The organism is Peribacillus sp. TE19612 (assembly GCF_056279465.1).
Window position 1 is genome coordinate 57,672 of record NZ_JBWCCL010000015.1, and the last position, 57,671, is coordinate 115,342.

Here is a 57,671-nt window from a genome sequence, read left to right on the forward strand (position 1 = left end):
TCTTTTCCTAAAAATTTATTCCTTAAGCCAACAGGGTTATTTTTTATTGAAATATTACCGCTCTTTAAAAGTTCCCTCGCCTTTTGACGTACCAAGAAATTCATACGATTCCCTCCTTTTAAGTAGAGGTAACATAGATGTTTCTATCAGGCAGCCAGTTACCAGTTACTTAAAGCAACAATACCCTTTATTTAAGGAATCAATCATTAAAAAATTTATCCACGATTCTCTGTGTAGCTTTACCATCCTCTATTCCACAATACTTCTCTCTAAATAAACCATATCTCTCTTTGTATTGCATGTTTATTTCATCAATATTGGTAATAGTATCGATAATCTCCTCAGTCGTTTTTAAAAATGGACCTGGTGCTTCCTTTTCAAAGTCCATATAGAATCCGCGGATGTTATCTCTGTAATCTTCCAAGTCATACGTGTAGTACAAAATCGGCCGGGCAGTATTAGCAAAATCGAACATTACGGAAGAATAATCCGTAATCAATATATCAGAAATCAGGTAAAGTTCCTGGATATCTGAATAATTGGATACATTTATCACGAAATCCTCGAATTCGCTCGGAATGCTCAGATTATTACTTATAACAACATGCATCCTTAACAACAGGATATATTCATCCCCTAGTTCTTCCTTCATTCTTTCCAAATCAAATTTCAGCTCGAAAATGAATTTATTATTTTTCGAAGTTTGATTATCCCGGAATGTAGGAGCATATAAGATGACTTTTTTTCCTTTTGGTATCTTCAGTTTTTCCATCACTGAGTCGGCAACCATTGAAGCATCTTCCTTGTAAAACAAATCATTTCTCGGATATCCCGTTTCCAATATTTCCCCTTCATATTTGAAAGCACTTCTGAAGGCTTTGGATGCGTATGGACTTGGTGATATTAAATAATCCCAAGTTCTCGTTGCACCATGCACCCGATTCAAGTACCCCTCGTCTCTTCCTTGAATATTATCGATATCAAACAGCATTTTTTTCAAAGGGGTTCCATGCCAAGTCTGAATATATGTCGTTTCCTTCCTTTTCCTTAAATAAGTAGGGAAGTTTTGATTATTTATCCAATAACCTGCTTTGGCTAAATAATAATAATATTCCGGGCTTAGGCGTTTGATCAGCTTCGTATTCTTTCCTTTTATCGGTAAATTACCATTATACACCCAAACTTTTTTATATTTATTATCCCTTTTGACCAGTTCTTCATAAATATATTTGGGGCTATCGGAGAATTGCTTCCCTATCCCACTTTCAAAAAGAATAAGGTTCCGGTCAACCGGTATGACCCTGGACATGATTTTATAAACTTTTTTCATGACAGGGAAATACTGTTCACTTTTCCTAAATCGATTCATAATGAGTTTTGATATCGGGTGGTTATATAATTTAATAAGTGAATTCTGATCTTTTTCTGCATGTTTAATCACTTCGAATATCCTTGAATTAGAATGGACATCCCGATATTTAATAAAACGGTTGGCCTTATCGATATACTTTTTCTTCATGACAAAATCAGTGTTAGCGTATTCGGCTAATACACCTAACAATCCATCCAATTCATCAACGATTTCACCCGGAAGATCGTTATCCAAATCCAAATGTGACGGTCTTTTCCCTATGAAACGATCTCTATCAAATTGATAGTAAATAACCGGTTTATGCAGGAAACTAAAGTCGAAAGCAACACTTGAATAGTCCGTGATCATAATCGCACTTTCCTTAATTAACCTTTGGACATCCACTTCACCCTGACTAATCACCCGAACAGGGGCATCTTTAAAATAAGACGTGAATTTCTGCATATTAGGGTGAAGGCAAAAAATGATTTCAAACCCATTATTTTTAGATAACTCATGTAAAACCGGGTGATTCACCAAGTTCTGATACCTTTCGAAATACTCGCTTTCCAAAAATATTTCATCGGATGTAATCCAATCTCGCCATGTCGGAATGATCAGTAATTGCCGCTTTGTTAAAACATCATCCTTAAATAGTGAGTCGAACCTAGAAAGTCCGGTCGTGAATACTTCCTTCTCGTTGTATCCAAAATCCGTTACGATCATATCCTTTTCGAAGTCTGAACTAACTAGAAAAACATCCGTACTAAAACCGGAGGATGCATTTTTGCCGTAGTTTGCAACCATGTTCTTAGTGCCCATAACACCATGTTGAAGAAATACTTTAACTCCCTTAACACGATTTTTAAATTCAGATGTTCTTAAAGGATATAAATAATCCGGATGATGTGATGAAATGATACGTGTCGATTCCATTGTCTTTTTAATATGATCCTTTGACTTGAAATAAAGGATATTTCCAAAGGGCTCGACGTTCTTGGCTTCCACGGAATTTTCTTCTATTACATAATACACTTCTTTTTCAGGGTGGTTTTCCCTCATATATTTAAAAAAGTGATATCCGGTATCTTGGGCTTTATAAGTTCTTTCACCAATTAGCCAAACATCCTTTTTCTTTTTAAATAGGGCCAGAAAACGCCTCCATCCCATCATCTTTTTTAAATATCGATAACTTTCCGTAGAGAAGTTAAACACTTCCAAAGATAAATTGGATGCTTTAAAGGTATAATATGGATTGATGATGGCCACTCCATTATTCGAGCTCACATCGTTCTTTTTTGTAAATAATTTAGTTCTCGTGGTTGGTCTTCCGACGCGTACCATTTTTGGTTCTTCCTGATCATGCAAATGTAATTTCATGTAAATATCATAGACATCATCTTCCAAGTCCACACTGACTAATTGTTCTAAATCCAATTTCAAATCATATATATAACGATTCAGTCCAAATTTCTTAATATTCATTTCCTTATTATGAATAAAAGATAGATTGGCCTGATATTCTTTGCCACTTTGTCTTCCTCTAACTAGGCCCTCACCTTTTATGATCGCGGAATGCTTGGTGAAGATTTGACCATTAACCTGCATGGTCTTCGAATTGTTTTTGATCTTTTCAATTTGAGACTTAATCTGAATTTTAGGGGTTTTATTGATGTAAAGAGATATATTTCCTTTATTCGTTATCGAGAATATACTTTGTTTATCTTCATAGGTGAAAATACTTAAATTGTTCGTGTACGTCTCCTGAAAACGCCCTAGACGAATTGGAAATTCAATATGAACCTGTTCGTTCTCTTCTACATATTCAGCTTTATGTTCGATATTAAGTATTGTTTTCTTGCTCAGCTTTTCAATCGGAACGGCTACCTTTATATAACAGTCATAAACAGTCGGTTCATCATCTGCTAATTTCCTCATTAAATCTTTCATATCTACTTTAAAATCAAATTTAGACGAGCTCACTGATTCAGCTATTTTTATTTTTTGATCTTCATTTTCCCTAGAATGTAGCCATAGTTCTTTTGCGCAATAATGTTCTATTGAGAATTCTCCTTTAATCAATAGCATATTTTCTTCTTGCGCAATGGTCAGAACTTGTTTCAGCTTAATTTTAGGCGCTTTTTTTGCTTTCCCTTTTCCAAGAAGCTTTTTAATCATTTTAGACCACCTATAACAAATTATTTATTTAAATAAAAATGAATCATTCATTGTACTTTAAAATCATAAACTTTTTTTGGTTTTTCCTCAATATCATTAAACAAACAGGTAGATTTCCCGTATTTTCCCTTCAATTCCTCTTATGAACAAAAAAGAAAAAAAACCAGGTGATTCATTGTCGTACTGAAACAAAAAAACCGCAAAAATCATATGCATGTCCTTCCATGTTGCCAGAATGGAAAGGGAATAGCAAAAACATGTCTTTCAATTACAAAGAAGTCTTCTTACTATCAAAGTGAACGCTTTCAAAACAGGTCAACCGCATATATATTCCCCTCATTAAATGGATCCATAAAAGTTAAGCGATAGATTTATGGCCGATAGATACCATCCTCTGTCCTTTACCTTTCACTATTAGAAAACAGGGATTTATGAAGCCCCTCTAGTTGTTCTCTCTAAAACGTGGTAAAATTGTGAGTGGCTTTTCCTGATTGCAAGAATGATGAAATCTTTCTTCATTCATTAATGTGAGGGAAATTATTTTTAAATATCATTTAGTATAAATCCTTACATTAATTATAGACACTTTATTATGCCCTTTAGTGTCATACAAATTAGTCAACATTTAATTTTAACTTAAAAATTAATATTTACAAGAATCATCAATGTAAAAAATTGTGGTTTATTTGTAAAAAAATTGTGGTTTATTTGTAAAGCTATTAAGTTATAATTAGTTAGAGAATGCCATTGCCTAAATATATAGGAAAACAACAAGCAGAATTAAAATGCTGGTTGCCTGTTTTATTGTTCCATTTCATATTCTAATAGACCAAATATATATTAATTTGATTGAATAACAGTTCAAGAGTCTTAAAGGAGGAATAAAAATGAAAAAAGTAATCACTTACGGAACCTTTGATTTGCTTCATTGGGGTCATATCAATCTATTAAAACGTGCTAAAGATTTAGGGGATTATCTGATCGTTGCCATTTCTACGGATGAATTCAATGCTTTAAAAGATAAAAAAGCTTATCACAGCTTTGAAAACAGAAAAATGATCCTAGAATCAATTCGTTATGTGGATGAAGTCATACCTGAAGACAATTGGGAACAAAAGAAGGAAGACATCGTTCGTGAAGGTGTGGATATCTTTGTAATGGGTGATGACTGGAAAGGCCAATTCGATGAATTATCCGAAGTTTGTGAAGTGGTCTACCTTCCAAGGACAATCGGCATTTCGACTTCCCAAATTAAAGATGACCTTCTACAAGTTACTAATGGCTAAAGAATTTGCGATAGGGGTTTATCTTTTTTGTTTCAAAGTTTTATTCTCTATCTTTAAACTTTTCCCTTTATATGACAAAACGACCTTTGTCACATCATTCGGGGACAATTGCCAATATATCGCAGATGAAATGGACAAGCAGGACATTTCCGTTCAAAAAGTATTTTTAATGAAATCAAGCAGTTCTATACAAGTTAAGGACGATGGGGAAACCATCGTCCTTCCGTTTGAATCAAAAAATATCAGTGCCATGATCCGATCGATTTATCATCTGGCTACATCAAAATGGATTATCATCGATAATTATTTTGGCTTTCTTTCAGCCATTTCATTCAAAAAGCAAGTGACATGCGTGCAAGTATGGCATGCGGCCGGTGCCGTAAAGCAATTCGGAGCAAAAGACCCTTCCATTAAAAACCGTTCAGCCGGTGCAAGGAAAAGATTTTTTGAGGTATATGATAAATTCGATTATGTTACGGCAGGTTCAGAGAGAATGGCCGAGATTTATCAAGAAAGTTTCCAACTGCCGGAATCCCATATCCTAAGGACCGGGATACCTCGGACCGATTTCTTTTTTAATGATGAATCAAAAAGGACTGCCCGTAATGCTTTGCTGGCCAAGTATCCAGAACTTGAGCATAAGAAAATCATGTTATATGCCCCTACATTTCGTAATGACGGCTTGAACAACGGAAAGATTGCTCTTGATTTGGAATTGCTCTACAAGGAACTTAAGGGCGAAAATTATGCGTTATTACTAAAGCTGCATCCAGCTGTAAAAGCTGAGCATGATTTACAAGATAAATTCCCGGGATTCATTTTCCCTGTCAATAGTGACTTTCACGTTAATCAACTGCTGATCAGTACGGATCTTTTAATAACCGATTACTCATCGATTCCATTTGAATTCTCTTTTTTGGGAAGACCGATGATATTCTTTGCATATGACTTAGAAAAGTATGTGCAGGAACGGGGATTCTGGGAGGATTACTCTTCTTCCATGCCCGGACCCGTGGTATTCACCACAGAAGAGCTCTTGAGGAAAATCCGTACCGCCGATCATTCATTAATGAAGATCGCTTCCTTTAACCAAAAATGGAATGAATACTCCACGGGAAAATCAAGCAGGAATTTAGTTGATTTCCTTTTTAAATAAACCACCCACTTCGTAAAACGAAGTGGGTTTTCAATTTTTCCATAAACACTGAGCAGGAATTCACCCCCCAAAAAAAGGTACATTTTTACAGAAAATGACAAAGAGAAAGGCGAAACTCCAAAATGCGAAAAAAGACTCACAATATAGAAAATATTGTAGATTACAATACTCAAGCGCCACCAATATAAACCAGTAAAATACTACTATTTTCCCCTTGTAACAAAAATGTAATATGTTTAAAACCATTTATTTTGTTAGAATAGGGAAAAAGACATATTTGAGGTGGAAAACCGTGAAAAAAAGTGTTGTCGCATTTTCGACATTAGCCATTTTATCTTCGACTTTTGTTTCTCCTGCCCTTGCCGGTACATATACAGTCAAAAGCGGTGATAACCTAAGTAAAATCGCCCAGAAGCATAATACGACGGTAAAAGACTTAAAACAGCTTAATAACTTAAAATCAGACTTCTTGAGAATCAATCAAAAATTAATTACACCCAACTCCAAAACAACATCAAATGCTTCTTCAGTTTCCGTGAAAACAACAAAGAAAACCACATATACCATTGTTTCAGGTGATACCTTAACCAGGATAGCAAACAAGCATAACCTTACACTTGCTGAATTGATGAAAATGAATAACTTAAAATCCGATAGAATTTATGCAGGCGCCAAACTTATCGTATCCAAATCAACCACCACCACTACCATTGATTTACCCGGCAGCTCCAAACCATCCAGTGGTACACAGACCCCAGCAAATTCGTCTACATACATTGTGGTAAAAGGTGATACTCTTTCCAAGATTTCCAGAAAAACAAACATGACCGTAGCCCAGCTTAAATCAATCAACTCGTTAAAGTCCGATTTAATTAGAGTGGGGCAAAAACTGAAATTAAGTAAATCGGCAAGCACTGCCCCTGCAGATAAAAACGATGGTGGAAAAGTGGAAGCCCCAAGTTCAGGAAACAAAGTGGCCAAGCTCGTTTCCGAAGCAAAGAAATTGATCGGCACACCTTATTCGTGGGCGGGTTCCTCCCCATCAGGATTCGATTGCAGCGGATTCATCTACTATACGTTCAAGAAGGCTGGGTATGATGTTCCAAGGGTTTCATCATCCACCTATTATGATATGGGCAAAAAAGTTACTTCACCGAAAAGCGGCGATCTTATCTTCTTTGCAACGGGTTCCAATAAATCAGTCATAAGCCATATGGGAATTTACTTGGGCGGCGGGGAATTCATTCATGCCTCATCAAGTAAGGGAGTAACGATCAGTACCACTTCAAACTCTTATTTCAAAAGTAAAATCATCGGTTATAGAAGTTTATAAGATTTACTTGCCAGACTTTCTCTTAAAGTCTGGCAAATTTATGAAAAGAATCATAACTTCTTTAACTCTGCTATACAATTTTGGAAAACAATTGAATGCTGTGCAAACGAAGGAATTCAGAATCCTTCGTTTTTTTGAATGAAAAAAGGTAAATATGCACTCTACCTACAAAAAGAAACTATTCTATTTTTGACAAAAAAAAGGTATAGTTAAAAATACCGACTAGGTACTTTTTCACACCTTCCATTTTGTGGGATGGTTAAGGGAGGAATATTAAATGAGATCCGAACATAAAAAAAAGAAAAAGAAACGCAAAACGTTTAAAATAATCGGCTTCACCCTTCTTATCCTTATCATTGGCGCAGGTGTTTATGGCGCTTCAGTATATCAATCATTAGCCGGTGCGATCAGCACTATGCAGGGCACAGCCCATAAAACGGATAAACGTGTAGAGGACATCAAGTTCAAAAGCCAAGATCCATTTTCATTACTAATTCTTGGTGTGGATGAAAGAAAAAATGACTCAGGTCGATCAGATACGATGATTGTCATGACCGTTAATCCTAAAAAAGAATCGATTGAGTTATTGAGTTTACCGAGAGATACGCGTACAGAGATCGTCGGTAAAGGTATAAATGATAAAATGAACCATGCCTATGCATATGGCGGAGTGGCCATGTCGATAAATACAGTGGAATCCTATTTGGATATTCCGATTGACTATTACGTCAAAATGAATATGGAAGGCTTTCAGGATATTGTGAATGCCGTTGGTGGTGTCACAGTCGATAATGATATGGACCTTGCCTATAAAGGATATACCTTCAACAAAGGTACAATTGACTTAAATGGTAAAGAGGCCTTGATTTATTCCCGAATCCGTAAAGAAGATCCCCGCGGGGATTATGGACGACAAATGCGGCAACGCCAAGTTATCCAAGCTGTCATGAAAAAAGGCGCAAGCCTATCAACACTTACCAATTATGACGATATATTCGAAGCTTTAGGTAAAAACGTGGAAACCAATTTAAGTTTCAATCAAATGTTGAGCATTCAAAATAACTACAAATCATCCCTCAAAAATATTGAACAATATACACTTGAAGGTGACAATCAGCGGGTAGATGGCGTTTGGTACAACATCGTTCCAGAAGATACAAAGCTTGAAGCCCAAAATCGTGTTAAAGCACATTTGGGATTATAATGGAAGGAGGATGACTTTTATCGGTCATCCTCTTTTTTTACTTCTTTCTCAATTTTTTTAAAGTAATCGGAACGTATCACCTGATCACTCAGATCAATCTCCTTTTGATCTTTTGGTGAAAATCCTTCGACCTTGCCTTCCCCATTTACTTTCATTTGAGAACCATAATCCCCTTTTAATATCAAGGCATCACCCTCTTCGCCATCCAGCATGCTCTCTCCAAAGTATGAAGAACCCTTTATATTGAACAGATCATATAGAGTGGGCAGAATATCGATTTGGCCCGCCACCTTATCTATCGTTCTCCCTTCCATATCCTCCTGATAAATGATCACGGGAATGGGCATATATTTTTCAATCCACTCTTCATCGCTAATTTTACTACCGTAATACGCTTCAACTTCGTGTTTATCTTTTAAGAATAGCCCATCATGATCTCCGTAAATGACAATTACGCTGTCTTTCAATTTCCCGTCATCCTTCAACTTCTTCACGAAATCCCCGATAGCTGAATCTGTATAATGAATGGCTTCGAAATATTTAGTCAGGTAACTATTTTCTTTTCCAACTTCAGGCTTCATTGTTATCTGTTCCTTCGGCAGCGAAAAAGGTACATGGCTGGTCAAAGTAACGAAAAAAGCGTAATAGGGGTTTTGTTTATCTTTTAAGAAATCATAGCTTTGATTAAAGAAACTGCGGTCTCCCAAGCCCATCGAAATCATCTCATCCTGCTTCATATCCTCTATGGAAAGATAGTCATCAAAACCTAGCGAGGGATATGCATGCTGCCTATTCCAAAAGTCTTCTTCATCTCCGTGGAAAGCAAAACTTTGATAATGCGACTTCTTTAATTCCTTGGCAAGACCAGGAAAATCATTATAAGGGAACCGAAAAAAGGTCGCACCTTGCTTTAAAGGAAATAGTCCGGTATTCACGATAAGCTCTCCATCAGATGAATTTCCAAATACCGTCTGCGGATATACATGCGGGAAATACAATCCCCCTTTCGCCAGTTCATTCATGAATGGCGTGACCTCCTGCCCGGCATTGGTTTGAAAGAGCGGAAACGCCTGTAAAGATTCCACCTGGATGATAATGAGATTCTTCCCCTCCAAGGATCCTGAAAGGGCATTTTCCTTTCTTTTCTTTTTATTGAAGTAATCAGAAACGGCCTTCTTTTCTTCCGAAGACATTTCATCCCTTCCCGAGTCAGTAAAATAGGCATACGCATCCAATGCGTGATGACCGATAGGACCCCAGTTTCGCAAAAAGGTATTTGCCTCATAACGACGGGTTATATCGACTTTGTCGATAAAGATATGCTTGACCGGTTTTAATCCTGCTATCATCAGGAATATTACGGCCGGCACAAGTGCCATATGCTTGAGGGGGTATTTTTTCTTCACAAAAGATTCAGCAATTGGAATGCCTGCCAGAAGAAAGATTGCATCCTTGATTTCCATCATACTGAATATACTTTCACCAAGCCCATTCAAATTGCTTTTTTGCATCCACATATAGGATGTTATAGGTGTCGAATAATAACGATAAAACCAGATGTCCCCAAGGAAAAAGACCATGATCGAAAGAAGGAAAACTGAAAAAATGATACCCTTTATGATTCGATTCGATATCCATTCCTTCAGATAAACAATAAAACCGGCAACACCGATGATTATCGTAATGATCCCAATAGAAAGATCGTTACCCATCCTATCATTCGTATAAATGAAAAGTATGGCCACGATTGAGAATGACAATAACTCAAATAGCCTCTCCTTCAAGCGTTGATTACGGTTATTCTTCATGCTCCTGCCACTTTCCTCTTCATTATTTCCAAGCCTTGGTTAGGCTAGATTGCGGAAGATTACTTATAAATATTACTTAGCGTTGCCATTTATGAGAAATTGCACACAGAAAATGGCATAAATATTTGGTGCTACTGACTTCCCTTATAAACAAAAAACCTTCATCACTAAAAGGATGAGGGCTTTGCTTTGGCACTCCGGCAAAAAGCTGCCGATTGCTTCTAGACTCATGCAGTTGTTTTTCTACTTTCTCTTCCATTCAAAAGCAATCTTCCAACCTTCATCAGGAATCGATTCCGCCAAAATATCACCTTCCTCGAACAAGAAACGCCATGGCATGCATGAAAGTGCTGGAAGCTCACCAAGCTCTGAAAGATCGAATGTCTTTTTTGCGAGGAATTTTCCATCTCCATCAACTAACAGTAAATCCACGATATCAAAACTTACAGCTTTCTCTATTGAACTTCGCAGAAAAGCCTCTATGATGACATCATCTTCCACCCTAGTCAGCTTGATGCCGGATATTGAAATTTGGTTCGGTTTTAATGCAGGCAGCCTTTGATGGTGGAATTTATATACATATTCCTCTTGCTTGGAAATATCCCACCCCCTGTGAAACATCAGGACAGTATGAACGGTGTCATCATGATTTGCTAACTTAGGTACATCTGAAGCTGCATTATCCCTTTTTCCAAATAAACTCATCGTTCCTCCCCCTCCAAAGAAGCTGCATCTTGCTGATTGCTTTTCATATATTCCATAAAACGGATGCTTATCTCCGCCTCAATTTTACTTAATAGAAGGTTGAATTGACTGAGAGCTGCTTTTTCAAACAACGCATATGGGTCCTGCTGACCATATTCACTTAAACCAATGCCTTCCTTCAAACTGTTCATTTCATCTAAATGGTTCATCCAATTTGTATCGATGTGCTGCAGCATGAAAGCGCGCAACTGGTTTCCCCATTCTGCATCGTCTTGAAAGATCACCAGTCCCGATTCCCATTCAGCTAAAGCCTCCAACACCCTTCCTTCAATTTGGCCTTCTATATCCTTCAAATCACTTTCCTGCCAACCTAACGACAGCAAAACAAAGGTTAGCTCTTCAATTAAGGCAGAGGAGTCAGGCTCCGCTATATGTTCACGATCATATTTCACTGTGAGGCGAGTAATGTATTTTACGATGTAGTCAAGTAAAATGGCCGACATCCGTTCAGGCTCCATATCAAGAACCCGATCTCTCATTGCATAGATGATTTTACTCTGCTCATTTAATGCATGTTCCAACTTCAATAAGTGATATCGGCTTGATTGATGCATCTGCTCTACCGTTTCCTGAACCATTTTAACGAATTTATCGGGTGCAGGGCCCAGCACCAACCCATTTTCATCCGTTTTGATTCTCTTGATATAACGTCCCATTTCTTCTTCATCATAGTAATTAAACAAATCATCTTCCAAAGAAATGATGAATTGTGTTGAACCAGGATCACCCTGCCGCCCGGAACGTCCTCTTAACTGCATATCGATCCGACGGCTTTCGTGTCGCTCCGTCCCGATAATATGAAGGCCGCCCAATTCCTTGACATCATTCCCAAGTAATATATCCGTTCCTCTCCCAGCCATGTTCGTAGCCAGCATCACTTGTTTTTTTTGGCCGGCATTCGCAATGATCTCCGCTTCATCCTCTTCCGTCTTCGCATTAAGGATTTGATGTTTAATTTTCCGATTATCCAGTTGAACCGAAATTTTTTCAGATTGCTCAATGGAGGTCGTCCCGATTAGGATAGGTCTGCCTCCATCATGAATCCTTTTTACTTCCGTGACGATTTTGTTGATTTTGCTTGTTTCATCTATATAAAGCAAATCAACCTCATCCAGTCGAATAATAGGCTCATTAGTTGGAATTTCAATGACGGGGAGCTGATATATTTCCTGGAATTCAGACTTTGATGGCATGGCACTCCCTGTCATCCCAGACATTGAATGATATAATCGAAAATAATTTTGAACGGAAATCATAGCCTGTGTTTCATTCTCTTCGGAAATCTCCAATCCCTCTTTTGCCTCAATGGCTTGATGTAGCCCGTCACTGAAGCTTCGCCCTTCCATCACCCTGCCTGTGAATTTATCGATGATTGCAATCTTTCCATCGAAGACAATGTAGTCCACATCCAATTTCATGATTGCCCGCGCTTTCAGCGCCTGAGTAACATTATGTAATAACTCTTGATGCTCCATTCCATACAGATTGTCGATGCCAAAGGCCTCTTCAATCTTGGAAGCACCTTGATCCGTGAAGAAGGCGGACCTTGACTCGATAGAAATCTCGTAATCATCCTTTTCTATAAATGTCTTCATGATTTGCGCCGTGATCTGGTGAAGCTCGGTTCCGTCGTTTGCCCTGCCCGCAATGATTAATGGTGTCCTCGCTTCATCAATCAAGATGCTGTCAACCTCATCGACAATGGCAAATCGGTGTCCTCTTTGAACCTTGTCTTCCCTTCGATAAACCAGATTATCACGCAAATAATCAAAACCGAACTCTGTTGCCGTCCCATACGTGATATCTGCCGCATATGCTTTACGTTTCGCGGAAGGTCCCATTTGGGAAATGTTCAAACCGACCGTCAAACCTAGAAATTCATGAATTTGTCCCATTAACTCTTTATCACGTTTGGCCAAATATTCATTGGCCGTAATAATATGCACACCGTTACCGAACAGTGCATGTAAATAGCTAGGCAATGTAGAGACAAGCGTCTTCCCCTCGCCCGTATTCATTTGGGCAATGCCCCCTTCACTCAGGACAAAACCGCCTGCAAGCTGAACATCATGTTGCCTAAGATTCAATACTCGCTTGGAAGCCTCCCTCACGACCGCAAAAGCTTCGGCTTGTATATCCAAAATATTATCACCAGCATCCAAAATGCTTTTAAATCTATTCTTCATTCCGCTTAATTCCAGATCTGAATATTTTTCATATTTACCCTCTAGCCGATTCACTTCTTCTACCAACTTATAAATTCTCTTCAAGTCTTTAGAACCTTCTTTGAAGAACTTTTTCATACTGGATAGCATAGGGTTTTCTCTCCTATTAATTCAATTGACTTTTAGTGAAATTATATCAGTTATGTATTTACTGTTTATAAATTATCGCCTTCATATTGTAATTATATAGAAATTCTTTATTTTTTTGAAAGACAAATTATACAAAAACCGACTTGATGCCGCTAACCATGCTAAAAAGATTAGTTCCATCCTGAATATCAGGGAGGGGTTTTTTTATCGATTTAAACAAATAATAGGAAGACTTTCACCCAATGGAGGATTTCAGATGAATAAGACATCCAGATATAAACTCGTACAGCCACACCGCTTTGGATTATTCGTTCTTATAATTTTCTTTATTAGCATGAGCTCCCCTATTCAAGCAGAAACAAGAAACACCCCCAAGAATGTCATATTGCTGGTTGGCGACGGCATGGGGCTAGGGGCAATAGAAATTGCCCGGCAATTGGAATATGGAAAGACAGGTGTACTACATTTGGAAAAACTGGAGCATGTCGCCCTGATGCGCACCTATTCCGCCAATAATTACGTCACTGACTCGGCAGCAGGAGGGTCGGCGATTGCCACTGGTATAAAAACCAACAATGAATCAATCGGTGTCGATGCCAATGGTTCCGAGGTGGATAGTGTATTGGATGCCTTTCAGAACAATGGCAAAAAAGTCGGGATCATCTCAACCAATATGGTAGTCGATGCCACACCCGCTGCCTTTGGTGCAAGTGTGCCTAACCGCTGGACAGGTGGCGCAAATATCGCGAGGCAGCTCTTTGATAACAAGATTGACGTCATTCTCGGAGGTGGTGCCAGCTATTTCGAGGCGGATAAGCAGAATGGCGAGGATTTAATCGCCAAATTTAAACAAGCTGGCTATGGGATTACGACGACTAAAGAAGAACTTAGTTCCATTAATAATCCGGCAAAACTTTTAGGATTATTTCACCCTACCTATATGAATTTTAAACTGGATAAAGAAGTATTACATTCCCAAGAGCCATCCCTCCCCGAAATGACATCCAAAGCGTTGGATATTTTATCCTGGGGTGATAAGGGATTCTTCTTGATGGCCGAAGGTGCGCGTATTGACCATATGGAGCATGCAGCCGACATCACTGGAATATGGAAAGAAACCATCGAATTTGACCAAACCGTAAAAGAGGTTGTAGATTGGGCAAAAAATCGAAATGATACGTTGATCGTTGTACTTGCAGACCACGAAACAATGGGGACCTCCGCTTCTGAAACAATGGATATCACGGCATTGAAAAAAATCAGGGTTTCATCTGAATATATGTCCAAACAGCTTACATTCGATAAAAATAATGAAATCAATCCAGAAAGTGTCGTTTCCACATTCAAGAAGTATGCACATATATCCCTTACAGATCAAGAAGTCGATCAATTCATCGATAACGTAAAAAAGAATAAAACGCTTGTCTATCCAAAGCATCAAATCGATTGGGAAATCGGTAGCACCATCGCCAGGCACCATAAGGCGGGCGTAGCTGATCGAAGCATACGGGCGGCCAGTTCCACAGGAGGACACACAGCCAATATGATTCCCGTTTTCGCCTCCGGTCCAGGCAGTGAAGCCTTTGATGGAGTCATTGAAAATACCGATATCTCAAAAATCATCACAAAAGCCGCCGGCGTTCCGTTCACACCCGGTCAGCATAAAACAAAAGAGGAATGAATGCATTCATTCCTCTTTTAAGATTCTCATTTTTTGATTAAGGTCCGTTAACTCAAGTTATGGCGAAGTTTGCGGGTATTACTCGTGAATTTGCAGCATTTACTCGTGAGTTTCCGCCTTTTACTCGTGAATTAATGCATTTTACTCGCGAGTTTCCGCCTTTTACTCGTGAATTTGCAGCATTTACTCGTGAGTTTTCGCCTTTTACTCGTGAATTAATGCATTTTACTCGTGAGTTTGGGGCATTTATTCGTGAGTTTGATGAAGAGTCTTGATGCCAAACCAAAAAAATAGAGCAAAAAAAGACGCCATGATTGACGTCCTGCTCATTCATTTTTTTATATGTTTTTTTAATACATACCCAATTTGGCTTCCCTTTTTCACTTTGTACCACTCATCTTGTTGAGCCAGGATCGTTACAGATTGGTCCCTGTATAGATTCCCAACCGTTTCAGAAGATGCATTTCTATTTTCTTTAATATATAATTCGCTCGCTGTCACTATTCCCATCGTTTTCCTAATCGAGATTTTCGTTGAAATGGTTTTCTGATTGTCACTCTTATCCTTAGCTGAGATTGTCACCGTAAATATGCCGCTGGACATATTTTTGAAATCCCATGTTGCGGATTGCCTGCCTTTACTGAACGGCCTTTCAGAAAGGATACCGACAACCTTCCCTTTACTGTTCTTAATTTCCACTGTTACATTAGCGTTTTCATTAATTATATATGTTATGTTCGCTTGCTCGGTACTATAGTCGCCCGATGTTTTGACTTCGGTGATTTTCGGTGCCGACGTATCTTTACTGATCTTAATCGGCATTGTTGCCAAACCTTCATTCCCGTTGCGGTCCATTGCTGATATTTCTGCTTCATATGTACCGGTACTCACCGCTGTTGTGTTCCAGATTGCTGAATGGGTACCCTTTTTCATTGTTTGGTCACGGACTGGGGTAGCTATAGATTTCCCTTTACCATCTTTAATCGTAAGTGTTACCACAGTATCTTCTTTTAGGGAGTATGTGATTCCAACCTCATCTTTGGCATGATCCGTTTGCGCTTTCATGCTTACTGAATTCGGTTCTGCCTTAGCGACAAGATCCGTTTTAAATCCAGCGCCTGGTCCATATTCCCTTTCTATAGTTGTGTCAGGATAATAAAATCCCAAAATATCCAGATAGGATTGTCCTGCTTCCGCTCTGTTTTTCGCCCCAAACTGACTTAGCCCGACACCATGCCCATATCCTGATCCTTTAATAGAAATTTTGGGGTGATCGGAGGATGAATGGTCAACCAGATAGCTTTTCATCACCTCTTGCCCCACCATGCCCCTGATTTTGGAAGCTGATACATTAGTAAGCTTAACCGTTTGCGGCAAAAGCTTTCCCCGGTCATCAACGAGGTCCCTTACATAGAAATTCAATTGGATGGAGCCTTTCGTTACACGGCCTCCCGTTTTCTCATCTGAAAATGTTAACAAGGGAATCTTCGTTATTTTAATATCTTTCTGCGCATATCCATTATTCTTCAGCCAAGCCTTAAGCTTCGGCACAACCGTTTTATCTTTTTCCTCTACACTAGTCCACCATTCTTCCGGTTTAGATAAGTCCATTTTTGAAAGGTCGATTTGCTGCTTGTCCAGCGTTATCTCCCAACTGGTTTTCGGATCATAGAAATCTTCTTTTATAGATAAATATGCAAGGGGGTTGCCACTTGACCAAACATTTGAATTCGATTCGGTCATTCCTCCATTGCTTGAGGAAAAGAACGCTTCGATTATTTCGCCATCATGCTTGATTACCATGCCCTTCGTCTGCTCAATGGCTGAATTAGTTCGATAGTGACCGGCAGCCCCGCCATATACTTGGTAAGAAACCGTATCATCAATTATTGTGGATTGATGGCGAAGTGCATAGGTCCGGGCGGCAATCGCCTGTGCTTTTAAGGCTTCGGCATGCCATAGTGCAGGCATCTCCAGCGGGACGACGCCCTTTAGGTAATCTTCCATATAAACAGTATTGATCGGCCGGATGTAACCGTCCTCCGCTGTAAATGAAAATGAGCCTTGATACGGACGGCCGTTTATGGATAATGAAGAATCAGGTTTAACTGGTATTACCTTAAAAGAAGCATAAGATCCCTTTTTCTTAGATCCTTTGTATACGGCAAGTTTAGCCGACTCTACTTTCAAAGTCAGATTTTCCCCTGCCTTTATGAATATCTCTCCCCCTGATGTACGGTAGTCACCAGTTGCCGTTATTTCGGCGCTGGTTCTATTGCCCAAATAATTCTTCAGTTTCACTTCCATCGTTGAATTTTCTTCTGCTGCCGTCGCTTCATGAGAAGGAAATGCAAAAAAAGTGATAAAGAAAACGATAAACAAATACTTTAATCTTTTCATTACTTTTCATCCTCATTCCCATTCTATTCATCTTTCAAGGGTTTTTGAATTAATCCTATTCAATCCATCGGCATGTGGTAACATAACGGCCTGGATGATGTCACTCTGTAAACATCATGATTTCAGGACGTCCCTAGTATACTAGCAAGTTATTGAACTCCCTTTTTACATTCTGTATGCACGACCCATTCTCCTTCAAATCCAGCTTCATTGCCGCCATAAATTAGAATCCACAACCAAAATAAAGCAGGACATGGAAGAAGCCAATGTCCTGCTTTTTAATGTTAAATGCTTGCCCAGTTCAAGATGGGTGACTTTTTTCTTTACTTCAAATACTTCTTCAACACCGGTTTCATTTGATCGACAACGACATGGCTGCCGCCTCGTCCTTTTACATCTTCCATCATCCATGCCATGAGAAGTTCCGGGTCTTCTGTGTCCATGGCAACAAACCAGCCGTTTTCTGTTCCGTCCGCGTTTTTGGATGCCTTGATTTCAGCAGTTCCCGTTTTGGCAGCGATTTTGATGCCAAGATCAGCTATTCCATGTCCGCTTCCCTTAGGATGCTCCACTACTTGTGTCAGCATCTTGGTGACCTGATTCGCTTGGTCTGCTGATATCGCATTTTCTTTCCATATTTTCTTTTCTATTTTATCTCCTGTTATTAAGAAAGGTGCAGGAATGTTTCCTTCATTCAAGAAGGCTGAATAGGTCATGGCGAGGTGGAGCGTGCTCATTTGAACTTGCGCTTGACCATATCCAGCATCTGCCAATCTCCCCTCACTGTCGATCTTGCCGATGCTCGATGCTTTGATCGGATAATCATAATTCAAAGACTCATCAAATCCGAAAGCCTTGAGTCCATTCGTGAATTTTTCCTTTCCAAGCCCGAGAGCTTTTTGGGCAAAGTAAATGTTGTCTGAATAAATTAAAGCCTTTTCCATATCGATCGGAACACCAGGGTCCGAAACCCTTGTAATGGAATGATCTTTCCATGTCGATTTGGCCCACGTTTTCCCTTGGATATTGATCGACCCTTTCGGATCCACACCATTTTTCAAGGCGATCGCCGCAGTGAGGGCCTTAATGGTTGAACCAGGTGCATACGTCGAACTGAAACGGTTCAGAAGTGGTTTTTTCGGGTCTTCTTCAAGCGCTTTTTGTTCTGCTTTCGTTATTCCGAAAATATATTTATTAGGATCGAATGACGGACTTGAAACAAGTGCAAGCGTTTCGCCTGTCTTCGGATCTATTGCCGATGCCGATCCAACTTCGTTCTTATATTGCTTGAAAATATCCTTTTGAAGCTCGGCGTCGATGGTCAATGTAATTGTTTCTCCCTCTTCAGCAGGCTTTTCAGCAATCACCTTTTCTTCGCCATCTTCGGTTTTAATGAAGATTTTACCGCCAGGTTTGCCTTTAAGCCGCGCTTCCAACACTTCCTCAAGACCTCGCTTGCCAATAACATCACTTGCGGTATATCCTTTTCCTTTCAATTTCTCCAGATCCTCGGCCGATGCCTCACCGACATATCCGATTAGATGGGCAGTGGCCTCTTTATACGGATATATGCGCTCTTCCGTATTATTGACAGATACCCCGGCAATGCTCAATAGCTTTTCCAAAGTTTCGCTATTATCATTTGACATTTTCTTGATGGGCACGAAATAGCTCGGCTTTACCCATGTTTGTTTTAATTTCTGATTCACTTCGTCAGTGGACATGTTGAGGATTCCAGCGACCTTTTTAACCGTTTCGGTTTCGTTGGCCATTTTCTCTGGCACGATTCCCACTTCTGCCACCGTTCCATTCATGGCGAGGCCGCGTTCATTTCGATCGACAATTTCCCCGCGAATGGCTGGATACGATTCAACCGATACCTTCTCACCAGCTTCCAATTGAGGGAATATGTAGCTCTCATCCCACTTTATGTACCAATTTTCTTCCTCGCCTTCCCCTTCCTTGACAAGTATCGCTTTATGGTCAGAGCTGACAGCGCCCGCCATAGTGGACATATCAACGGTATATGCAAGGCTTACCTTCTCTCCATCTTTATGATCTTTTTCTTCTTTTGGCTGTTTATAGTCCACCTTTAATTGGTCGGCTTCAATCCCCGTATAGATTTTTTCATAACGCTTCTCAAATTCATCCGCACTGATTTCTTTCCTTGTCTCAGGTGACAGATACTCGTACATCTTCGCAAAATCTTGTTTATTCCAAAGCTTCGTGTATGCCGCAAAGCGCTCTTCCGGACTTGGCTCATCCGAGCAACCGGCCAGGAACAATACGCTCATCAACAATAAGCTGGAAAATAAAGCTAGTTTCTTCATGATTTCCTCCTAATGAATAGTTAGAATGATATACCTATAGTTTAGCAAAATATTAGGGAAATGGGGGATTTTGCATGCTGAATTTCTTCACTTTTCTAATTAACCATGTTTTTTCTAAAACAAAAGTCCCGTACATCGCGTACAGGACTTTACTTTAAAGCATTCTTTTTTTTCGGCTTTTTTTCTCTTGCAGCCATTTTTTCAGGAAGATGAAGCCGAGGATGGCTGAAATGATGAGTCCGCTTGTCGTTACAATGACAGCTACCCATTCGTATAAGCTGTAATCCATATACGCTTTCCATGGTAATTTCCCTTTCCAATCTTCAATATATAGATTCATTCCGAATATCCCGGAGATCACCGTATAAATCGTTAGTATCTGCAAAAGATAATTACTTCTTTTCCCAGACAGTTTATCCTGATTTTGATAAAGGTAGGAAAGTGTTTCCTTCACTTCACTGTAGAGAGGGGCAATCCTGAAGGTTTCATCCGTTTTTTTGAAAAGCTCTTTACCGATTGCCGTACTATTCACTTCAGTGAATAAGTACTTTGCAGAAAACTGAGTGATCATGAAAATCAGCTGTTCTGTATCCGATTGATCTTTTTCCACATCAATCTGGGAATGTTCATGAGCCAATTTAAGCAGTACGATCTTATAATAGAAGAAAAGCAACAATGTATAAAAATGCTGGCCGTACATTTCGCTTGCCAGTTCTTGTTCCAGTTTACCTGTCGCTTTCGTGACACACGCGAAATGATACATGCTAGTTACATAATAGGTTTCCTTGCCCCACCTGTCATATACCCTTTCTTGATAATACTTTTCTATATAATCAGGGTTTAATGCGCCTATATATGGCTCACCATCATTGTCATACCCGTTCAGCTCACTGATCCGGAATAAATCATTTTTAGAAATATCACGATTCTCAGGGAATGCCGTATAACTGATCACATACATTCTTTCATCAATGAAAAAGGGCAAACTCCCAAAATAGGTCGGATCCGCTTGTTCTTCATCCATATATTCCTCAATAGGCGGTAACAGTTCATTGAAGATGAAATCCTTCACTTGTTCATACTGATTTTCCCGGCAGCCAACTTTCGTTTTTTCTTCATCATCAGCAATCGGTTCGAGGATTCTAAATGTATCACCAAAATAGAGCACATCATTATGTGAAAGCCCTTCAGGTAAAGTAACACGAAGATTCATCATGCCGATATGAAATGGGCATATGAAGATATCTATAGAGTTAATAATAAATGGGGTATTTAGATAGGGTGATTCGAAGGTACAATCAATATCCAATTTTTTCGTGAAACGCCGCAAGCCTTCCTTCTGTTTTGCATGACCCGGAAATAAAATCGGCTCGATGTATGGCATGAAGTACTTTTCCAATTTACGGTGTGAAACTTTATGGCCGCCGTAAAATTGATTTTGTTGTTCCATATCTTTCAAGTTCAAAAAAACGAAATTGTCCTCAAGCAATTTTTCAACAAACTTTTCAATCATTTTTCCTTCAAGTGTAAAGGGAAAAATGAACTGCTGGAAAGTTCGCTTCGTGGGATCATTCTTCACTTTCACATCCATAAAATATATTCCTCCGATTAAACTGCTATAAACACAGGTTTAATTCATCTTGATTCTTATATTTACCCATGTATATACAAACAAAACGAAACATAATATAGAAATAAAGTGGACAAATTATCCAAAAAACAAAAAGATCCCCCAAGCAAGTGCTCGGGGGCCATCGAAAAGAGTTCTTCAACCCTCTTCACTTTAGGGTACTAGAAACTGATGTTTCTAATGAAAAATCCGATATTCGGACCATTTTAGCATTTTTTTAAAGTATGATAAAACACGAAATTCCTCCATATTTAGGCTTTACCACTTATTATCATCTAATTAATCCTTATATGCAGGGATTGACAGATGAAAATATAACTCTAGGAATAATTACAAGATCTTTTTGTTCATTATTCCCTTTATGAGGAAATCACGTTTTAATTAAAAAAAAATGGGTAAATAAAAAATGCAAAGGAGAGACATCATGAAATCCGATAGAAATAAACAACACTTTAAATTTTTTGAAAGAACAAATAACGCTAAACCAAGTGAAAGGAAACAATTGAGCGATTTCATCAAAAAGAAAATGAATGCTCAAAACTCTCATTTAAATGGTAAAAACTCATGACATATGGGATGTCATGAGTTTTTATCGTTTAAAATGCGATTTCATTTCCCTGAAGGTTGTGCTTCACACATTTTTTGATACCGATTACATTCAAAAAATGTTTAATTTTCTTCATTGAGGTTGCCTGATATTCATCGGCAATGGAAAACTCTTTAATATAGGCGATTTTTTCTTGGACATCTGTATCTATATGATCTTGGCTGTATTCTTTTTCATCTGATTTTTGGCATGTGTACACCACAGCTTCACCAATATTCCTTGTTGCCTTATCAAAATAAAAAGAAAACACAATGGCACATTCATCATCGTAAAAAGAGGGTTGAACTTTCATATTAATATCAATCATTAACCTTACACCTCTCTCCGTTTTGTTATTTACACTATAACAAAATCATTAAAAGGAAATAGGCGTTACAAACTACCCTCACGTTTCTTCCACACCTACCAAATGAACCTTACACTCCCCATTCATAGATAATTATAACTACAGGAATATGCGCAAAAGAATAATCAACCAAAAATGATAATAAAAAAACATCTTCAATTGAAGATGCTTGAATCAGTTATAGTAAGCTTCATTTACTTATTTATATAAACCTGGAAGTTCTGCGTAAAGGCCTGGTAATTCGCTTGGGACAATAACAAAAGCAGCGATGATAAGAAAAGATACGACTAATGCTTTAGTACTTTTTTTCATAGGTCATTCCTCCTTTTCTTTTAAAAAAATATTGGTTAAAATAGAAATAAATTCTATAGTTATATTTAACCACACTTCTTAAAACCATATATTTCGACTAAAGAATCTATTTAAACCGTTCAGGACCTGTACATACCGCTTTCACCGATTTTTCATAACAAAATATAACTCTAGGCATATTTTAAGGAGAATCAAAATGGATTTTTTTGCAGTTGGACAAAAGATCAAAGAACTACGTAAACAAATCGGGCTTTCCCAGGAAGAGTTGGCAACCGGTATTTGTACACAAGCACAGATCAGTAAGATTGAAAAGGGCGATGTCTATCCATACGCATCTACTCTCTATTTAATTTCCCAACGTTTAGGCGTTGATGTAAACTATTTTTTCGATATCGGAATGACCCCTAGGCTGGATTACGTGGAAGAAGTGATTTATCAATTAAAAATAGCCAGAAGAACCCGAAATTATGAGGAAATGCAGCAAATTGTAAAGGCTGAGGAAAACAGTCCCCTCTTTCTTCAGAATAAAAAGAATCATCAATTGATTCTTTGGCACAAGGGAATATACGAATATGAAAAAAATAAAGATTTAGATAAAGCCATCGATTTCATTAATCAGGCCATAGCCATTACCCATACGACAGACAAAATTTATTCGGAACGGGAGCTTGAAATCTTAAGCAGCCTTGGTGTAATGTATGTAGCCGAAGAACAGTACGAAAATGCATTCGCCTTGTTACGGAAAGCTTTAGATCACTTGAAAGCCCTGCCCTTTTTGACGGATAAAACGCTTAAGACACGTCTATCCTATAACTTCGGCAGAGTGTTAACACGCCTGGTTCGATACGAAGAGTCCATTGCCTGCTGCCAAGATGCCATAAAGTGGTGCCTCGAACATGACCAATTATATGCTTTAGCGGATTTACATTACCATTTAGGGTATAATTTTGAACTAGTAGGTAACTTTGAAGAGGCAAAAGAGTACTTGGAAAAGTCAGCGTTTCTATTCAATTTACAAAAAAATCATACCTTTGTTACATTCATCAACAAAAAGTTGGACAGTTGGAAGAATGAAATGAAAATTAACTAATTTCATATTTTAGAGCCATTCCCGCGGGAATGGCTCTTCCCATTAACAAGAATATGTATAATCACACACTCATCATTTTCAAAACCTCTATTCTACATTTTAAATTCCAAGCCAAAATGAAGTATAATAAAGAGATGCTTCAAAAAACGCACATTAAAAAAAGGGTTCCGGCCCCTCATCACTTAGTTTTGTGGCTAATGAGGATGAAGGATTCCTTGCATGTTCATCGTGAATGCCGGTTATTCCTGTTTATATCCGAACCGCTTATATTCAAGCGGATTTTTGACGATATTGACTTTTACAGGGTATTTATGAATATAACGGCAAGAAGCAGTGATTAAATCGAATAGAACGTAAAGAGAACGGCCATGTTCCGGCATTCGATCATATATACACAAAGCCGAGACGGGATTACGAAAAGTTAAGAACTGATGGTTCATGATCATACAAAAATATATAACTAGGGCTGGTCCCTGAAGGAGGAGAGTATGGAGCGGGAGTTGTTGTTAGTTGGGGAGCGGCTGGCGGAATTTTTGGAGGCCGGGGATCCGGAAGATTCGGATGTGGTGAATCAAGGGCTCCAGTTATACCGTCAGGGGCTCGTTGATATTAAAGAAGAAGCGGTGGATACGATTGCGGCTGAGGTACAGGAAGAGACACGATTTAAGGCCAGGCTGAATCTGCTCTCCCCACAAGATGGAAGCTGTACATGTGATTCAAGGTTCATTTGCCGGCATCAAATGGCCGTTTTCTTTTCTGCATATTCCGAACACGCTAGTGTTTCCGAATGGCTGGGCGATTGGAAAGCACCTAAAAACGCCTCAGCCGCCCAAGCACTGCAGCAGGTGAAACCGGCAAGTGAATTACTTAAACAGGCGGCCGGGAGATCCATCACCTTAGATAAAAGCTATCCATCATGGAAGCAATTCGTGAATGATGCCTTTGCGGAACATGTCGAGCCCCATATAGGCGAGGCTACTTACATGATTGAAAATCATATACAAACTTACTTTAAACGCCTTAGCTCAAAAGCTCCAATGGAAAGGGAATGGAAGTTGCTTTATCATTTCGTTACGAAATTTTGCACAATGCAGCAGACACTGAGAATGATTCAGCTGCATAAAAGTGAGACGCAAACGATCAGGGTCTTTTATGCACTTGCTGTCGACCTGGCAGAAGAGCTGCATGAAACCGTACAGCCGCTAAGCAGGCAAGCGCGGCCCTTCGCCTTTGATCCCTTCGTTTTCAGCATCAAGGAAGATGTAGCTAAACTGCTGGATGGAGGTGAAGGCCTCGAATATGAAAAGATCGACCTCTACCGGGAGATATGGAGCTACTTATTCTCCAACTCCTCATGGCGTAAAGAGGAACTTGAACGAATCAATAAAGAACTTCCCGAGAAGTATATGGGCACCACTGAGAGGACGTCCTATATCCTCGCAGCCATTCACCTATCCCTTTTGGAAAACCATGATAAACAAGCGATTGAGCTTCTCCATGAATTGAAGAAGGATGCCTGTCCATACATTTTTTATTGGCTGAATCTCCTGGCTGAATCTGAAAACCGGGCACGGGCCATCCCTTTCATTGAATTCATCAATAATAATGTCCAGGAATTCCTTGCCGGTCTATCCGATTATTATAAACGGGTAGATTTCGTCCGGACCTTTACGACTTTAATTAACAGTTGCTGTTATAAATTAAAACGGACCGATTTGCTTGAGAAATTTTACAGGGCCACCCTTCCGCACAGCTATTGGAACTATGCAAATTTCCTTTTTGAACAAGGACAATACAAAAAATGGGTGGAGATGCATATTTACTCGGAAATCAGCATTGACTTAATCAGCAGTGAATCCATCAAAGAAGTGGTCTCAAAAGAACCGGAACTAATCCTGCCCCTTTATTATCATGCGGTCCAGGAAAAAGTTTCTTTGAAAAACAGGCCTGCTTATAAGCAAGCTGTCCGTTATTTGAAAAGGATGCGCACCATCTATAAAAAGAGCAAAAAGGAAGACGTATTCGAACGATATATACTTTATGTAGCAGATTCGACCAAACGGCTTCGCGCTTTCCAAGAAGAATTAAAAAGGGGTAAGCTTATCGATGTTTAATCCAGGGAAATTAAAAATCAAAATAGCCGCTCTCGAAAACGGAACTTACGCCCTTGGTGTCGTCAATGAAGAGAATACCTTCCTCACCACGAATCATATACGAAGGCTGTTATTCAACTGGGATGACGCAAGCTTTTATGGAACTAAAATGACTACGGATATAGTGGATGGAAATCAAGTATTCATTCTTGACGCTTGGGGACTTCTCAACTTTTTTGCGAGGGAAAGCTTTAACTCCTTCATAGAATGGGAATGGTCCGAAATCTCCTCCCTTTGCCTGTCAGCAGCGCCCGTTCTTCATGAATCCATAGAAGCTGGGATCCCCGTACCGGATTTCACTAATCTTCAATTGGACTCCATCGGCTGGAAACTGCCGGAAGAAGTGGAAGAGGAATTCGTCCCGTCCTTTTGGGAAGAAGAAATATCTTTGGATCTTCCTTCACCTGAACTGGAAACCAACCGTACTTTTATCGAAAAGTGGTATAACGGTGCCGCTAACATGTATTTAAAAAACTATTCACCCATGCAGCATAAATGGAGTGAAGCCGTCGGGGCATTAAAGGATACACGACTTTCCCCCGAAGAATTACAGGCCTTTTTTGACAAAGACAGCTGGCAGGAATGGCTCGGTATCCTGCCCGACCAAAAACCATTCACTATAGGTCTTCGTTTAACTGAGCCTCCTGAGGGTAATGGGCCTTGGATACTCGATGTTACCCTTCGTTCCAAAAGGGATGAGAATATCATTGAAACATATACAGGAAAAAAACTGCCGCGCGGCTGGAACAAGTATGCAAGTGATGTGGTGCGGGCTACGAAACGCTGGCAACTCGTCGTGCCATGGCTTGGGGAGAATGGCCGTCTGAAAAGGGAGATTTCGGAAACGGACGCATGGGAGTTCTTGACCGATGCCAGCGAAAAGCTCCTGTTTCTTGGCGTCGAAATTCTCCTTCCATCGTGGTGGCTTGCCTTGAAGGAATCCTCATTGAAGGTCAAGGCGAAAGTGAAGAGCCAATCGAATCGCGGCCCGTCTTATGTGGGGTTAAAAGCTTTGATGGACTTTGATTGGCGGTTCTCATTAAATGGCAAAGAGCTCACTGAGGCGGAGTTCGAGGAGCTCGTCAATGAAAAAAGGCGGCTTGTCTTCATCCGCGGCCAATGGGTCAAGCTTGACCCAGCTTTCATTAAACAAATTCAGGAGCTGATGGAAACAGCCAATGAAAAAGGCATCCAACTGACTGACTTGCTGCAGCAGGAACTGTTGAATGGCATAAATGAAGATGGCGATGACGATTCTGAAAACGATGAAATGCTCCGGATTCAATTTGAATTGAACCAGGAGCTCCGTAAAATGGTGGGAAGGCTCAGGGAAACCAAAAACATATCCGTCCTGCCCGTCCCTAGTGCACTTCAAGGAGATTTACGCCCTTATCAAAAACTGGGCATGAGCTGGCTCCTTTTTTTAAGGAAGCATGGTTTTGGTGCTTGTCTAGCCGACGATATGGGACTTGGAAAAACAGTCCAGATGATTGCCTACCTGCTTCATGTGAAAGGCAAAGAAGGAGCTGGTGAAGAGCTGCCCACTGCGCCCAGGGACGAACAAAAGAGTGAACCGATCATCGTCGAAGAGGATAGCGGCGCAGAAAGCAGTGATGAGGCTGAGGCCATTGCCACTGCCCCCGAATCCGTCTCTGTTCAATCGGCGCTAATCGTCTGCCCGACATCGGTCCTTGGCAACTGGCAAAAGGAATTGGAAAAGTTCGCACCTTCACTTAAAGTTCACCTTCACTATGGATCGAATCGTGCTAAAGGTGAAGCATTTACTAAACTGGCAGCCGATCATGATATTGTCTTAACATCATATGGACTGACCCACCAAGATGTGGCTGAACTGACCTCGATCCATTGGAGCAGCGTTATCCTTGATGAAGCACAAAACATCAAGAATGCCCAAACGAAGCAGTCCAAGGCGGTGCGAAAGCTAAATGGCAGACATCATATCGCCTTATCGGGTACGCCGATGGAAAACCGTTTAAGTGAGCTATGGGCGATTTTCGACTTCATCAACAAAGGTTATCTCGGAACGCTAGGTCAGTTTCAGGAGAAATATGTGGCGACCATTGAGCGTGATGAACAGAAGGATAAAATCAAGGAATTACAGCGTTTGATACAGCCATTTTTGCTTCGCCGTACAAAACGCGATAAAGAAGTCGCTCTTAATCTTCCGGATAAGCAAGAACAAAAGGAATTCGTACCGCTTACCACCGAGCAAGCATCGTTGTATGAACAACTGATTAAAGATACATTCACTGATATCGAACAACTGTCTGCCTTTGAAAGAAAAGGCATCATCCTCCAGATGCTGAATAAGCTAAAGCAACTTTGCAACCATCCAGCTCTTTACTTAAAAGAGACGGAAAAGGAAAACATCATGAAGGCACCTAACCGATCCGGCAAACTCGAGAAGCTGACTGAGCTTATCGATGCGGTCCGCGAACAGGATGAAAGCTGTCTCATTTTCACACAATATATCGGGATGGGCAATATGATTAAAGAATTGCTGGAAAAACGATATGGCTTTGAAGTGCCATTCCTGAATGGGAGTGCGAACAAGAAGCAGCGTGATGAAATGATCACCCGATTCCAAGATGGGGAATTCCCTATTTTCATACTCTCATTGAAAGCAGGCGGCACGGGTCTTAATCTTACAGAAGCAAACCACGTGATTCACTATGATCGCTGGTGGAATCCAGCTGTTGAAAATCAAGCCACCGACCGTGCTTACCGAATTGGTCAACAGCGTTTCGTTCACGTTCATAAGCTAATCTGCACAGGGACCCTGGAAGAAAAAATCGACCAGATGCTTGATAAAAAGCAAGCCTTGAACGACGAAATCATCAGCAGTGACAACTGGATCACCGAACTTTCCACAGAGGAAATCAAGGACTTGGTCGCTCTTCAATAACCTGATTTCACGATATGAAGATGATTGAGGGCAAAAAAAGGGGAATGCATATAGATATGCATTCCCCTTTTTTTATACATAGGCGTCCTGTTATACATGGCATCGTTTGGTTCGAAAACGTTTATTGATTCAAAATAGCGACTTCACCATATAGAGGGCTGTGATCCAAATGATGATTGCAGAAATTTTATTTAATATTCCAAGGAATTTTCCAGATGTATCAACCTTTTTCAGCAATCGTCCCGCAAGACATAATCCGTGGAACCAGCACCATGACACAAAGATGCACGTCATGGTGAAAATCATTTTATCTTTTCCTGAATAAACAAGTGAGCTCGAACCGATTACACCTATCGTATCCAGGATTGCATGCGGATTCAGTAATGATACAGATAAAGCAAATACAATTTGTTTTTTTGTCGACATCTGCATGGATTGGACACCTGACTGTGAGTTTGATTTGGCAAACCAAATCTGAAAGCCCATATACAATAAAAATATAACGCCGATTATGATTAATGTAAGGCGCAACCAATCGTATTGCATGACAATCAACGAAACACCTAAAATAGCTAACAGAATGAGCACCGTATCGCAAATTGCAGCCGTGATCGTTGCTGGCAATGCTTTTTTTATTGTAGGTTGGATTGCTCCTTGATTAAAAATGAAAACATTTTGCACTCCCAATGGAAGTATCAGCCCTAATGCCAATAATAATCCATGAAAAAATGGCCCCATATGAATACCCCCTTCCCTCATATTCAGTATAATGGGTAAAACAAAGGAATTGACCCTCCAATTGGTTGGTCTTCAAACCAACCAATTTAAAGGAATATAGAACATGAAAGGAGTGGTTTTCGTATGTTTATCGAATGGGGACCAAACCGGTCTTCCGCGCAATCACTTCACCAACAAATAGTAGATTGGATCAAACAACAAATTACACGGGGGGAATGGCCAGTTGACACTAAGCTTCCATCTCAACGCTCATTGGCCGACTCATTTGGCGTAAACCGAAGTACCATCATCACAGCCATAGATGAGTTGATTGCAGACGGATTATTGGAAACTAAGCTTGGGTCTGGCACTTTCGTTTCCAATAATACATGGAATGTGCTCGTCTCCAGCAAACAGCCCGACTGGAAAAACTACGTCCGGAATGGCCTTCATGAACCTAATTTAAAAACGATTCAGGATATTAATCAGTATGAAGCGGATACTGCCATCATCAGATTAGGCACTGGTGAATTATCTCCAGCTCTATTGCCTACAAAGCAAATCGAAAAGACGTTGCGATCCACTTCCTTTGATGCACACTCATTAGGATATTCCGAACCCAAAGGTGACAAGAGACTTCGCCAATGTATAAGTGTTTATTTAGAAACAAAAGGGATCAACGCAAGTCCCAGCTCCCTCATGGTCGTTTCTGGCGGGCTCCAGGCACTCCAGTTGATTTCAGTTGGTTTACTTCAAAAGGGATCGATGATTTTACATGAGTCCCCTTCCTATTTAAATTCCGTCCACCCTTTTCAATCTGCGGGCATGCATTTAGTAGGTTTATCAAAACAAGGACGTGAAAGTATCCCGACACAAATGAAGCGCATCAATGGGAGGAAGAAAGCGTCACTGTTTTATACTGTCCCAACGTTTAACAATCCAACGAATACTACATGGTCAAAAGAAGAAAGACTTAACCTCCTATCACTATGCAAAAAAGAACAGATCCCGATTATTGAAGATGACGTATATAGTGATTTGTGGTTTGATGAGGAACCGCCGCCGCCATTAAAATCCCTTGATGCAGTTGGCCTTGTATTGCACATTGGCAGCATGTCCAAAACTTTAAGCCCAGGATTGCGCATCGGCTGGATTGCTGGCCCCATAACTGTGATTGAACGTTTAGCGGACATTAAAATGCAAATGGATTACGGTTCCAGTGCACTTTCCCAACACCTTGTGGCAGAATGGTTAGCAAATGGTCAATATTCAAAGCATTTAGAATGGCTAAGGCAAGAGCTGATGGAACGCAGGGATTTTACATTAACTCTTCTCAATCAATATTTTAAGGGACTGGCCGAATGGCAAATACCTCAAGGCGGATTTTATATATGGCTAAAATTATGTAAACCCATCGTGAATCCAAACCTTTTCAAGCAAGCGATAAAGGAAAACATACTTCTTAATCCGGGATACATATACGAACCAAATAACCATACACATATACGGCTATCATATTCATACGCCTCGGAGGAACAATTAGCTTATGGCATCCAAACCCTTTCAAAGATCATTCGGCGGTTGGTTTGACATCTCCAAGGATAGGAAACGCTCATCATGGCGAAACATTAATGGAGCTGCCGTGGCAGCTCCATCCATATCACTTATTGGCAGCTTTAATTTTCACGTTCCGCTCTTTTTGCTGAATGATGAAAAAAGAATGGTGATAGCCATGATTGATCATGATATGATCGAGGATTGCCGTAAGCGCCTCCCCCTTATTCACCTGATAAGTCTCTGAACTTTCCTCAATGATGATTTTTTCTTGGTGGGGGTCATAATTAATAGATGTTTTAGCACCTCTTTCAAAAAAAGAAAGGGTTACCTCCTGACATAGAGGAAAATCCTGATAGGGTGAATCTGAGCGGGGATCCTTTTCAAAGGGAGAATGGACGTGCTGAAGTGCATCAAAGAAACTCGGTTTTGTAAGATATGACCTTTCGCTTCCTCTCCTTTCGAATTTCACTGTAATTCCAAAACTACTTACTTTATTGCTGGATTTCTTCTTATAATTCATGGATACCCTCCTTTTATTAGGTTCTTTATACCTAATTCTTTTTCCCTGTACCATTTACCTGCCAGATAATGAAAATACTTCCTCACTAATAGATTTTCATATTAGCACGGTGAAAACGAAGCAAACCATTTCCAAAATCAGCACGAAAGAATTCAAAATCAGGAAACCTTATTGCGCAAAAGCAGCCCACTTGGATAAGAGGGCCCATACTGTAGTTGAAGAAAGCGAGTATGCCTACAGTTTTTTTCTTTGAAAACGTTCCGGCTTATTTCAGAAATCCGCTCCCTTTCCGCCGACTGTCTGCCAAGCCTCCTCGACGCAAGCGTCTGTGGGGTCTCGGCTAGCCAGTTATTTGGCAGGAGTGTCGCAAATTTCTTCAATTTAATGAGGTTTCATTCCTTATAAAAAGGTAAAAATTCATGAAGGATAACCAAGATTTCTTTTTATAATCTCGGAGGGTCCATTCCTAACCCCATCTTGTATAAGGAAAAGCGACTCCTACGGGAATAGAGTGTGAAAGGGAGACCCCACAGGCGCAAAGGAGCGCCGAGAAGGCTTCCCGGACCTCACGCGGAAGGCGAGTGCCCTATACATTCCAATCAACGTTAGCATTGTACTAACCCTCAAAAGATGCAGGTAAAATCAATTATGTCCACAAAAAACAACCCTCTTGGATAAGAGGGCTGCCTTACGTTTATTTTTTTGCTTTATTGATGTTAAAGGATTTCTTCGATTCATTTCCTGCAAGATCGGTCACCTTAAATTCAATCTTGTTGTTGCCAGTCTTAAGCGGCAGTTCCAAATCCTCTATCTTTTTCTTATAGGAACGCATTTTGTATGGTTCCTTGAATTCATGAAAGAATATTTCACTTCCGTTAAGGTAAAGGCGTATTTCATCGAAATTATCTTCTACCGTCACGTCCACTTTTGGATTCTTGCCTTTGAACCCCACAGTTTCCGGTACGCCTTTAACTTTTAAACCTGGCTTTGTTGCATCGACCATTATCGTCCTTTTAAAGGAAACCGTGTTATCCCATTTATCGGTTGCTTTAACCGTGAAGCTTTGGACACCATCTTCGAATTTCTTTTCATATGAGAATTCATATTTTTTATTCGTTTTGTTATACGTTGCAGGTACCGTTTTATTGTCGATTTTAAATTCCTTTATTTCCGACGCTTCTTCAATTTCTCCTGTTATTTTGATTTTATTTTTATTGTTCACGCTCAAGGCTTCAGGACTCTTGATCTTTACAGCTGGTGCATGATTATCGATTGGAGCCGAATCACCGGCCAATTCGGTTTCAGCCGTTTTCTCATTACCTGCATAGTCGATTGCCACAACCTGAACCTTTTCCCCTTTTACATCAGGCAGGGTGAATTGTTTAGCATTCGCCGGTAGCGGCTCTTCCATGATGGATGCTCCATCGACTTGTATATCGTAATAAGCAAGCCCTGAACCATTTAAATTATCCTTACCTTGGATGGTTAAAACATTGCCTTTTTTCGAAATCTTGACCGTCGGCTTTACCGTATCGATTTTGATTGGCATTTTAACCGTCTGCCATTTTGCACCCTCGTAATCTATCATCGCTTTGATTTCAAAATAATAGACCCCATCCTTAGCGAGTGCATTATTGATTTTACCGTCCCATTTACGGGCCGGATCCAGCGTGTATGCGGTCCCTAGTCCGCCATCATAATAGTCCTTGCGTACATTATTCTCTGTGCGAAGTTTCCGGACTGATTTGTTATCACCATTCAATATATTGTATTCTACCTTTTTCGCATTCCTTAAGAATGATAGGACAGGCACGAAGTCATCCTGTGCACCATCACCATTCGGGGAAATCGCGATATTTTTGCCATTGAATGTTTTCCCCGCAGGGTCATAGCCAAGATACGTGAAATCTTCACCTGCTGTCGATACTCCTCCTGCCATGCCATAGAAAGATTCTTTGTCATATTTAGTGCCATCCAGGATTGGGGCTTTGTCCCACTCCCCTTTAAATCCTACATACGGTACATTCAGTTCCGGATTCGTATCGGCTGGATCCTTCAATGAAATGAACCCTTCAACAAAATAGCCGTTTGGAAACACCTTGTCAATATCTACAAGAGTTTGAAGGTCATCTCCAAGTACCTTTGCATCGGATATGTCCACTTTCACTTCGAATGTAATCGATTTTTTTGCAGGAACGGTAATCTTATTTGTATTTTTATTATTGATTTTAATCGAAGCGTTCTTAATTTCCTGTGCTTCCAGCTCGTTAGCGGTATAGCCCAGCTGTCCCTGGATTGCATAGTCTGTTTGGATATTTCCTTTTACATCATACTTGACTGCTTTGTTGCTGAAATTTTCAACCTTTAAAGTAAAGGCGAACTTATTGCCGACCTCCTTCATGGCAACCTTCGCTTCTTTCGTGAATGCCTCGGTCACGACAGCAGGTGTGGACAATGCGGATTGCAGCTGCATGACCCCGGCTCCCTGCCTGCGAGGCGAATAAGGGTTTTTCCAGTCAAGTGCCTTATTGACGACTCCCTGATCCGTTAATGGTTTTGATGTATTCATCATCAGGTTCTTCGCTAAATTAGCCCGGGCCGATCCTTCTAATTTAAAGTCTTTATCCACTCTTTCTAGAACCAGTGCCGAGCCGCCGGAAACATGCGGCGCCGCCATCGAAGTACCGCTCATCATTCCATATTCATCATTGTTCAGCGTTGAATAAATTTGTCCGCCCGGAGCGGTGATTTCTGGTTTGAAATCCAAGTTCGGTGCGACTCCCCATGAACTGAATGAGCTCATTTTCCCCGCTTCTGGATTTACAGCTTTTGTTTTATCACCATTAAAGGTAATCGTCACCTTTTCGCCATCCGCTAAGGCCGCTTTCAGCTTTGCACCATCCGATTTCAACATGAACAGCTGGGGAATGGTGATGCTTGGATCTGTAGCCATGGAAATATATCCGTCAGCATTATTGTAAATTATGACTCCTGTCGCTCCTGCTGCCTGGGCATTTTGCGCCTTTTCTATAAAAGAAAGCGTGCCGCGCTCGATGAGGGCGAACTTGCCTTTAACATCCACTTTGGAAAGCTCCTCTGGCGTCCCAAGACCAGCAGCCACCAATTCATGTGTTTTATCCTTCAAGGCATTGGGATGTACGCTTGAAGCCGACATGAACGGAGCTTTTCCTGCTTGACCGTTTATTTCATAAGTCGCTGCATCCAAATCCATATAGTTATTCTCTACCGATGCCACTTGTACAGAATCGTAAGCAAGTCCAGGTGAACCTGAAACGCCAATATCCGGGTTCGAGGCTGATGGGTTGGCAAATCCATTTCCAAAGTGTGCCGAGTTTCCTGCTGAAATCGACATGAGGATCCCATTATCAACAGCTCTGGATACAGCCTGCTGCTCCGGATCTTCTGCCGATACAAAGCCTGCAGTGGAGCCAAGGCTCATATTCAGCACATCCGCCCCAAGAATGATGGCATCGTCAATCGCCTTAATATATATATCGCCCCATGTTGTCTGCATGTCGGGATCATTTCCGAAGACCTTTAATGCAAGCAGCTGGGCTTCAGGAGCAACCCCTTTAATGCCGCCATTCTCTTCATCTCCATTGGCTCCGGCCGTACCTGCCACATGCATTCCATGCATGGAAGCCTCTTCACCAAGGTCAAGGATTTCTTCATTTTCATCCATGTAATTGTATCCATAAGGAACCTTAGACGTATAGTAATTGCCTAATAGATGGCTGGATTCCTTCATCGCGCTGATTTCACTTTCAGTCAATTCAGCCTTATTCTCGTCGTTCAGGACCATATCACGGTGAGATGGGTCGATTCCAGTATCAATAATCCCGACGACCATCCCTTCCCCTTTATATCCATATTCCCGCCATGCTTCCTGGGCTTGGACAAGCTCTTTGCTATATAGCATTTCGGGTTTTTCTGCAGGACGTTCATATTCATTCGCTATATGTACTTCAGCAACTTCAGGCATGGCTTCCACCTTTTTGATCTCACCATACTGAAGTTCACCACTGAATCCATTGACGACTGTCGTAAAACTTTCAAGTTCCTTGAAAGCTATTTTTTTCTCTTTCACCTTTTTTTTCAATTTCTTCTGAGTAGCTAGCTTTTCAGACTTTAATTGTTGTTTTTTACTTTTCGATAACTGTTTAAAAAGCTTCCCTTCTTTCGAAGCCGTTTCTATTGCCGGGGCTTCCTTCATCTCTACGATGACCCTGACCTTCTCATTGCTTTTGTATTTCTTCCCCAAGTCATTTTTCTTCAGCTTTATAATACTTTCCTGATTCTTCTTACCTGCACCGCCCGAGCCTGTCGGGGGATCTGGGAGCTTGGCTGCGGAAACGCTTGCAGTAAATACTAATAGAAAGATTGCTAGAATGGACAAGCTACGTTTGATCAATGAACTTTCCTCCTCTAAAATAAGCAATTTTTGGAATATTCTTACTGAGTATAAAAGTATCACAACTTTTGGGGTGATTTTAAGGGGTAATAGTCACTATTTTCCTATTTAGAACTAGGATTTTTTTATTATTTTTCATATTTTGTTAGATTTACAAGATAAACGGCAAAAAGATGGTGATGTTAAACTAACATCACCCTTTTACTTCTAGTTTTTCATTCTTGGATCCAAGGCATCGCGCAGTCCATCCCCCATTAGGTTAAAGCCGAGTACCGTAAGCATGATCGCAAGCCCAGGGAAGAGAACCGTCCATGGTGCTTGAATGATGAACGCCCTGGAATCGGCGAGCATTTTTCCCCACTCTGGTGCTGGCGGCTGTGCACCGAGACCGAGAAAGCCGAGTGCTGCACACTCAATGATGGCAGTTGCAATCGCCAAGGTACCTTGAACGATAATCGGTGCAAGGCTATTCGGAAGGACGTGGTGAAGGAGAATGCGGCCATCTCCCATTCCAATTGCCTTTGCAGCCGTTACATATTCCTCTTCTTTCACCGTTAAGACCCGTGACCGTAAAAGCCGGCCGAATATCGGGACATTGACGATGGCGATGGCAATAAGTGCGTTGCGAAGGGAGGGCCCCAAAACGGCAACGACAGCAATAGCAAGCAAGATACTAGGAAAGGCCAGAATAATATCAAAGATCCTCGATATGATCGTATCTATCCACCTGCCGTAATAACCGGCAATGATCCCCAAAAAAGACCCAACCACAACAGATCCGGCAACAGATAAGAAGCCGACCCCTATTGAAATGCGCGAGCCATAAATGACCCTGCTCAAAATATCCCGGCCAAATTCATCCGTTCCGAACCAATGCTCCGCAGACGGGGCCAAATGTTTATCACTTAGCTTTTGCCCATCAAATGAATAAGGTGCTATAACGGGCGCGAAGATGGCGATTAAGATGAAAAATGAAACAATCCCCAGACCCACAATCGCTACCTTGTTTTTCCTAAAGCTTTTCCAGCCTTCCTTCCAGGGAGAGATGACTTTTTCCTCTGCCTCTTTTGGAGGAAGGATTGGCGGAGTATTCGTTGCTATTTCAGGCATGAGTTTCCCTCCCTATTTATACTTAATCCTAGGATCGATCGCTGCGTACAACAAGTCCACAACTAGATTAATCATGACAAACAAAAAGGCGATGACGAGAATTCCGGACTGTATCACCGGATAATCCCGAGATAGGATTGCATCATAAATATATGTACCGATACCTGGCCATCCAAAAATGTTTTCCGTTAATATGGCGCCGCCTAAAAGTAATCCTGTCTGCAGACCGATAACCGTCACCACTGGAATCAAGGCATTCTTAAAGGAATGCTTGTAAACAACCCAAAACATTTTCATTCCTTTAGCACGAGCTGTACGAATGAAATCCGATCTCATGACTTCCAGCATGGACGAACGTGTCATCCTTGCAATAATCGCCATCGGAATGGTAGCAAGCGCTAACCCTGGCAAAATGAGATGCTTGATCACCTCGAAAAACTGATCAACCCTGCCAGCCATGAGTGTATCTATCAAATACAGGCCGGTTATGGCCTCAACGGGATCCCTGATATTGTCCCGCCCTGTCGTCGGAAGTAAATCCCACTGAATTGAAATGATGTATTGCTCCATTAATCCCAGCCAGAAAATAGGCATGGACAAACCAATCAACGCAATCACCATGGCGACATAATCAAACCATGAGTTTTGAAACCAAGCTGATACTATCCCTGCATTCACGCCTATGACCACGGCGATGATCATCGCGATCAAGGCCAGTTCTATCGTGGCCATTAAGTATGGTCCAATTTCTTCAGAAACCGGACTATTCGTTTTTAACGAAACACCCAGGTCCCCCTTTAACAGGCCTGATAAGTAATCCCAAAATTGAATGAACCAAGGTTTATCCAGGCCAAGTTCCTTTGTCATCGCAGCGACTGCCTCTTCCGTTGCTTGCTGCCCTAAAATGACCTGTGCTGGATTTCCAGGAATCGCCCGTATCATCATGAACACAATAAACGCCATTCCGAGTAACACCGGAATGAGAGATCCTAAACGTCGTACGGTATAGGAAAACAAAACAATCACCCGCCTTTTAAATAAGGGTCCTTCGAAGCGCCCTCGATCATTTTGAAATGCATTCCATAACAAAACCGGGAAGCATGCAAGACTCCATACTACCCGGTTCGTACGGTTAATTTTCTAGAGAAACATTAACAAGGGATTGTGAACCAGTTGGATGTGGAACAAACCCTTTGACCGTCTTAGATCCGGCTAACTGCGGTAAAGAGTGTACAAGCGGAACCCATGGAGCTTCATCATGGATGATTTCCTGGGCTTTTCCATACAACTCATTACGCTTGGCTTCATCTGCCGTGGACTGGGCTTCGATCAGCAATTCATGGACTTCATCGTTTGCGTAACGGGCATAGTTGTTGGAGCCGATATTATCTTTATCCAATAATGTATAAAGGAAGTTATCCGCATCTCCATTATCGCCTGTCCAGCCCAACATGAAGGATTGGGCTTCACCAGCCTGCACTTTCTCTAAATATGCAGCCCATTCGTACGAAACGATATTCGCTTCGATGCCGACTTGTTTTAGGCTTGCTTGAATGGCTTCAGCCACTTTTTGACCATCCGGCATATATGGGCGCGGTACCGGCATTGCCCATAGATCCATTTTAAATCCGTCTTCAAGTCCAGCTTTTTTCAGCAGTTCTTTCGCTTTTTCCACATCGTAATCATAGTCTTCGATTTTGTCATTGTAGCCAGAAACGGATGGAGGCATAGGATTCTTGGCAGGCTCTGCTGTGCCTTCATAAAAATTATCAATGATTTCCTTTTTGTTGATCAAATGCGAGATGGCTTGACGCACTTCTTTCTTGTCGAATGGTGCTTTCTCAACATTGAAAGCAAAGTACCCGACGTTCATGGATGCACGTTCGAATATTTGCAGTTTTTCATCTCCTGTAACCTTACTGATATCACTTGGGTTCAACCCGTCCATCAGGTCTATTTCACCCTTGATTGCAGCATTTAAACGTGCAGAGTTATCTTTAATGACCTTAAACGTGACTCCATCAAGTTTAGGCAGTCCATCTTGCCAATAGTCATCGTTTTTCACCACTTCAATCGTATCGCCAGGTTTCCATGATTTGAACTTGAAAGGACCTGTACCAGATGGGTTTTTAGTGAAGTCGTCACCCTCTTTTTCAATTCCATCAGGACTGGCTATAGCAAATGTAGGCATGGCAAGGTTTTTCAGGAACGGCGCCTGCGGACGGTTCAAAGTGAATTCCACCGTGCTGGCATCGATCGCTTTTACTTCTTTGATAACATGACCTTCATCACCTTCAAATCCTCCGAACATGGAGGCATAGTACGCAAATTTCCCTTCATCCTTACTTTGTGCCCATCGTTGAAAGTTTTTTACGACCGCATCTGCATTGAAATCCGTACCATCATGGAACTTGATTCCGGTTTCCAATTTGAATGTGTATGTTTTCGCGTCATCTGACACTTCCCATGACTTTGCAAGACCCCGTTTGATTTCCGTATCATCTTCCCCATATTTCACAAGCGTTTCAAAAATCTGCTGAGTGACGATGAATGATTCCCCATCGGTTACGATTGCTGGGTCAAGACCGACAGCATCTCCGCCTTTACCGTATATCAATACGCCGCCCTTCGCTTCACTAGATCCCCCTTTACCATCATCTTTCTCTTTTGATGTAGACGAGGAGCATCCCGCAAGCGCTAGCGAAAGAGCCAGGATACCAGTCAGCAACAATGCCAATGTTTTCTTCATATTCTTCCCCCTTATTATTTGCGAATTTATGTATACGTCGTGTCAATTGTATAAATGACAAGCAACGTAGTGACCAGGTTTATGTTCAGTCAGGATTGGCTTGTCCGTATTGCATTCTGCCATCGCCTTCGGACATCTCGTATGGAATGGACAGCCGCTGGGCGGGTTTGATGGGCTTGGAACATCTCCCTGCAGGATTACCCTATCCCCCTTATATTCCACATCCGGAATGGGCACGGCCGATAATAAAGCCTGCGTATATGGGTGAAGCGGATTTTCATAAAGCCCTTCACTTTCCGTCAATTCAACAATATGTCCAAGATACATGACACCGACACGGTCGGAGATATGCCTTACCACTCCAAGATCATGAGCAATGAACAAGTAGGTCAAATCAAAATCTTCCTGCAAATCCTGCAACAGATTCAAGACCTGGGCTTGAATCGACACATCCAGTGCAGATACCGGCTCATCGGCAATGATCAGTTTGGGGTTGACTGCAAGTGCCCTCGCGATGCCAATACGCTGCCGCTGGCCCCCGCTGAATTGATGCGGATACCTTTTAGCATGGTAACTGCTTAGGCCAACGACCTTAAGAAGTTCCTGTACACGGGCCTTTCTGACCTTTTTATCTTTAACCCCGTGGACGATGAGCGGTTCTTCCAAAATTTTTTCAATAGTATGCCTGGGATTGAGGGAGGCGAATGGATCCTGGAAGACCATCTGCATTTCACGGCGCATCTTTCTCATTTCACTGGAAGATAAAGCTGTCAGGTCCTTTCCTTCGAAATAAACATTGCCCTCGCTCGGCTCAAGCAGACGAAGCAATAACCTTCCCGTCGTAGACTTTCCGCAACCGCTTTCACCGACAAGCCCCAAGGTTTCCCCTTTATAAATGGAAAAAGACAAACCATCAACTGCCTTAACCTCTCCAATGGTCTTTCCCAGAACCCCTCCTTTTATCGGAAAATGCTTCTTTAGGTTTTCTACCTTAACCAATGTTTGATTCATGCAAGGAAGCTCCTTTCCCATCTTCATACAGCCAGCAGCGAACATGCTGACCCTCATCGAATTCCAATAGAGACGGGGTCTCATTTATACATTGCTCCATGGCATGGGAGCACCGGGGGGCAAACTGGCACCCGAGATTGCTTGTCCCAGGCTTTGGCACATTCCCCGGTATCGAGTAAAGGCGCTCTTTCTTTATTCGCATATCAGGAATTGACTGAAGTAAACCGACCGTATAAGGATGCTTAGGGTTTTGGAAAATCGTTTGCACATTTCCTTCCTCTATCACCTTGCCGGCATACATGACAATGACACGTTCACACATTTGCGCCACTACCCCAAGATCATGGGTAATCATCATGATTGCCGTGTCTGTTTCTCTATTTAAATTCTTCATTAATTCCAGGATTTGTGCCTGGATCGTCACATCCAAAGCCGTTGTCGGTTCATCGGCTATAAGGAGTTTAGGCTCACAAATCATGGCCATTGCTATCATGACCCTTTGTCTCATTCCGCCAGAAAGCTGATGCGGATACTCTTTGAGCAATTCCTCGGCACGGCCAAGCCCAACCAGCTTCAACATTTCCACCGCTCTATTTCGTGCCTGCTTTTTATTCCATTTTTTATGTATCCGAAGCGTCTCGACCAATTGCTCGCCAATAGTGAAAACGGGATTCAAGCTTGTCATCGGTTCCTGAAATATCATCGCTATATCATTCCCGCGAATTTTTCTCATTTTCGCTTCAGAGGCATTTGCGATGTTTTCTCCTTTAAAAAGGATTTCCCCCTCCACCTTACCAGCCGGTGAAGAAACCAGACCCATGATGGACAGAGAAGTTACGCTTTTTCCGCATCCCGATTCTCCTACAATCCCTAAAACCTCACCAGGATTGACATGAAAATCGATTGAATTCACGACAGGGATCACCCCATCGTCCGTACGAAAACTGGTTCGAAGCCCATTAACCTTAATAATTGGTTCGTCCATCAAATCACTTCCTATATATAACTTATTTTCCATTATATTATTGGGTTTATTATTGCATCAAAATTAAAATATTACAATATATTTTCTAAAAATTCTAACTTAACAGAATTATTTTTTATTTTTTTCTATTTACACACATTTTGGCACAAAAAAAAGACTGCTTATTTGCAGTCATTACAAGGAGGAAATCATATAACTCGATTTTTTTGAGGGTAAATCGGGGTTTCCAGCGGAGAAGAAGCTATATTAGCTTTGGGGAATGAATGGATGCAAAATAATTCTATCTACTACTGCCGAGTTTCATAAAAAATTCCTGTAATTCTATGCACTGGTTATTCATTATGGTCATATAAATACTTTTTTGTGTTTCAAATTCAGCTCTACATTTTCTTAAAAACATTGTTAAGCAAGCTTGCATGCCCAACCTTCACGTAACACTATAAACCAATATGTTCAAAATCCTTGGGCTTACCATCATGTTGTTTAGTTCCGATGAATTGAACCCTCTCGGCGACCACTTCAGTTACATATACATATTTACCCTCCTGATTTTCGTATCTTCTTGTTTGTATTCTGCCAGTTATACCGATTATGGCTCCTTTTTTACAATATTGAGCAGTATTTTCAGCCGACTTTTTCCATATGATACACTGTACAAAGTCTGCCTCATAGTTACCGACAGTATTACGGAAGTTCCGGTTGACTGCTAATGTGATATTCGAAACAGCCTTGCCATCGGGTGTGTATCTTAATTCTGGATCCTTCGTAAGCCTGCCGACGAGGGTAACTTGATTAATCATTTTTTCACTCCTTCCTCTTTAATTGCTTTAATCATACGCTTTCTTCCATCGATTAAAAAATGGAAGAAATGTTCTTATTACACCATTTTTCTTTATAAAAAGACGTTTGGATTGGTGCAAAAACATTTTTTAGTGATTAAAATCAGGTAAAAAACGAATAGTTAACAAAATTAAATATTTTGCAAATTTTTATTCCATCCTTCATAATTTAGACAAATGTTGGGTTTTCATTTCATTAAGGGACTTTTTTTTAGTATGATATAATTACCTTTAAAAGGATTAATCGATATGTACCCTTTCAAAATTTACGTTTAAGAGAGGTAATCGCCGCTCTTTCTTGCAAGAAACGGAGGAATTAGATGAAATCATTCAAATTGATCTCGTTGCAAATTGTTACTGAAAATTTAAACTTGATTGATATTGCATTAACAGATGGATTGATTATTAATAAAGAAAACGACGCTAGATCATGGTTACTGGAAGCCTTTGTCGAAGAAAAACATTTTAAAGAGCTTGAACCCTCACTTCCCGATATAGACGGAGAGGTGTATATCCAGGCAGTCATTACCAAAAAGGACAATGAACCGGCTTTGTTTCAAACTGTTTTACGTACAATAAGAAAAGTGGGCAATCACTATAGCCTTTTATTCGTTGGTCATATCCAAAAAACACGGAGCAAATATGCAGAACTCCTTCTTGAAGATTTGGTCCAAAAAGGTCTCGTCGGCGATGAACTTATAAAAGAGTTCAAGCAAAAAATCCGCTCAAAGCCTAAATTAGCAACTAATAAATAAAAAACCTTCCCTTAATTTCCATCCCCTAATCGAATGCACATAAAAAAGACTGACTTAGACGGATAAGGATATTAATCCTCTTTTGCCTAAGCAGTCTTTCTCATTCTGTGCTAATTACTTATTTTTGTCGTCATTTTTATCAGGGTCTTCAATCAAGTCATCGGCATCATTATCGACGTTATTATCGTCGTTTTCAAGCAATCCATCATCATTACCGTTCATGCCGTTATCATCCGTACCATTGTTATCATCTGTACCGTTGTTATCATCTTCTATGATGTTGTTATCTTCTTCTGGTGCGGGATTGTTGTTGTCATCATTATCCGTTCCACATCCAGCAAGGAACATAATAGATAATAAAGATCCCCCAAGTAGTGCAAAAATTTTCTTCATCATTTTTGGCAACCTCCCTTCTTTCTTTATCATTAGCTATTTTGCCCGAATGTGAAAATAACTTGCGTCCTATTTTAAATTTAAAAAGAAAATCTCCTTTTTGGAATTAAACATTAAAAAATGCCGGACATAAAAATGTCCGGCATTCAAAGGGAGAATAGAAAAATCTAAAAACCGCTCTTGCTTTAAAAAAGCAATGCAGTGCTTTTTATATACACCGCTTCACGATTCCTTAAACCACTTTTTGAAACATATAGTTAAAACATTCCATTCCCATCACGGAAAAAGAATCTTATTTGTCACCAAAGGCAAACATGATATCGGCCTCACATGCTGTTTCCCCATCAACCGTTGCCACCGCTTTCCCTTTACCCATTGACCCTCTCATACGCACTATTTCCACTTCCAGACGCAGCTGATCACCTGGTTTAACTTGCTTTTTAAAGCGGCAATTATCAATCCCAGCGAAAAATGCAAGCCGGCCTTTATATTCTTCTTGTTTCAAGACGGCTACAGCGCCAACCTGCGCTAAGGCCTCTACAATTAAAACTCCAGGCATAACTGGATAATCGGGGAAATGGCCATTAAAGAATTCTTCATTTGCCGAGACATTCTTCAATCCAACCGCTCTTTTCCCTTCATCAATTTCTATGATCCGATCGACTAATAAGAATGGGTAACGATGCGGAATAATTTCCTTTATTTGTGTGATATCAAGCATACTTGTTCCTCCTATGACTTAAATATTTCAAACATAACGTAAACTCGCCTCTGTCATCTAGACAGAGGCGTAGTTGCCATGAAATATAAACCCGTTAACGACAGCAACTACTTCAAAAAAACATGGAACTACGCGCCCTTGTTCACTATATCAAAAATATGGGTCCATGTGGACTTTTGGAAAACATCCATTGCATGTCCTCCGCCAATCACACTATATCCTAATAGTGCACCGGATAATACAGCAATGAAAATCAATCCGATAACAATGAGTAAACGAAGCCAAATTGGCAAAAGACGGACCTTGATCCTACGATTCGGTTTCGCCTCAACTTCCTTTATCTCTTCTTCAATTTGTTGTCTCATTACACGATTTTGTTCCATATAGAATGTGAAAGCTCCTTTTAAGAAAACTCGCCGACTGATTTCCCCGATACGCCAGAAATTCAGCAGCTATGCAAAATGGTCGGCACGAATGATTTCTCTTGTTATGAATTCATTATAACCGATTTGCTCTAATTCCGCAGGGAGACATTTTATTTACCAGTTACCTTAACGGATTCCATTGACTAATCCGCTCATTTGATCAGCCATCGTTACCGCCCGGGATTGAAATTGGTAAGAGCGCTGAACATTGATTAGATCCGTCATTTCTTTGGAAAGATCGACATTTGAGGACTCCAGAGTACCTTGACGGACTGCTGCCTGGTTGCGGGAATCCCCTGTTAATGCAGTCATGATATCGTCTTCCGTAACACCCAAGGCAGTGAAGTTTTTGGGCAGGCCAAGTAAATTCCCGCCTAGCCGGTCAAGAAATTGCGGTTTCTTTACCGAGACTATTCCGAGCCCAAAACTCTTTTCGCCAAATTCTTCCGTATCCACTATCAATAAGCCATTTTCCGAAATCTTAATGTCTTTAATATTTCCCTCTATGAGGATCGGTTCACCATTTTCATCAAGTACTTTATGTCCAGCAGAGGTGACAAGCATCATTTGGTCGTTAGCATTAGGGGATAAATAAAAGGCACCATCCCTTGTAAGCCTTGTATTGACCCCATTATCGTCCTGAACGCTTACGGTGAAGAATTGGTCATCCCGGGTGAATGCGGCATCAAGGTTGCGGTCCGTCGTCTTTAAGGCACCCTGTGAAAGCACCAATTGAGATTGGCTTATCATAGCACCTGTTCCCTGCCGGATGCCAGGTGCGGTCAACCTTCCTTTTTCCTTTGTCTCACTCGGTTGATTATTGAAACTCTGTGTCAATAAGTCATTGAAACTCGTTTGGGTCTTTTTGTAGGCTGTCGTGTCCACATTCGCGATATTATTACTTATTTGATCGATTTTACTCTGAAGTTGGTTCAGCGTATTCGTCGCCGTCATCATCGTCCGGTTCATGGTTTTTCCCCTTACAGTTCAAATTTCCGAATTTCACCTACTGCTCAATTAAAGCCTGCCAACTTCATTGACCGCTTTATCCAAACTTTTATCATAGGCTTGAAGCACCTTCTGACTCGCTTCAAAAGAGCGGTATGCCGACATCATTTCTGTCATCGTTCTCGATTGGTCAACATTGGAGCCTTCAAGAAAGCCCTGCTCAGTGGAAAAACTGACATCCGCAGCCGCGTATGCGCTAGGTAAATCCCCATCATTCACAGCCTTATATAGGCCTTCGCCATCTTTCATGAGCTGTAATGACGGATCATCCGAATAACCGATCCCCAAACGTGCGGTTTGAACATTTCCTTCTAAAATAACACCGTTTTCCGCTACTGTGAATCGATCGCTATCAAGCTGGATCTTTTCATTATTTTCGTTTAATACATAATGACCGGACGGCGTAGTCAGATAACCTTGCCCATCCAGGGTGAAACTGCCGTTACGCGTATAACGGATAGCACCATCGCCATCCTGGACAGTAAAAAACACCGAGCCTTGCCGACCCGTTTCCTCATTGATCGGTAGGTTTTCATCAACAAGGGAAATATCCGTATTAAGCTGGGTTTCCTCCAATGTGCCCTGTGTAAATAAAGGATTCGCCTCCTGTACGTAAACACCCGTACTGAGCCCCCCAACCTGGGAAAAGTTAGACATGCTCAATTTGCTCTCTGTGGGAACCGTTTCATCACCCATGCTGCTTATGAGCATTTCCGGAAAAGACCTTACACTCAATTGATCCGCTTTATACCCTGTTGTATTCGCATTGGACATATTGTTTGTGAGTAATTCCGTGCGCCTTTGCTGTGCAAGCATCCCGGAAGCAGCCGTATAAAAACCTCTTAACATCCTCTTCACTCCCCAATCTACATAACTTATCCGTTCAATATCTCATATCTATCTTATCGGTCATGAACATCAGTATCTTAAGGAAAAGGAGAAGCATTAGGCAGAAGAATTTGTCATATCGTAGGCTAGGTCAAATTTAAAGGAATGGTGTTAAATTCTCGACTAAAAGAAGAGGGCCTATTGCTCATCAGTACTGGAACTGCACGCACTTTCACTATGCCTCACGTTTGTCTGAACCTTAGACCCCTATCTTATGATGCGGATTTCCACCCGCTTTTTAGTTGAATTTGTGCCGTGGCAATTTATCCATATTATCAAGCATGATACCGGTTCCGATTGCTACACAATCCATCGGCTGCTCGGCAACGAGCACTGGGACCTTAAGTTCTTCAGCAAGAAGTAAATCAATCCCGTGAAGCAAGGCTCCCCCGCCTGTTAAAATGACGCCGCGGTCGATGATATCAGCAGAAAGTTCTGGCGGCGTCCGCTCAAGTACGCTTTTTGCAGCTTGTACAATGATGGAAACCTGCTCGCGAAGAGCCTCCTCAATTTCTTCAGAATTGACCGAAATGGTTCTAGGCAATCCCGATACCATATCACGCCCACGGATATCGATGACTTCATTACGAGATCCAGGGAAGACGGTTGCAACCTGGATTTTAATGTTCTCCGCTGTACGTTCACCAATCAGGAGCTTATACTTCCGCTTGATATAATGTAATATTTCATTATCGAATTTGTCACCGGCCATTTTAATGGATGAAGATGTAACGATATCCCCCATTGAAAGAACGGCAATATCCGTTGTACCACCGCCAATGTCCACGACCATATTGCCGCTTGGCTGAAAAATATCCATACCGGCACCGATTGCAGCCACTTTCGGCTCTTCTTCAAGGTATACTTTCTTCCCGCCGCTTTTTTCGGCAGCTTCTTTAATCGCCTTTTGTTCGACACTTGTTATGTTGGTCGGGCAGCAAATTAAAATTCTAGGCTTTGAAAGGAAGCCTTTCACATTCAATGTATTGATAAAATGCTTAAGCATCGATTCTGTTACATCGAAATCTGCAATGACACCGTCTTTTAAAGGACGGATTGCGATGATGTTTCCTGGAGTACGGCCTACCATTTTTCGAGCTTCTTCCCCGACGGCAAGAACACGGTTCGTATTTTTATCAATCGCCACTACCGAAGGCTCATTTAACACAATTCCTTTACCTTTGACATGTATAAGAACATTGGCTGTTCCAAGATCTATCCCAATATCTCTAGCAAACATTTCTTAAATCCTCCTTGAATATCCTCACATATAACCTACTTCTGTCCTAATTGTTTATTTTACCATATTGCATTGACACAAGTAAGTATGAATTATAAATAAACACTAATACAGACTATTATTTCCTATTTTGACAATATGTAAAAAAAATCAATGCCCAATGTACTACCTTACCGTATTTTCCCATTAAAAAAATCCCGGCATGGAACCGCAATCAAGGTTAAGAAAAAGCTGACACTCACTTTCATGTCCCCTTATTCATTCCCCGATAGCCCGATTCACTTCCAATTGCCGGAATGATTCAAGTATCATTTAACGATTTCTTCTTCTCTTTCAGAACGTTTGTATTTTAATTTTGTCGCTTCTCCACCTCTAAGGTGACGAATGGATTTATGATAATCCAATATATCCTTCACTTCGTTAGCCAAATCAGGATTAATTTCTGGCAGCCTCTCAGTTAAGTCTTTATGCACTGTGCTTTTAGAGACTCCGAACTCTTTTGCAATGACGCGGACTGTTTTTCTAGTTTCCACGATATACTTTCCTATCTTGATAGTTCTTTCTTTGATGTAATCGTGCACACCACTCGACCTCCCCAAATTGGATGTGAGAAGTGTGAAATGAGATTCGTATTTTTCGAATCGAATACCGCTGCCCTATAAACAATGAAAGATAGAATTATTCACCTATTAGATAATTTGTAATAAACGATTCCTCACCTCAAACACTCTCTTTGCATGGTTTATAACATCTTATTAGCTTGGTTAAGAATATATGCCTAATGGGACAGGAGGTTTGGATATATTTCTGATTTTCATCTGTTTATTTTCATTAAGCGTAAATTATTTCCCGAGAAATTTGTCAGAAATTCAAAGGTTTCAGCATATTGGCCAATATTTTCCCGTAAGAAAAAAAGAAGCCGTTCAAAGTGAACGGCCTCCTTTTACCAAATTTTCAGTTGTTGTCATTCGTAACGCTCTAGGTTTTTGTTTTGATTTTATTAAAAATCTTAATCTTAATTAGATTGATTTAACGAATCTTTTAAGGAATCGCTTTCTTCAGTTGTATCTTCACCAGGGACAGAGCCTTCCTCATCAGTGCCACTCTCTAAATCAGTGCTCTCGTCAGTTTCGTCAACTGCAGGCGTTTCTTCTTTATCAGCTTCAGATCCTTCAACTGCAGGTGTTTCTTCTTTGTCAGCTTCAGATCCTTCGACTGCAGGTGTTTCTTTGTCAGCTTCAGATCCTTCGACTGCAGGTGTTTCTTTGTCAGCTTCAGACCCTTCGACTGCAGGTGTTTCTTCTTTATCAGCTTCGGCTTCAGTTGCAGATTGGATCGCAGAAGCTTGTTTATCAACAAAATCAAGTGGGTTTAACGCAATGTTATCTTTTCTGATTTCGAAGTGGACATGCACGCCAGCCTCTTCATTGATTTGGCTTTTTCCGGCTGTAGCTATTGCTTGTCCTTGTTTCACTTTGTCACCAACTGCAACCTTAATGTCTTTAACAGATTGATAACGAGTAACAACGCCATCTTCATGCTCTACTTCAACTAAATTTCCAAGTAACGCATCGTCTTGGACTTTCGTTACATTTCCACTTAAGGAAGCTTTTACATCGAAAGACTTTCCATCTTCCATTGCAATGTCTATACCTTTGTTTTGCTCATATCTATTGTTGTAGAAAACCAATGCTTCTTCTTGTGCCTTTTCATCCGCATTCACATCATAAAACTGTTTCTTGATAACCGATTTGTCTGCATCGGCTACAGGCATCTTGATTGTCTCAAGATTGCTATTAACCTCTACAGAAGGCTCACCATAGTTTTTTCCTGTTTCAGCCGATTCCTCTTTTCCATCTTTAGCTGAATCATCAAAACTATTTTGTAATAAGAAGGCCGCGGCTAAGATTATGGCTGCACTTGCGATATAGATTGCTGATAATGCCCAACGTTGTTTTAGTATACGTCGGATTGTGGAAGTTGGTTTCTTTTCTTCCTCTCTCATATTAATCACCTCAGCAATCATTCTGAACATTTTGTTAAAATTATATACATTCAGGAAAAAATTTTTTTTGGATTTATTTTGTGGAAATGAAACCGATTTTATTCGTAGAATGGTAAAATGTTTGGTATCTTACTGTTGAAGGATGTTTAAATCATGAAAAAAGCTTTTAAACTTGTGTTAACGTTATTGCCTTTTCTATATATGATTGCCATTTGGATAATGTCGAGCAACCCCGATGATATGATTCTTGATCTTCACTCATCCTCATTTGACCGATTTATCAAAGAGGCACTTCATCTGGTCGAATTTGCCCTTTTGTATATATTATTTGTTTCGGCGCTTGCTGCACACCAAAAACTGAGACCTGGTTTAAGCCTGTTGGCTGCCCTTGTAGCTTGCCTTTATGGAGTGATTGATGAATACCATCAATCTTTCGTCCCGTACCGCTCCTCTAGCTTAATAGATGTCATTAAAGATATCATTGGAGTAGCTGCAGTTTATTTTCATGTCCAATATCATTATTTCAAGCGTAAACGGGGCTTTTTGACCTTTATAGAAAAATTAAACGAAAAGAAATGAGAGATGGGAATTCCCATCTCTCATTTTTTTGCCGTCATCGTATTCAGCCACTTACTTGAAGACTGGACTTTAACGCCTTTATAATAATATTTCACGATGTCTTCATAGGTTTTCCCTTCCCTGGCCATGCCGTTAGCACCGTATTGGCTCATTCCAACTCCGTGTCCAGATCCTTTTGTCGTGATCACAATCTGGTTGCCTTGACGCTCCCAGTCAAAATCGGAAGATGTCAGCCCGAGCTTCTCACGAATCTGTTTTCCTGTCATTTTCTTTCCTCCGATATCCACTACACCTACGCGATTACCTGATGTTCTTTCAATGACAGTTCCTATGGATGCTCCCGAAGAAAGACTTACACCCAATTTATTTTCAAAATCTGCAGTGTCGACTACTACTTTATTATAAAACTTTGGTGATTCTTCTTTATCCCATGGACTGGATACACTTTTTAAATAGGGAAATTCAGCTTGCCAATAGTCCTCGGAATTCTCCGTATAGCCATTGCTTGTCGAAAAAAAAGTGGCAGTAATCGGTTTTCCTTCATAGGTTAAGATTTGACCCGCCGTTTCTTTTATGGCCTTGTTAATTTTTTGCATTTTCCATTTATAATCAGAGCCCCACTGTTTTTTCAGCTCATCATTATTCTTATAAACTTGGTGCATGACCGTATCGCTTACATCGGCACCATCCGGCAAGCCTAATCGACTTTCGCTTATGAGCTGATTGACAATATAGGTTCTCGCCGTCAACGCTTGTGCTTTCAGCGCTTCTTCTTCAAAATCTGCTGGCATTTCAGCTGCAACCACACCACTCAAGTACGATTCAATCGGCAGTTTTTCAATCTTTTTTGCAGATGTGCGGTAAACGGCAACTTCTACGGAACTCATTTCATTTGCTGCTACCTCTTTGCCCTCATTCTTCCCTTTACTTTCCAATTGCTCGGTCAACTGCCCACTTGTCTTATCATTTGAAAATGGAAGCACAAGCACTGCCGGAATCATGATAATTACGAATGCTACTGCTATGAATAGTACGACCATCGGTTTGATTGCTTTCAAATTCCTGAGCCTCCCTACACTTGTTTTCTCTGCCGTATAATCGTATCCAGCAGGTATCTTTACATAACAAATGTATGTCGAAGGACAAGCATTTATGAATAGAAAAACGACAACTATTTAACTGTCGGCCAAGAATCCGGAACATGATAAAAAAAACCATTCACGGTTCGGAGACTCGAACGTGAATGGTTTTATAAGCTACTTATGCGTTTAAATCTGCAATTTTTTTTGTTTCAGCAGGCACATCTTCGTTAATACGTTCCACATCAGCACCTAGAGATGCCAATTTACCATGGAAATTCACGTAACCTCTGTCAAGATGCTTCAATTCTGTAACACGTGTAATGCCATCTGCAACCAATCCAGTCAGGATGAGCGCTGCCGCGGCACGTAAATCTGTTGCAGCTACTTCAGCACCTTGAATGTTAGTTGGACCATTAACGATAACGGAACGGCCTTCTATTTTAATATTGGCATTCATGCGACGGAATTCTTCAACATGCATGAAACGGTTTTCGAAAACGGTCTCCGTAATCATACTTGTTCCTTCAGCACGCAGTAATAATGCCATCATTTGCGATTGCATATCAGTCGGGAAACCAGGATGCGGCATTGTTTTGATGTCAATGGCCTTCAAGGTTTTTGGACCGATAACGCGTAATCCATCTTCTTCTTCAAGAATTTTAACGCCCATTTCCTCCATTTTAGCAATAAGGGAAGTAAGGTGTTCAGGTACAGCTCCTTGAACAAGAACATTGCCGCCAGTAAGAGCGGCCGCTGTCATGAATGTACCAGCTTCGATACGGTCAGGTATAATCGTATGTTCAGTGCCATATAATTTATCGACACCTTCGATTCTCATCGTACCAGTACCGGCACCTCTGACTTTGGCACCCATTTTATTAAGGAGATTCGCAAGATCTACAATTTCAGGCTCTTTGGCCACATTTTCAAGAATCGTAATACCTTCAGCAAGCGTAGCAGCCATCATGATGTTTTCGGTGGCACCTACACTTGGGAAGTCAAGATACACTCTTGCACCCTTAAGTCTGCCTTCTACCTCGGCATCAATGAAACCATTGCCGACCTTCACTTTTGCTCCCATCGCTTCAAAGCCCTTTAAATGCTGATCGATAGGACGTGATCCGATGGCACAGCCACCAGGAAGAGCAACGCGGGCCCGGCCATTCCTTGCCAGTAATGAGCCCATCACTAAAACGGAAGCTCTCATTTTACGTACATATTCAAATGGTGCTTCTTCTAATAACTCTCTTGATGCATCTACAGTTACTTGATTGTCATGAAAGGCAACATCTGCATTTAAGTTGCGCAATACTTCATTGATTGTATATACATCGGAGAGCGTAGGAACATCTTTAATGATACTTTTCCCATCACTTGCTAATAATGTTGCAGCGATAACTGGCAAAACGGCGTTTTTAGCACCTTCTACTTTAACTGTCCCGCTAAGCCTTTTTCCGCCGCGGACGATGATTTTTTCCAAAAGTATTCCCCTCCGCGTCCATTTTCTCTATATTAATATTCAAACGTTATGATTGGTGTGCCAACTACAAAGTTCGTTCGGTCACCCAATCCTTCTGTCCGTAGCCCAAACTGCAAATTTAATTTTTCTTTTGTCAAAGGTTGTTTAAACAATGTTGAATGTGCAGATATAGATGTAAAGTTTGTTTCGTGCACACTCTCAATTTCCCTTGCTTGGAACATATCTAACAGGTCTTCAGTTTTAGAGTTTAAAACCGAATCCATATTATCATTGATAGACCCTTTAATACAAGAAAAAATTGAAGGAGTTCCTATAAATAGGTCATTCACCCTGTTTTGGAACGTAGCGGTAAAAAAGGCAGTATTGTCTTTCTTCCACTTTTTCCCCTTCACTTCGTAAATAACATAGGTAACTTTATCAAATTTCTCTTCCGTTGTCATTATTTTGATAGACTCGGTCAGACCTGAATCGACATTGTAAGTTAACGCCTCAGCCTTCCAGCCGGAAGCATCATCTTTCCGGTGCCATTGAAATTGAGGGTATTTTCGTTTTAAAGCTGTAACTTCGCTTTCAAACTCTTGTTTAGTTGTAATCTCTTTATTTATTTCTCTAGTGAGTACAGACCAATCCCCTATGTCTAAATCTTTATCTTCCTGTAACAGTCCCACCATTTTAACGATATCTGGTTTACTTTCTGCCACAATCGTACTATTCCCAATTAAAATCACCATCAAACCGAGAAATACTATGTATGTTAACATTTTTTTATTTAAAAAATACATGTTAAATCCCTCCCCTTTTACACATTCTTTCCATAAGGAGAGAGATCATACTTCGATTTTTCCGACAATTGGTGACACCTTCCCCTTAAACTTGAAGGAAGCAATAGCGAATACAAGAGTAGAATCATATTTTGCTATAAGAAAAGTCTTACAGCATATCAGTCATTACTAAACATATACGGAAGTTGGTTTGCAAATCCCAGGTAGTCAAGGAAGAAATTACTTACAACTGAACCGATGGCAACCGTTAATAAAATATATAATACCCTGGCCTTGATGACCGAATTGGATCTTAACATTTTATCAAAATGTAATGCCTGTAAAGCCCACCAGGTAACTGCGATGAAAAACAAGTGTGCAATTATTCCTGTTAAAGCCTGCTGTCCCATTGCTGAAAACATGTACATACCTCCTAAAAGACACCCGAACTCTATTCTAACACAAAACCCCTTCATATTTGGAATTAAAAAGGAAGAATTGCAAAATATCTTTTTAAAACTGTAAATAGAGGCTTGATCCAATGGAACAAGCCTCTGATACAGGCATTATATCATTTACTCGAAATAAAGTCTGTAAAATCACCAAATTGATCATGAATAAAATCAAAGGCAATATTTGGAGCCACCCCGAAAAGTATGGTGCCTATTACGCATATGATCAATAAGATGTATAGACCCGGACGAATTTTAATGACCTTCCCTGAATGAACCGGTCGGAAAAAGACCTGCACCAATAATCCGAAATAATAAACATAGGACACAATGGTACCTGCAATCATGATTCCCGCAAGGACGAAATGTCCAGGCTCCGTTATGAATGTCCCAAGAAAAATATTGAGCTTGCCTATGAAACCTGTCGTCCCGGGAATTCCAGCAAGCGACAGGATGAATACGGTGAATGCCATGGCAAGATACGGGGATTTCCTCCCCAGTCCTGCAAGAATGCTGATATCTTCGGACCCACTTTGACTGGAAAGCAGCTGAATGACTGCAAATACACCGATATTCATTAATACATAAGCCATTAGGTAAAACCAGACAGTATCCAGGAGGAAATATCCCCCGCCCAATGTTGCCACCGCCACAAGCAGGTAACCCGCATGGGCGATGCTTGAATAGGCAAACATTCGTTTTAAATTTTGCTGCCTTAACGCAACCACATTTCCAATGATGATCGTCAGCCCCGCCAATGAAGCTATATAAATATTATTTTTATCCAAAAAATCGAGCGCCCCGAACGTATCACCGGAAGCTGTTAGGAACAACGAAAGAAAAAGGCGCAGGATGATGACGAAACCCGCCATTTTCGAAATTACGCTCAAGAAGGCTGCGACCGGTGTCGGTGCCCCTTCATAGACATCCGGCGCCCACATATGAAACGGTGCGGCAGCTATCTTGAAGGATACACCGACAAATACCATGAAGAAAGCGAGCCCCATGATGTATTGCAGCTGCCCGTCCGTCATCGCAGCCATCGTCCTGCTCATTTCGCCTAGATTGACGGAACCGGTCACTCCATATAAATAGCTCATCCCGAATAAAGTGATTGCTGTGGAAATGCCTCCGTTTATCACATACTTCATGGACGCTTCGTTGGACTTCCGATCATGCTTGCGCATTCCGACTAATATATAAGATGAAAGTGAAAGAAGTTCCAGTCCAACGAACAGCGTGATCAAATCACCGCTTGAGGACATGACCATCGCTCCAAGCAAAGCGGTCAGGAACAGATAATAAAATTCCCCCCGGTGCTCCCGCAGCCCCTCTTTCGGTTCATATCCTTCAGCCAGAAGGATGATCAGGGCCGCTCCGAATAATAGTAGCAGCTTAAAAGCTTTTGCAAATGAATCTAAACGAAACGTATCGGATAAGATACTGACTGTCTCAAAGGATAGCAGGCTAATCAGTGACAAACATGCCAAAATGATTCCGGTTAGCGCGAGCCATGCCAGTTTTCTCCGATTAAAGTGCTTCGGCCAGAATAAATCCAGTATCGAAAGAATCATGGTCGTTCCAAGAATGATGAATTCAGGCATCATCGCTCCCCAATCATAAGAAAGCATCGTGTTCCAATCCATCCTTCATCGCCCCCCTAGAGCAAGCATCATGGCTTCAATCGTTCCTTGAAGAGGCCCGCCTAACAAATTTGGGTATACCCCAACAGATATTATCAAACTGAGAAGAACCAACGCCGGAAAAAACTCCCAGCCCCTTATGTCCCATTTCTCTTTTTCTATCAAGCTATCATTTTTCCCGAAAGTCATAAGCATGACCGCCCTCAGTACATAAACAGCGGTTAATACCAGCCCGATCACCCCTATTGCCGCAAGCATCGGCTGACTCTTGAATAAGCCAAGAAATACCATGAATTCACTGATGAAGCCGGACATGCCAGGCAAACCGAGTGAAGCCATTCCGCAAGCTAACATAAACCCTGAAAAAATCGGCATCGACTTGGCCAGCCCTCCAAGCTTAGGAAGCATCGTGGTTCCTGTACGTTCATACAACACTCCCACCAAGAAAAACAACAAAGCAGCAATTAGCCCGTGTGAGATGACTTGAAAAATAGCTCCCTGAATGCCCGCTTCATTCAAGGCTCCCAGCCCCATCATGACGATACCCATATGCGAGATTGATGAGTAGGCTAAAACGAGCTTGAAATCCGTTTGTACCAATGCCAGAAAAGCACCATATAAAAAACTGAGGACCCCAAATAGGACAATGGTAAAGGCCAAGCTTTTATATTGTTCAGGAAATATCCCCATTCCAAACCGGATGATTCCGTACGCCCCAATTTTCAATAAGACACCGGCATGTATCATGACTATGGATGGAGGTGCTTCTGCATGGACCCGCACCATCCAGCTATGAAAGGGAAAGACCGGCAGCTTTATCGCAAATGCCACGAGAAATGCAAGACATAAACCATATTTCATCGAACCGGATATGGGTGCAAAAAGCGAAACGCCGCCCATTGTCATCATCTGTGTCAATGCTGCAATGTTGGTCGTACCTGTCCTGGCAAACAAAATCAAAATGGCCACCAATAAAACAGCAGAACCAATGCCATTATAGATCAGAAAACTATAAGAAGCTTTCTCCCTCTCCAGAAAGCCCCATCTGCCAATTAAAAAGAAAGCAGGAATCAAAGTCATTTCGAAAAAGATGAAAAAAAGGATCAAATTTTCTGCCGTGAAGACACCGAGCATTCCAATCTCCAGGGTCAAAAATAATAAATAATACCCTTTCCATTCTTTTTTTATATAAATGGATGCGATTGCGGCCAGTGATGAAATGATTGTTGTCAGTAATATGAAGATGAGACTTAAGCCATCCAGCCCCAACTCAAAATCAACCGTGAAGAGCTTGGGATCATACATCTCCAAATTTCCAAACCTGATCCAATTCAACTTAATGTCAAATATGGATAGGGCCACATCCGAATAATATTGGCTGCAAAGAAAGAATGATAGGAAAAGAGGAGGCAGTGTTCCGAAAAAACCAAATTGTTTAATCGTCCTTT

45 protein-coding genes (2 of these 45 cut by a window edge) are annotated in these 57,671 nt (G+C 40.9%); 13 read left to right on the plus strand and 32 right to left on the minus strand.

Features of this window, described 5'->3' with window-relative positions; all coding sequences use genetic code 11:
* Both ACZ9AO_RS22360 and ACZ9AO_RS22365 read right to left on the minus strand, forming a co-directional pair.
* Positions 1 to 104 carry the beginning of a glycosyltransferase family 2 protein gene (locus tag ACZ9AO_RS22360; RefSeq protein ID WP_063595744.1) on the minus strand. The gene continues 1,435 nt to the left of window position 1, outside the view, so only the first 104 of its 1,539 coding nucleotides appear in the window; the start codon lies at positions 102 to 104; its stop codon lies beyond the left edge, outside the window.
* A 95-nt stretch (positions 105 to 199) separates the two neighbouring features.
* The gene (locus tag ACZ9AO_RS22365) at positions 200 to 3,529 is read right to left on the minus strand and encodes a CDP-glycerol glycerophosphotransferase family protein (RefSeq protein WP_476110530.1); all 3,330 of its coding nucleotides are present in this window, start codon (positions 3,527 to 3,529) and stop codon (positions 200 to 202) included.
* Between the two features lie 887 nt (positions 3,530 to 4,416).
* Between ACZ9AO_RS22365 and tagD the strand changes: the two genes are divergently transcribed.
* The 4 genes from tagD to ACZ9AO_RS22385 all read left to right on the plus strand — a co-directional run bounded on the left by tagD (position 4,417) and on the right by ACZ9AO_RS22385 (position 8,508).
* Positions 4,417 to 4,815 (plus strand): glycerol-3-phosphate cytidylyltransferase, encoded by a 399-nt coding sequence (gene tagD, locus ACZ9AO_RS22370; RefSeq protein ID WP_034315711.1) that lies wholly within the window; start codon positions 4,417 to 4,419, stop codon positions 4,813 to 4,815.
* Positions 4,808 to 5,971: a CDP-glycerol glycerophosphotransferase family protein gene (locus ACZ9AO_RS22375; protein WP_476110532.1), complete on the plus strand. Its 1,164-nt coding sequence runs from the start codon at positions 4,808 to 4,810 to the stop codon at positions 5,969 to 5,971. The genes tagD and ACZ9AO_RS22375 overlap by 8 nt, the downstream gene beginning before the upstream one ends.
* Positions 5,972 to 6,263: 292 nt before the next feature.
* Complete coding sequence (locus tag ACZ9AO_RS22380) at positions 6,264 to 7,304, plus strand: C40 family peptidase (RefSeq protein ID WP_476110534.1); 1,041 nt, start codon at positions 6,264 to 6,266, stop codon at positions 7,302 to 7,304.
* 277 nt (positions 7,305 to 7,581) lie between these two features.
* A complete protein-coding gene (locus ACZ9AO_RS22385; RefSeq protein ID WP_340878119.1) occupies positions 7,582 to 8,508 on the plus strand; it encodes an LCP family glycopolymer transferase in 927 nt (308 codons plus the stop codon).
* 17 nt (positions 8,509 to 8,525) lie between these two features.
* Here the strand turns inward: ACZ9AO_RS22385 and ACZ9AO_RS22390 are convergent, their stop codons facing one another.
* The 3 genes from ACZ9AO_RS22390 to secA all read right to left on the minus strand — a co-directional run bounded on the left by ACZ9AO_RS22390 (position 8,526) and on the right by secA (position 13,396).
* Positions 8,526 to 10,316, minus strand: a complete 1,791-nt coding sequence (locus tag ACZ9AO_RS22390) for an LTA synthase family protein (protein WP_476110536.1) — start codon at positions 10,314 to 10,316, stop codon at positions 8,526 to 8,528.
* 243 nt (positions 10,317 to 10,559) lie between these two features.
* Complete coding sequence (locus tag ACZ9AO_RS22395) at positions 10,560 to 11,021, minus strand: SLAP domain-containing protein (RefSeq protein ID WP_251540617.1); 462 nt, start codon at positions 11,019 to 11,021, stop codon at positions 10,560 to 10,562.
* Positions 11,018 to 13,396: a preprotein translocase subunit SecA gene (gene secA / locus ACZ9AO_RS22400; protein ID WP_476110538.1), complete on the minus strand. Its 2,379-nt coding sequence runs from the start codon at positions 13,394 to 13,396 to the stop codon at positions 11,018 to 11,020. Before secA ends, ACZ9AO_RS22395 begins: the two co-directional genes overlap by 4 nt.
* A 256-nt stretch (positions 13,397 to 13,652) precedes the next feature.
* Here secA and ACZ9AO_RS22405 point away from each other — a divergent pair, with 256 nt between their 5' ends.
* The gene (locus tag ACZ9AO_RS22405) at positions 13,653 to 15,077 is read left to right on the plus strand and encodes an alkaline phosphatase (protein WP_476110540.1); all 1,425 of its coding nucleotides are present in this window, start codon (positions 13,653 to 13,655) and stop codon (positions 15,075 to 15,077) included.
* Between the two features lie 59 nt (positions 15,078 to 15,136).
* A complete protein-coding gene (locus ACZ9AO_RS22410; RefSeq protein ID WP_476110542.1) occupies positions 15,137 to 15,352 on the plus strand; it encodes a hypothetical protein in 216 nt (71 codons plus the stop codon).
* A 55-nt stretch (positions 15,353 to 15,407) separates the two neighbouring features.
* On the opposite strand, the gene ACZ9AO_RS22415 is transcribed toward ACZ9AO_RS22410, so the two are convergent.
* From ACZ9AO_RS22415 to ACZ9AO_RS22425, 3 genes are all read right to left on the minus strand, one after another.
* On the minus strand, positions 15,408 to 17,477 hold the full coding sequence (locus tag ACZ9AO_RS22415; protein WP_476110544.1) for a SpoIID/LytB domain-containing protein: 2,070 nt from the start codon (positions 17,475 to 17,477) through the stop codon (positions 15,408 to 15,410).
* Positions 17,478 to 17,800: 323 nt separating this feature from the next.
* Entirely contained in the window at positions 17,801 to 19,807 is a 2,007-nt protein-coding gene (locus ACZ9AO_RS22420; protein ID WP_476110546.1) for a penicillin-binding transpeptidase domain-containing protein, read from the minus strand.
* 154 nt (positions 19,808 to 19,961) lie between these two features.
* A complete protein-coding gene (locus ACZ9AO_RS22425; protein ID WP_251540634.1) occupies positions 19,962 to 21,398 on the minus strand; it encodes a magnesium transporter CorA family protein in 1,437 nt (478 codons plus the stop codon).
* Between the two features lie 463 nt (positions 21,399 to 21,861).
* On the opposite strand from ACZ9AO_RS22425, the gene ACZ9AO_RS22430 reads away from it, so the two are divergent.
* Positions 21,862 to 22,005 carry a hypothetical protein gene (locus tag ACZ9AO_RS22430; protein ID WP_153246105.1) on the plus strand — a complete coding sequence of 48 codons (144 nt, stop codon included), beginning with the start codon at positions 21,862 to 21,864 and terminating at the stop codon, positions 22,003 to 22,005.
* A gap of 28 nt (positions 22,006 to 22,033) precedes the next feature.
* On the opposite strand, the gene ACZ9AO_RS22435 is transcribed toward ACZ9AO_RS22430, so the two are convergent.
* Entirely contained in the window at positions 22,034 to 22,351 is a 318-nt protein-coding gene (locus ACZ9AO_RS22435; protein WP_034315725.1) for a hypothetical protein, read from the minus strand.
* Positions 22,352 to 22,898: 547 nt separating this feature from the next.
* On the opposite strand from ACZ9AO_RS22435, the gene ACZ9AO_RS22440 reads away from it, so the two are divergent.
* From ACZ9AO_RS22440 to ACZ9AO_RS22450, 3 genes are all read left to right on the plus strand, one after another.
* Positions 22,899 to 23,792, plus strand: a complete 894-nt coding sequence (locus tag ACZ9AO_RS22440; protein ID WP_048681463.1) for a helix-turn-helix domain-containing protein — start codon at positions 22,899 to 22,901, stop codon at positions 23,790 to 23,792.
* A 488-nt stretch (positions 23,793 to 24,280) separates the two neighbouring features.
* On the plus strand, positions 24,281 to 25,906 hold the full coding sequence (locus ACZ9AO_RS22445) for a hypothetical protein (protein WP_476110549.1): 1,626 nt from the start codon (positions 24,281 to 24,283) through the stop codon (positions 25,904 to 25,906).
* The gene (locus tag ACZ9AO_RS22450) at positions 25,899 to 28,871 is read left to right on the plus strand and encodes a DEAD/DEAH box helicase (RefSeq protein WP_476110551.1); all 2,973 of its coding nucleotides are present in this window, start codon (positions 25,899 to 25,901) and stop codon (positions 28,869 to 28,871) included. The genes ACZ9AO_RS22445 and ACZ9AO_RS22450 overlap by 8 nt, the downstream gene beginning before the upstream one ends.
* A 129-nt stretch (positions 28,872 to 29,000) precedes the next feature.
* Here the strand turns inward: ACZ9AO_RS22450 and ACZ9AO_RS22455 are convergent, their stop codons facing one another.
* Positions 29,001 to 29,609, minus strand: coding sequence for a LysE/ArgO family amino acid transporter (locus ACZ9AO_RS22455; protein ID WP_034315735.1), 609 nt, complete (start codon positions 29,607 to 29,609; stop codon positions 29,001 to 29,003).
* Positions 29,610 to 29,732: 123 nt separating this feature from the next.
* Between ACZ9AO_RS22455 and ACZ9AO_RS22460 the strand changes: the two genes are divergently transcribed.
* Positions 29,733 to 31,178 carry an aminotransferase-like domain-containing protein gene (locus tag ACZ9AO_RS22460; RefSeq protein WP_476110554.1) on the plus strand — a complete coding sequence of 482 codons (1,446 nt, stop codon included), beginning with the start codon at positions 29,733 to 29,735 and terminating at the stop codon, positions 31,176 to 31,178.
* 70 nt (positions 31,179 to 31,248) lie between these two features.
* Here ACZ9AO_RS22460 and ACZ9AO_RS22465 read toward each other — a convergent pair whose 3' ends face one another.
* The 8 genes from ACZ9AO_RS22465 to ssb form a co-directional block, all read right to left on the minus strand.
* Positions 31,249 to 31,665, minus strand: coding sequence for a hypothetical protein (locus ACZ9AO_RS22465; protein ID WP_251540642.1), 417 nt, complete (start codon positions 31,663 to 31,665; stop codon positions 31,249 to 31,251).
* A gap of 694 nt (positions 31,666 to 32,359) precedes the next feature.
* The gene (locus ACZ9AO_RS22470) at positions 32,360 to 36,097 is read right to left on the minus strand and encodes a S8 family serine peptidase (RefSeq protein ID WP_476110556.1); all 3,738 of its coding nucleotides are present in this window, start codon (positions 36,095 to 36,097) and stop codon (positions 32,360 to 32,362) included.
* A gap of 207 nt (positions 36,098 to 36,304) precedes the next feature.
* Positions 36,305 to 37,207, minus strand: a complete 903-nt coding sequence (locus ACZ9AO_RS22475) for an ABC transporter permease (protein ID WP_048685793.1) — start codon at positions 37,205 to 37,207, stop codon at positions 36,305 to 36,307.
* Positions 37,208 to 37,219: 12 nt separating this feature from the next.
* The gene (locus tag ACZ9AO_RS22480; RefSeq protein ID WP_048685875.1) at positions 37,220 to 38,224 is read right to left on the minus strand and encodes an ABC transporter permease; all 1,005 of its coding nucleotides are present in this window, start codon (positions 38,222 to 38,224) and stop codon (positions 37,220 to 37,222) included.
* A gap of 115 nt (positions 38,225 to 38,339) precedes the next feature.
* Positions 38,340 to 39,956, minus strand: a complete 1,617-nt coding sequence (locus ACZ9AO_RS22485) for an ABC transporter substrate-binding protein (protein ID WP_476110558.1) — start codon at positions 39,954 to 39,956, stop codon at positions 38,340 to 38,342.
* 42 nt (positions 39,957 to 39,998) lie between these two features.
* Positions 39,999 to 40,967 (minus strand): ABC transporter ATP-binding protein, encoded by a 969-nt coding sequence (locus ACZ9AO_RS22490; RefSeq protein WP_053536873.1) that lies wholly within the window; start codon positions 40,965 to 40,967, stop codon positions 39,999 to 40,001.
* On the minus strand, positions 40,948 to 41,952 hold the full coding sequence (locus tag ACZ9AO_RS22495; protein WP_152607998.1) for an ABC transporter ATP-binding protein: 1,005 nt from the start codon (positions 41,950 to 41,952) through the stop codon (positions 40,948 to 40,950). Before ACZ9AO_RS22495 ends, ACZ9AO_RS22490 begins: the two co-directional genes overlap by 20 nt.
* A 437-nt stretch (positions 41,953 to 42,389) precedes the next feature.
* Entirely contained in the window at positions 42,390 to 42,752 is a 363-nt protein-coding gene (gene ssb, locus ACZ9AO_RS22500) for a single-stranded DNA-binding protein (RefSeq protein ID WP_048685802.1), read from the minus strand.
* A 359-nt stretch (positions 42,753 to 43,111) separates the two neighbouring features.
* On the opposite strand from ssb, the gene ACZ9AO_RS22505 reads away from it, so the two are divergent.
* Positions 43,112 to 43,546 carry a YwpF family protein gene (locus ACZ9AO_RS22505; protein WP_034315749.1) on the plus strand — a complete coding sequence of 145 codons (435 nt, stop codon included), beginning with the start codon at positions 43,112 to 43,114 and terminating at the stop codon, positions 43,544 to 43,546.
* A gap of 114 nt (positions 43,547 to 43,660) precedes the next feature.
* Here ACZ9AO_RS22505 and ACZ9AO_RS22510 read toward each other — a convergent pair whose 3' ends face one another.
* From ACZ9AO_RS22510 to ACZ9AO_RS22545, 8 genes are all read right to left on the minus strand, one after another.
* The gene (locus tag ACZ9AO_RS22510; RefSeq protein ID WP_251540651.1) at positions 43,661 to 43,942 is read right to left on the minus strand and encodes a hypothetical protein; all 282 of its coding nucleotides are present in this window, start codon (positions 43,940 to 43,942) and stop codon (positions 43,661 to 43,663) included.
* A gap of 289 nt (positions 43,943 to 44,231) precedes the next feature.
* Positions 44,232 to 44,660, minus strand: coding sequence for a 3-hydroxyacyl-ACP dehydratase FabZ (fabZ, locus tag ACZ9AO_RS22515; protein WP_034315755.1), 429 nt, complete (start codon positions 44,658 to 44,660; stop codon positions 44,232 to 44,234).
* A gap of 128 nt (positions 44,661 to 44,788) precedes the next feature.
* A complete protein-coding gene (locus tag ACZ9AO_RS22520; protein WP_053087418.1) occupies positions 44,789 to 45,043 on the minus strand; it encodes a DNA-directed RNA polymerase subunit beta in 255 nt (84 codons plus the stop codon).
* A 168-nt stretch (positions 45,044 to 45,211) separates the two neighbouring features.
* Positions 45,212 to 46,054 carry a flagellar hook-basal body protein gene (locus ACZ9AO_RS22525; protein WP_476110563.1) on the minus strand — a complete coding sequence of 281 codons (843 nt, stop codon included), beginning with the start codon at positions 46,052 to 46,054 and terminating at the stop codon, positions 45,212 to 45,214.
* Positions 46,055 to 46,102: 48 nt separating this feature from the next.
* On the minus strand, positions 46,103 to 46,942 hold the full coding sequence (locus ACZ9AO_RS22530; protein ID WP_476110565.1) for a flagellar hook-basal body protein: 840 nt from the start codon (positions 46,940 to 46,942) through the stop codon (positions 46,103 to 46,105).
* 277 nt (positions 46,943 to 47,219) lie between these two features.
* The gene (mreB, locus tag ACZ9AO_RS22535) at positions 47,220 to 48,221 is read right to left on the minus strand and encodes a rod shape-determining protein (RefSeq protein ID WP_048685812.1); all 1,002 of its coding nucleotides are present in this window, start codon (positions 48,219 to 48,221) and stop codon (positions 47,220 to 47,222) included.
* 308 nt (positions 48,222 to 48,529) lie between these two features.
* Entirely contained in the window at positions 48,530 to 48,802 is a 273-nt protein-coding gene (spoIIID, locus tag ACZ9AO_RS22540) for a sporulation transcriptional regulator SpoIIID (RefSeq protein ID WP_034315767.1), read from the minus strand.
* Positions 48,803 to 49,236: 434 nt separating this feature from the next.
* Positions 49,237 to 50,226, minus strand: a complete 990-nt coding sequence (locus ACZ9AO_RS22545; RefSeq protein WP_262870962.1) for a peptidoglycan DD-metalloendopeptidase family protein — start codon at positions 50,224 to 50,226, stop codon at positions 49,237 to 49,239.
* A gap of 153 nt (positions 50,227 to 50,379) precedes the next feature.
* Here ACZ9AO_RS22545 and ACZ9AO_RS22550 point away from each other — a divergent pair, with 153 nt between their 5' ends.
* A complete protein-coding gene (locus tag ACZ9AO_RS22550; protein ID WP_476110568.1) occupies positions 50,380 to 50,805 on the plus strand; it encodes a VanZ family protein in 426 nt (141 codons plus the stop codon).
* A 20-nt stretch (positions 50,806 to 50,825) separates the two neighbouring features.
* Here ACZ9AO_RS22550 and spoIID read toward each other — a convergent pair whose 3' ends face one another.
* The 6 genes from spoIID to ACZ9AO_RS22580 all read right to left on the minus strand — a co-directional run.
* Positions 50,826 to 51,863: a stage II sporulation protein D gene (spoIID, locus tag ACZ9AO_RS22555; RefSeq protein WP_226990485.1), complete on the minus strand. Its 1,038-nt coding sequence runs from the start codon at positions 51,861 to 51,863 to the stop codon at positions 50,826 to 50,828.
* Between the two features lie 202 nt (positions 51,864 to 52,065).
* Positions 52,066 to 53,367, minus strand: coding sequence for a UDP-N-acetylglucosamine 1-carboxyvinyltransferase (murA, locus tag ACZ9AO_RS22560; RefSeq protein WP_034315774.1), 1,302 nt, complete (start codon positions 53,365 to 53,367; stop codon positions 52,066 to 52,068).
* Positions 53,368 to 53,399: 32 nt separating this feature from the next.
* Entirely contained in the window at positions 53,400 to 54,149 is a 750-nt protein-coding gene (locus ACZ9AO_RS22565) for a YwmB family TATA-box binding protein (RefSeq protein ID WP_251540659.1), read from the minus strand.
* Positions 54,150 to 54,307: 158 nt separating this feature from the next.
* Complete coding sequence (locus ACZ9AO_RS22570; protein WP_034315776.1) at positions 54,308 to 54,550, minus strand: DUF1146 family protein; 243 nt, start codon at positions 54,548 to 54,550, stop codon at positions 54,308 to 54,310.
* 149 nt (positions 54,551 to 54,699) lie between these two features.
* Positions 54,700 to 56,226 carry an NADH-quinone oxidoreductase subunit NuoN gene (gene nuoN / locus ACZ9AO_RS22575; RefSeq protein ID WP_251540661.1) on the minus strand — a complete coding sequence of 509 codons (1,527 nt, stop codon included), beginning with the start codon at positions 56,224 to 56,226 and terminating at the stop codon, positions 54,700 to 54,702.
* Between the two features lie 3 nt (positions 56,227 to 56,229).
* On the minus strand, positions 56,230 to 57,671 hold the 3' portion of the coding sequence (locus ACZ9AO_RS22580) for a complex I subunit 4 family protein (RefSeq protein ID WP_251540663.1). It continues 82 nt past the right edge of the window; the window shows 1,442 of its 1,524 coding nt (coding positions 83–1,524); the start codon falls outside the window, past its right edge; the stop codon is at positions 56,230 to 56,232.

Excerpts from the sequence above, each read along its gene's own strand:
- tagD (WP_034315711.1), top strand. The coding sequence starts at position 4,417 with ATGAAAAAAGTAATCACTTACGGAACCTTTGATTTGCTTCATTGGGGT.
- ACZ9AO_RS22440 (WP_048681463.1), top strand. The coding sequence starts at position 22,899 with ATGGATTTTTTTGCAGTTGGACAAAAGATCAAAGAACTACGTAAACAA.
- ACZ9AO_RS22445 (WP_476110549.1), top strand. The coding sequence starts at position 24,281 with ATGGAGCGGGAGTTGTTGTTAGTTGGGGAGCGGCTGGCGGAATTTTTG.
- ACZ9AO_RS22485 (WP_476110558.1), bottom strand. The coding sequence starts at position 39,956 with ATGAAGAAAACATTGGCATTGTTGCTGACTGGTATCCTGGCTCTTTCG.
- ACZ9AO_RS22460 (WP_476110554.1), top strand. The coding sequence starts at position 29,733 with ATGTTTATCGAATGGGGACCAAACCGGTCTTCCGCGCAATCACTTCAC.
- ACZ9AO_RS22505 (WP_034315749.1), top strand. The coding sequence starts at position 43,112 with ATGAAATCATTCAAATTGATCTCGTTGCAAATTGTTACTGAAAATTTA.
- ACZ9AO_RS22510 (WP_251540651.1), bottom strand. The coding sequence starts at position 43,942 with ATGATGAAGAAAATTTTTGCACTACTTGGGGGATCTTTATTATCTATT.
- ACZ9AO_RS22545 (WP_262870962.1), bottom strand. The coding sequence starts at position 50,226 with ATGAGAGAGGAAGAAAAGAAACCAACTTCCACAATCCGACGTATACTA.
- ACZ9AO_RS22490 (WP_053536873.1), bottom strand. The coding sequence starts at position 40,967 with ATGAATCAAACATTGGTTAAGGTAGAAAACCTAAAGAAGCATTTTCCG.
- ACZ9AO_RS22385 (WP_340878119.1), top strand. The coding sequence starts at position 7,582 with ATGAGATCCGAACATAAAAAAAAGAAAAAGAAACGCAAAACGTTTAAA.
- fabZ (WP_034315755.1), bottom strand. The coding sequence starts at position 44,660 with ATGCTTGATATCACACAAATAAAGGAAATTATTCCGCATCGTTACCCA.
- ACZ9AO_RS22530 (WP_476110565.1), bottom strand. The coding sequence starts at position 46,942 with ATGTTAAGAGGTTTTTATACGGCTGCTTCCGGGATGCTTGCACAGCAA.
- ssb (WP_048685802.1), bottom strand. The coding sequence starts at position 42,752 with ATGATTAATCAAGTTACCCTCGTCGGCAGGCTTACGAAGGATCCAGAA.
- ACZ9AO_RS22450 (WP_476110551.1), top strand. The coding sequence starts at position 25,899 with ATGTTTAATCCAGGGAAATTAAAAATCAAAATAGCCGCTCTCGAAAAC.
- ACZ9AO_RS22520 (WP_053087418.1), bottom strand. The coding sequence starts at position 45,043 with ATGGAACAAAATCGTGTAATGAGACAACAAATTGAAGAAGAGATAAAG.
- ACZ9AO_RS22475 (WP_048685793.1), bottom strand. The coding sequence starts at position 37,207 with ATGCCTGAAATAGCAACGAATACTCCGCCAATCCTTCCTCCAAAAGAG.
- ACZ9AO_RS22570 (WP_034315776.1), bottom strand. The coding sequence starts at position 54,550 with ATGTTTTCAGCAATGGGACAGCAGGCTTTAACAGGAATAATTGCACAC.
- ACZ9AO_RS22495 (WP_152607998.1), bottom strand. The coding sequence starts at position 41,952 with ATGGACGAACCAATTATTAAGGTTAATGGGCTTCGAACCAGTTTTCGT.
- ACZ9AO_RS22425 (WP_251540634.1), bottom strand. The coding sequence starts at position 21,398 with ATGGATGTGAAAGTGAAGAATGATCCCACGAAGCGAACTTTCCAGCAG.
- ACZ9AO_RS22565 (WP_251540659.1), bottom strand. The coding sequence starts at position 54,149 with ATGTATTTTTTAAATAAAAAAATGTTAACATACATAGTATTTCTCGGT.
- ACZ9AO_RS22410 (WP_476110542.1), top strand. The coding sequence starts at position 15,137 with ATGGCGAAGTTTGCGGGTATTACTCGTGAATTTGCAGCATTTACTCGT.
- nuoN (WP_251540661.1), bottom strand. The coding sequence starts at position 56,226 with ATGGATTGGAACACGATGCTTTCTTATGATTGGGGAGCGATGATGCCT.
- ACZ9AO_RS22435 (WP_034315725.1), bottom strand. The coding sequence starts at position 22,351 with ATGATTGATATTAATATGAAAGTTCAACCCTCTTTTTACGATGATGAA.
- mreB (WP_048685812.1), bottom strand. The coding sequence starts at position 48,221 with ATGTTTGCTAGAGATATTGGGATAGATCTTGGAACAGCCAATGTTCTT.
- ACZ9AO_RS22465 (WP_251540642.1), bottom strand. The coding sequence starts at position 31,665 with ATGAATTATAAGAAGAAATCCAGCAATAAAGTAAGTAGTTTTGGAATT.
- secA (WP_476110538.1), bottom strand. The coding sequence starts at position 13,396 with ATGCTATCCAGTATGAAAAAGTTCTTCAAAGAAGGTTCTAAAGACTTG.
- ACZ9AO_RS22455 (WP_034315735.1), bottom strand. The coding sequence starts at position 29,609 with ATGGGGCCATTTTTTCATGGATTATTATTGGCATTAGGGCTGATACTT.
- ACZ9AO_RS22420 (WP_476110546.1), bottom strand. The coding sequence starts at position 19,807 with ATGAAGAAACTAGCTTTATTTTCCAGCTTATTGTTGATGAGCGTATTG.
- ACZ9AO_RS22365 (WP_476110530.1), bottom strand. The coding sequence starts at position 3,529 with ATGATTAAAAAGCTTCTTGGAAAAGGGAAAGCAAAAAAAGCGCCTAAA.
- ACZ9AO_RS22430 (WP_153246105.1), top strand. The coding sequence starts at position 21,862 with ATGAAATCCGATAGAAATAAACAACACTTTAAATTTTTTGAAAGAACA.
- ACZ9AO_RS22390 (WP_476110536.1), bottom strand. The coding sequence starts at position 10,316 with ATGAAGAATAACCGTAATCAACGCTTGAAGGAGAGGCTATTTGAGTTA.
- ACZ9AO_RS22550 (WP_476110568.1), top strand. The coding sequence starts at position 50,380 with ATGAAAAAAGCTTTTAAACTTGTGTTAACGTTATTGCCTTTTCTATAT.
- ACZ9AO_RS22405 (WP_476110540.1), top strand. The coding sequence starts at position 13,653 with ATGAATAAGACATCCAGATATAAACTCGTACAGCCACACCGCTTTGGA.
- ACZ9AO_RS22525 (WP_476110563.1), bottom strand. The coding sequence starts at position 46,054 with ATGAACCGGACGATGATGACGGCGACGAATACGCTGAACCAACTTCAG.
- ACZ9AO_RS22395 (WP_251540617.1), bottom strand. The coding sequence starts at position 11,021 with ATGAGTTTATTTGGAAAAAGGGATAATGCAGCTTCAGATGTACCTAAG.
- ACZ9AO_RS22375 (WP_476110532.1), top strand. The coding sequence starts at position 4,808 with ATGGCTAAAGAATTTGCGATAGGGGTTTATCTTTTTTGTTTCAAAGTT.
- ACZ9AO_RS22415 (WP_476110544.1), bottom strand. The coding sequence starts at position 17,477 with ATGAAAAGATTAAAGTATTTGTTTATCGTTTTCTTTATCACTTTTTTT.